This window comes from Sessilibacter corallicola (genome assembly GCF_021290925.1).
Classification (GTDB): domain Bacteria; phylum Pseudomonadota; class Gammaproteobacteria; order Pseudomonadales; family Cellvibrionaceae; genus Sessilibacter; species Sessilibacter corallicola.
Genome location: NZ_JAJSLX010000003.1, coordinates 1 through 57,671 on the forward strand (window position 1 = coordinate 1; position 57,671 = coordinate 57,671).

Genomic DNA, 57,671 nt, shown 5'->3' on the forward strand with positions numbered 1-57,671 from the left:
AGAATAGTCACCTTCATACTCTTGAACGATTGCGTACTTCACTCTTGGTTTTTGGCAAAGTACGCCGCAGCCTTTTTTAAAAAATCCATCTCCTCTTGCAGTCGTTTATTTTCTCTACGTAAACGTCGCAGTTCTTCGCTTTCTTTTTTTGAGTAATCGACGCCATCAACAGAGTTAAATTGTTTATCAGAAAGGCGGGTAAATTGACGTTTCCAATTAGCGATTTGTTGGGCACTTACACCCAACTCTTTGGCAACTTGCGCCTGAGTAACACCCGGTTTTTCCGACCGTTTTACTGCTTCTCGACGAAATTCTTCTGTGTAAGATTGATATTTTTTACGTGCCATTTGAGCACCTCCACTTTCAGTTAAATATAACTATAGAAGGTGACTACTAATTGTGGGGCAGTCGGGTGAGTATGAACTCCAATAAAATACCAACAAAGATTCTTTATCTGAGAATAAGAAATCGAATTATTGAAGTTTTGAAAGTAATTGCCGATCCAGCGCTACACGAGTGGTTCGGAGGCGATGAAATTCTTTGTATGTGGGAAGACTGGGTTGATGATCGGAAAATCTCCGAATATACAGACCCTGAATTCTCAAAGGAAGAACAGACCGCAATTCTCGAATTCCACGAAGTTTGGGTTAGAGCATGCGAAAACACACCGCAAGTAATGCCCCCAATTAGGGCGCTAAAAAACAATACATATTGGCTGCAGTTAATAGAACAAGCTAGAAAGGCTCTAATAATATTGTCTATAAGAGGGGGCCTCAATGAAGAATCAGATCCAGTTATAAGCCATTACATCGACGATGTATGCACGAAGAAGAGCGAAATTGGTAACGTACTCGTTCCACCAAGAGAAATAACTTCCACGGAAATCAAAGACCTTTGAATGGATGCTGCCTTTTTCGCGAACGAAGCTCTTAATTTCCCTCTCATTTATGGCGACACCAAAAAAATTTCGTAAAGAATCAATGCGAAACATTGGAAAGTTTCTCTCTTTAGATCTCTATAATGTTTTGATTCCTGAGACACAACTAGCAAAGCGTGATATAAGCAAGAGGCTACTATTGATTGTAAGTATGTAATGTCAGAATCAGGTAGTGAAGGTAACTCAAATGAAGTTATTCAAATTGAATCGAATTCGGGTTCATATTCATTTAATCTTAAGGAAAAAGCGGACATTTCTATAACCCGCAGTACATGCTGCTAAGCACTCAAGTTAAAGGGGAAAACTTGCTAAAAAGTAATATGATTTGTACGTTGGATGAAACCGTCATTTTTGAGTTTGGTTTTAATGTGTATTTTCCAATTTCAGATTAAAACGTATAACAAGTCGCTCAAACGTTAAGTAAAATGTTGTGTTTGCTTTGAACTCACCGTCGCTTGGTTCGTCGTTTAGTGTGTTGTTAGTTTGCATAGGTACATCATGGATCAGTACGAAGAAAAAGCTCTGAAAGATATAGAAGAACACGGTTGCCATATTCTCCATGTCATGGAAGAGGACGAATACCCCAGATTCACCTATTCAATAGGTATCGAAAAGACTTCGGGGCAACCAGAAATAATCATCACTGGTCTAAAACAAGAAATAGCACACTGGATTGCCAACGAGTACAACAATAGGGTTAGAGCTGGTGAAGTATTTAAGCCCAACGAGTACTATTCAGATTTCCTTGAAGGCTTCGAGGTTACATTTAAAGAAGTAGCGCAAGAACACTATTCTGAGCATTTCGGTTGGGCCAACTGGCTTTACAACAGCAATAATTTCAAAGTACTTCAGCTTATCTATCCAAATACGTCGGGTTTTTGGCCTTGGGACTCCGAAGCATCGGAGGATTTTAAGTGGTTCTTACCAAAGCTATACGCAAACTGACAAGGCCATTAATTCGCTTGTTAGGATCGCTGTACACTCGCAAGCTCGCGCCTTTTATGGTGGCATTATGTTTCATGGAGCCCCGAAATTCAGTAGTTACTTGGTATGAAGAAAGAGGAAATTAGTATCTGTTTGAGAATTGTTCGACAATCTATTCATAGAATTGATCCATACTGTCTGCTTGAAGGTAGTAGCCCGATTAATGAATATGATTCTGAAATTAATTCAATTACCTCGAAGTTATCGAGATGCGAATCAGGTAGAGATGTGGTGCACGTAGTTTCGAGAGTTTTGAATCATTCATTTTCAGAGAACTACAAACCCGAGAGTTCGAGGATGAGGGGCAAAAGATATATGAGGAACTAGTTGAATATGGCATTAAATGGAAGCATAACAAGTTACTTAAGCACACTCCGCCAACTAAAGCTGGCGTAGCTGGACGTCTGGTGCGTAGCCGCATCTTAGTATGGCTTTAACTTTACTAAATGAATGCTTGCGCAGATGTTGAACTGATGATTTTAATTACCTTTGCTATATCCTTTATAACAGGAGACTTGGCATCATTTCGTATGCGAAAATTTACGAAGCTAGATGTCTATGATGAGCCGCAATGGAAACTGTTATTGGGAAATGTAGCACTACCTAACTGAACGTTAGCACTAAATATGAAACGAGCAATAATTATTATATTTTTGGCTCTACTATGCTCATGTGACTCGGGCGTAGAATGGCGAGATGAACCTTACGAGGTAATATGGACCGATACTGGAGGTAACCGCACGCTAAATTATGAAATAAGTAAAAATGCTTCAATTGGGCGAGTTAAAGCCGAAGTTATCGCAGTTGGTAGCAATGTTAAATACGTGGTTGCAAAACAAAAATCGATCGATAATGGATCAATCTCGTATTTTTACATAGACAGAGAAAAAGATGATAAACATTTAAACGGAGATGAAATCGCTCAAGGTCCATTTTCGGAAGCAAGGTTTCTGCAAATAAAAGTCGAGCTTGGCCTTCCAGAGTTTAATAGGAAGTTTTAATCTAATGCAAAGTGTTAACAAAGCAACCAACCGGGCTCCTCATTGTGTGGTTCACTTCGCTCTCTTTGCCACACTATGCTCTGCTCGGTTATTACAGAGTTAGATGAAAATGAAGGTTAATGCCATTTTTCTGTTATTTCTCTTGACAGGCTGTGTTCAGCAGGTTGATCTCGAAGAAATTAAAAAAGATTTTGTTGAAAACAGAGACTCATTCGAACAACTGTCTTCAATGATCAAAGAGGAAAATTATGATGCATCTTGTTTTGCTGTAGGCACTGATCGTATAGGAGACTACAGGGGCCATAACGGAAAATGGAATACTAATCAAAATTACGAGCGAAGGATTTCTATCGAACAAGTTCTCAGGGAAGTCGGTATATCTCCTGAGAGGTATCAAGATTACCTGACGAGGTTTAACAAAGTTGATTCGGAGCGAATAGAATATTGCCCTGGAGAACCTAGTTGGATTCGTATTATGGTTCATCGAAGTGGTCTAGCTGTTGCGGGTTGCTTAACAACCATAAATATTAACGGTGATCTTTCGGTTCCGAAAAGTGATATAAAGCCGGGTTATTCTAGTGAGATTATGCCTCTAGGAGATGGTTGGTATCTTAATCATGATTGCACATAAATCACCTTACAAGCGCATTAAAAGTCACCCACAAAAACCATGGGCTGGACCGCTAATGCTCACCTTTTATGTGAGCGTTACGTTTAGAAATTTGAATCTCCATGTTTCTAGAAGAGTTAAAGAAAGAATTGAGGGATCTGTTTGATACCGAGTTAGTACAAGTATTAGCGGATGTTTTGGCGCTCCAAGAACCCTATAAAGACGAGCCGCTCTTTAAATCATCAAAGTTGTTCATTGGTATTTACTGTGAAAATGAAGAAGACTCCTTTGTTAAAGCAATAGCTTACCGAAGAAATGGAGAGCTGGCTCCTGATTGGGGTTTCTATCAAGATAAGGAATCAAAAATAAAAGGCAGCGATTACACGTAAAATTGTATAGAATGTATTCCCCAATTTTCAAACGTAAATATAACAATCTGTCCAAGGCTCTAACTCTTTAGCTGAGCGTTGTCCGTCCTCTGTGGAATTTTCTTGGTTCTAAATTCATTATTTTCTGCTGTATAAAATTGAAAGTTTTTGTCGCTGTGACTTGAGTGAACTAAAGTATTAATTAGAAAACGTGGTTACTAATTTTAAACTTTTATCAGTTGCGATAAATCTTCCCGTCTGCTCTTCCTTGGTGATCTTAAATTGCGGTAAATTTTCAGCCTGTAAGTCTGTATTTTCTTTGTCCGCATTATTTGGCAGTCAATTTGGGCTCTCAGGAACGCTGGTTTCATGGTAAATTAGGGCTTAGCGAAGCGATTGTTATAACTTCAAAGAACTATGAATGTGAATACTGAAGTAAAAGTACCTGAAAGACCGAGTTCATTTCCGGGAGTGAGTAGTGATCTTGTCGTTATTCCTCCGGTCACTCATCCGGGAAAGTACTTGCATAAAGGTGAGTTGCTATTCTGTGTTGATATTGGCATTGGGAATTTACATAATCTGGAGTGGTCGGTTGTAACAAGTTACTGCAATTCGTTCCGACCTCAAATACGGGCCTCTACCGAAAGCACAAAAAGCATGCGCTGTTAAGTGTATTATGAATGTCAATCATATTTTAAGTGTCGAAAAATTAAGAGACGGAGGCTCCTTAATAATCAGTTTTCAGGCAGATGATTCTTGTGAATATTGGTTAATGCTTCCAAAGACAGGATATGAAGATGATGAGATTGTATACGGTTCACCTGTGTTGATAAATAGAACAACGAGCATCGAGATTGATTTAAAATGGAGCAGCGCAAATGCTTTGCTTCGTCGGTTTGAGTCATATATTAAAAAAGACAGATATCAAGCCATATTAAGCAAAATGCAGGGTGTAATAGATGGTAATACTTAACAAGTTTGTATGTTTTATGGGTGTCTTACTTACGCCAGTGTATTAACCCTAACAAACTGCTCAATCCGACTTCTACTGCATTTCTAATTTTGTGCTTAGCCGCTACGCTAACACAAAACAATCAACTCCATTTTGGCGGCTTATGTATAAATGAAACTACACGAGATAGATGAAAAATATGGCGAATACATCGGCTATTCAGTTGTGTTAGTGCCATTAATAGGTTTTCTACTATTTATTGAGGCAGTCACTTTATACGGCCTTTTACTGGCAGGACTTTCCATTTGTAGTATTTGTGGGATCTACTTAATGGAAGTAGCATTAATCAACCACGGATTAAGCGTTATTAAACAAAGGTCAAAATCGACCATTTTTTGGTCTAGCACATTAATTGGTTTATGTTCGCTGGCCTTAATCACATACATGGTTGGCATCGTAAACTTAAAAGTGTTGTACGTAGGGTTGGGTTTAGTAACAACGTTTTTGTTAGTCAATCGTATCGTGGGGGGTGATCATGCATAACAAGCCGTACCAATCACTATTTTCGGTCGCCGTGACATCCAAAACTTATCTGTCTTTGTGTGGACATTAAGCAACCTATGACTATAAAACTATTTCACGCTGATATTTTTCAAAATCAGGATGAAGGTATTGTCTTAACTGTGGATGGCGCTGCTAGGGGAATGGAAGGAAATATTGCTCGTAGTTTTGCGAGAGTGTATCCCGATATCTGGGAAGAAGTTGACGAAGAAATTAGTTACCCTATTGTTCTTGGTAGAGCACAAGCAATTAAAATCCACTCTGATTATGATTTTCATAATAAATACTGTTTTATCGCCGCAACTTTAAACCACATAGACACCTTATCCGATCGAGAGAAGCTGGATGTGCAATCAAGTGCCCTAAGACATGTGTTGTCACTGGCTGAGTCTCGACGACTAAATAGCATCGCTACTACTATCATGGTCGGTGGTTGGCGTCTCGAACTAGAAGATGCCCTGGTCAATATGGTTAAAGTTATTCAGAGGGCAAATGAATTATCTTCCCAGGTTCCGGATGTTTCAGTTTATGTACTTTCAGAGCAGGAGTTTTTAATGGCACATGAGCTTTTGACGAGGTACCTTTAACGAAGCGGTCCATTACCGCAGCGTTAGGCTGAAACAGCTGTATTACGACTTTAGTAATTTGCCAAAGAGAGAAATAATATACAAAAATAAATCCCCAGTAAAAAGAAAAAATTACTTATTAAACGCTATTTTAAGCAGTATGGGTACGAAATATAATATCTCTCTCAGATGTATACGTCCACAAATAATGTGGCCTCTGCAAAGCTCGCTACCGACCGCCTTTTATGTAGGTATTATGCGCAATAGAGAAATGAAAATTTTATTTATTGAAAATCATCCTCACTTAGGAAAAATTGTAACGGATAAATTTCTATACAATCATGAAGTCACATTGATGCCAAGTATAGAGATCGCAATAAAAATGACTAGAGAAGCAAAATTTGATGTGGCTCTCGTCGACTATGATCTTGATGATGGGAAAGGTGACAATTTTGTGAGATATGTTAAAGGAGAATTCCCGAGTTTACCTTGTATTGCAGTGTCATCTCATGAAAGGGGAAATCAAGCATTGCTGTCTGCTGGAGCCGTAGATGTATGTAGTAAAATGAAGTTCTCTGAAATATTAAAGATAATTGAAAAGGTGCTAAATAATAAAACTAAAAACACATAAAACGCACTCACACTTGCCACCTGATGTGGCAGGAACCTACATTTCACTGTGCCCATATAGTAGTAGTGTGCTCATGTAACGATTTAAACTAGACAAGAAATATACCACGTTAATAAAAAGATGTTATGTAGTTTTTATGTTTTTATAGTGTCTTTAGTTTTAAAATTTTTTCCCTTTATTTCTATCGAGAAATGTAATTTATCCCTTCAGTAAAAGAAATATTTCATTAAGCAATATTGAAGGTATTATGATTGCTGATGAGTTTCAGAAAGACAATCGTATACATGGAGTTTGAATCATTACCAAGAACGCGATAGATCCATTTAGGCTGGAGAAGTGCGAAACTATGATTTATTACTCTATCTATGAATATAACGCTATAGAAATATTTTTGTAGCTTGTGCCGCTTTCGTATGTGCTATTTGTCTTAATCCGTAAAATAACTTCGTTAACTAAAATTGATCATATACTTTCTCAAGTCCTATTAGGTAGTTTTAGGTGGGCACAACAAGAATCTGAAAATTTAATTTTTTGGTGTCATTGTTGATTTTTTATATTATTTCATTGCTCTTCTAGTGCAAGTACATAATAAATAGATCTAGTGGATAATCACTACGTAGTTGTTTCTAATTTGAGCGTTAACAGAAAATAGTTTAGAATTTTTAATCCAAGTTATAGCTGTGCAAAATAAAAGTTTATGGATGAGCTTATTTGGTTTGTATTATATTTGAGTTGTCTTATCTGCTTCAACATATGTTTACAGTCGTAGGCTTGGTGCTCGATAGTTATGAATTTATGGGTTTTTCTTATATATTTTCAATAGTTGCTATTGGCTTGAGAACTAGATCTAATATGGAGGATTTTACTATTGAGTTCTTATTTATATAAACTTTCGTTGTGCAAATAATTCTTTGATAATAATTAAATTGCGGATTTTGGTTTAATGACAGCTGCATATAGTGCGATTAACTTCGCGTCAATACGGTCGGTTTGAGCTATTTGATTTGTGACTTTTGCGTATTATCGCCATGGCGTGATAGTTAACAATTTTTCGAAAATGAATTTTATGCCAGTTGTGTAGTTTTTTGAAAATAAATATTTCTTTCATGAATGTCGACATCGAGTAAAAGCTCACTTACATTTATAGAGTGTTATTCTCCCCGATAGGTTTGCGATAATAACTCTATCTTGCTAAATTCAGGTTCGACGTTAAACTCAGCCCAACTTATTCGACTATTCAAGCAAAAAAGAATCTGTAAACTAGCTGCCACTTAATTACGGGCTTCACTTTAATAGAAAGAAATTATGGGGAATTATCCATACAAGACCAGACACAGCTGTTTGGATTTTTATATTTTGTGTTCCATAGCAATCTAGGCATTTATAAAGGATATGAATGAACGACGAAGTTAAAGAGGTAATCGATATTATTGAAAATCTTGAAGTAAGGGTAAATTCATATTGGAATTTTTATGTGGTTGTTGTTCTTGCCACAATCGGATGGTTAATGTCATCCAGAATACCATTTACTATGAATCAAGGTATTGCCTTGATAATTTCCGTCAGCTTATTTTTTCTAGCTAACTTCTCAGTATTGAAGTCTAGTACAAAAAGGATCATAGCATTTGAAAGTGAACTAAATACAATTGCTAATGGCTTTAAATTCAAATCTACCATGTTAAGAAAAGAACTATCCAAACCGGCAATTAGATACCGATTGGCTTCGTCTTATTTATTACATATAATTATCGATGTCGCGATTATATATACAATTTGGAGTAAGCTGGCTTAATAGAGAGTTGTCAACTATCTTGAGAGCTTCGTTGTGCCTCGTGTTGGACTTTCATGGTATTTTCTCGGTACTAATTTTCTATTTAGAAGGATGTTAAGTTTCGTCGAAAATGAAAAGATCTTCGCTTATAAAGGTGTATGCTAGCACCATGTTTTTGTAATCGGAGTTTTATTTCATCCATATCGGAGTATTGGTTTGGGTGTCGCTTTCTTTGGTATATTTGGCCCCAGAATTTTTCTGGTGCCAGTGATATAGCAATGTTTGTTACATCTGTGGTGTTATTGTTAGCGCTATTAGCATCTATTAGTTACAGTGTAGTGTTTACTTTTTGTATGAGCAACGGAGGCATGAGTGGCAATGTTATACAGAGCTAGTTATTTAAATTTTTTGTGTTGCTACAACTGCCGGTATATTAAAAAATTCAGTAAGTTAAAATAGTAATGCCACTGCATGTTCTTACACTCTTTTACGTATTTCTCTATCCTTATTTCAATAAATATTATGTAAAATTTTCTGGTCTAAAAGACGGCTTAAAAATTCTCAATAGTTGATAATATATACCAATAACGTTGTTTATGTACTATTGCTTCAGATGCTCTATTTGGACAATTAAAGTCTTGCTTTGTCTAACAGCAAACTAAATTTTAAGTGTACACGCAACTATGACATTACCGGTTACTACCGCTAAAGTAACAAAAGATCGATTCTTTGGGCCGGAACGTGAATTAAAAAGAGGCACAAAACACTTTCGTGGCGGTGCAAAAGTATACGTCATAGATGCGTACTGGGGCTCGTGTGACAGTGTAACTGTTGTTGGTCATCATAGAGCGAGTGGGCGTTATATAAAAATTGACATGCTGGTCAAGCATCTTACTGATTTTAAGTTTGGAGTTGCATACAGCCCAACCGTCGTTAATTTTATCAGGGAACACTTTGCTGATCGTGACCCCTACACAAAAGAATATGACCAGTCGATCTTAACCGTTTTGCCTGAATGGAAAGCTGTGTGGTCTTGAGTGAAAAATGATCGATACATGGCATCCGAAGAGTAGTCTTCGGCAACTTGCTTTGTGTTATGTTTATAACCACGCTTTTTTGATCCGTTGTACCTCTAATTTTCTAATATTTGTCCTTTTTCCTCCTTTTTTCACATGAACTCTCAATGAATTTTAGCTCTTAAGCCATCGATTTCATGGTAAATTACTATCTATTCAGAGCAGCTATACTGCTTCAAAATGCTGAACAATTGGATTAGATAGAAAGTCTCTAAAAGCTTTCTATTTGTTTAGGTATTATGCATTCCTGTTGAGTTTTAGATGGGTAGTTTTTGGTCGTACCGAATAATAACGGAGTCAAAATGTTGAAATTATTTCGTGTAATCAGTGTATTAGAAGGTTGTTCTTATTTGGCAATTTTGTCTGTTACTGCTGGTTTTATTAGCAGAGACTATGTTTTTGCACTGGGAGTCTTACATGGAGTGCTTTTTTTAGCCTATTTAATGTTCTCATTACAAGTATCACATAAAAAAGGTTGGTCAATATTAATTTGGTTATTAGTGTTTATTGCCTCTATTATCCCTTTTGCATTCCTGATTGTAGAATATTACCTTCGTCGAAAACCTACTGTTAGTGAGGAGTCTGAAGAGAACGTGATAGCCTAGTTTGGGGGGCGCAATAAACCTTAGGTTCAGCCGCGCTCGGTATTAACAGCTCTGTGAAAGATGAATAGTATCAGTATTTAAGAATCTTGATTGCGCAGCTTGCACATCGAGCTGCCCGATTTTTTAGGTGTAAATGACGTTATAGGTAGTTGCGTGGCTAGTATGAAAGAACGTCGGTGGCGTAGAAAAAATATTGAAAATAAACCAGAACCTAATTTTTTGAACGCTTATTTGGATTAAAAATTTATTCTCTTCGAAAAATGCTGGGTGCCTCAATGGCAAGTTTTTGTGTGGCGGTTCTAATGTCAGTCGATGTGTTTAAAGATGGTCATTTGGAAATTAAATGAGCAAAAGTTGGTGGCCTAATTGCGTACGGTATTACGAGTTTTTTTATCTTAATTTCTCTTTTTATGATTATTGCTACGTTAAAGGAATGGAAGGCGTATAACAGGTAGCAATAATTACGTTTCTTTATATTGCTGTGGTTGAATATCTAATGGCACAGAACAGATGGCTTCAAACCTTAAGTAGATAAGAGCAGGTTGATTCGGTTCTTCTCTTTTCTCGCTCATATTGACTAATTCTCATCTCTCATACCCACACAATTCGTGATAAATTAATTCCTAATCGAAGTAATTTGATTGCATCAAAGTCTTATAGGTAAACTGGCAATTTAGATAGCTACAGAGCATTTCACCGTGCTCAAGTGTTAGTCCGTACATTAGAAGCCTAATTTAAGGAGAGAGCATGTTTGACCATGTTGTGTTTGGAGTCCGTGACTATGAAAAGTCGAGAGAGTTCTACCTTAAGGTTTTAGAACCTATCGGTGTGGCAGTAGTGTCAGAAGGAGAGCTGGGTATTGAGCTGAGTTCAGATGGTAAGTCATCATTGTGTATTCGTCGTAAGCTTGAAAAAAATCCAGCGCATCTACACTTGGCTTTTGTAGCTGAAAATCGAGCACAGGTTCAAAGTTTCTACCGCATAGCTCTGGAAATAGGAGCCGAAGACAACGGCGGCCCAGGTTTACGGCCAAATTACAGTGATCAATATTATGCAGCTTACGTCATCGACCCAGATGGTCATAATATAGAAATGGTTTGCCATGAAGATATGAGTTGAAAAGTGCTTTTGTAGCTATTATTACTTGAGAGAATTTTGAATTATGCCAAGTATTGTTGAAGTAAAGACTACAGGTGAATTAAAAAGTATGCATACCGGTTCTTTGATGTCTCGAAGGAAAAAATTACTCAAATGCGAAGAATCACAGTTAAAGAGTGATCGCAATCCTGACTACGAAGTGGAATTAGGTACTATAGAGTTTAAAGATAGTAAGGAGTGGAAAATTGCTTACTTTCAACTAAAGGAAGAGTTGTCTAAACGAGAACATTGGACGGGCAAACGGTAATAAAAATCTGAAATTCTCATTAGAGTCTTATAGTCGACCAGAAGCCCATAAATTTTCCTCGAAAACTTTCTCATTTACCGTCCCTTAAGAGAGCTTGCTACTCTTAGTTTTTATCTCTCAGATACGTTAGTTTTATGGTAAATTAACGCCCATCTAAATTCACTAGTATTACTTCGAGGAACACGTTAGGTGAATTGCGTTGAGAGCTGGTGTGTTCCTTCAATTTGTCTGGATGATATAGCTAGTCGAGGAAAATAGAGTGTTAGAAGAACTGAAAAAAATGAAATGGTATGATCAACTGTTTTGTGCATTACCAATTGGCCTAGTCGTAGTTGGTGGTGCCATAGGTGGAGTTTTTGGTGCGTTGGCTTTTACGTTGAATATAAAGGTCTTCTCGAAAGAGCTTTCTTCATTAAAAAAGTATATTTTTACGTTGCTTATTACGTTAGGTTCGGTAATTTTGTACCTTGTGATTATTATCGTTTTGGCTTTACTATTCCCTGGTATTTTCAGTTAGTTTATCTACGTCAATTAAAGGGTGAAAGATGTATTGCGCCTGCGACATTGTATTAAATCTATGGTAAAAACCTAAAGAGAGTAAATACAACTTCGAAGAAAAATGTACTAAAGCCTTATATCATTCCACCAGATCTAGTGCACCACTTGGCTTAATTTAACTGGCGAATTACGCCAGGCACGCTAACTAAACAGAATCTGTTCATTCCATACGTTGGTTATAAATGGCAAACACTTGTTAGCAATTTAAAATGAAAAGGAAACACCATTGGAAATTAGAAAATCAATTCAATCTGAGCGTGAAGAGATACTTGAAATACACAAAAAAGCTTTTGGAAAAGATAAAGGTTTGGAAATTGCCAAACTCGTAGATGACTTGCTTGATGATACAACTGCAATGCCGATACTGTCTTTGGTTGCGATCGAAAATGACCGCATAGTCGGGCATATTCTCTATACCAAGGCAACAATTACTGAAACTGAACTACCAATCTCGGCTCAGATACTCGCGCCATTAGCAATACTCCCGGATGAGCAGAAAAAAGGAATTGGTGAGAGCTTAATTAACGAAGGCTTGAAACAATTAAAAGAATCTGGAACGGAGCTAGTGTTTGTTCTGGGACATCCTACTTATTACCCTCGATGTGGCTTTTTCCCGGCGGGAGAACAGGGATTTGATGCCCCTTATCCAATACCGGAAGAACATGCAGCCGCCTGGATGGTTCAGCAGCTGAATGGGAATGTTTTAGGAAATGCGATCGGTAAAGTTCAGTGTTCAAATGTGTTAAATGAACCACAGCATTGGCGAGAGTAAAATTACAATTTTAAATGCTTATGCTTTCATATAAAGATAAAAATCGAAAACGTCTTATTAATTTGCTTAGCAAGGTCAAGTTTAATAAAAATCCGCAGGGGTGGCAGCATGTTGCCTCTGTGGCTGTGGGCGGGCTTTTGAATGTTGGCTTTTCCAAGCTTGAGACTAATTTTCTATTAGTGGTGTCAAGTTCTGGTAGGAGTTTAATTGATTGCTCCACCGGGATTAAAATTGAACGAGACTACGAAGCATATGCAGGTTTGGATGAGTGGAATATAACCTGTGAAGGTATTGGTAGCTTAGCTCAAGAACGTATTATGATATCCAGCCCTAATGGTGGCGGTTTACCTCAAAGTAACTCAGCGGGAGAATCTCTAGAAATTGTTTCGCCAAACTGGCCCGAATTCGATCTTATTTTATGTCGAGATTATAAATGCTCATTGATTGAAGGGCACCAAAGTTATTGCGAAAAAATTTATACCGAATACTTACGGGGTTTTGGTTTTTCTTGGTGTGGTAATTATATTGTAGCTGCTTGTGGTAGCGATTTCGATATTTGGCAACGTCACGATAAACTATAAAAATAACGCGCTCATTAACTTTTTTGCAGAGATTATGTTTGATAAAACCAAAGATAATACAAAGGAATCACTGGCTCGTCACGTGGCAGACGTTACAGTGAGGCACAATAGCCCATTTGCTGATTTGGATATTATTGAGAATGTTGAACCTTTAAGTAGAGAATTAATTACGAAATATGTGGTTCCGTTCTACTTGAGCAGCAAAGATACTGATGCTTTTCGCAAAAATTATTTGGCTTTAACAGACTCAATCAACATTGAATTAGTATCTAGCTTGCTGGGGGATTTTGACTGGCGTCCGAGATCTGTTGGTGCATATTTCGCTGCACTTGGCTGTATGAATGAGCTTGAAGAAAATATTGGTAATTTACTGTTACGTAGCGATGTTTGTTATGCCGGTCATGATTACTGTTTAGCGTTAGCTTCTTTTTCGTCATCGCAAGCTATTAATTATCTTGATCGATATTTAGAACATTATCTTAATCAGAAAGATTTGTGGTTCGATCAAGGTTCTGCAATGGCTGCCTTAGCGTTCATTGGTACTCATCGTGGGGAAGACTTGGTTACTCCTTACAGGGCAGCCTGGGATGCGTTTGTTAGTAATAAACCAAATTGGAATTTAGCATCCTCTATAGAAGATTTTGCTCAGCAAATGCAGTCTTTGAATGAATTTAAAGCTGAAATCAACAATAAGTAAAATGTTATCGCTCGATTGAGTACGTGGGCTTTCTATCACCATTCAACTCACCCAAAAGCCAAGTGTTGAGCTTTTATTTCATAACGACCATTCCTGTTAGTAAAATTTCGCTGTACTTGACTCTCCCGTTACGGGAGCTTTTATCGTTGTGTTTTATGAAATAAAATCGCAAGGAGAGTAACAGTGAAAAGCTTGTTTCCCGATATTTGTTCAACCAATCTGGTTGATTCCAAAGAGTTCTATGTTGATTTTCTGGGTTTTAATGTCATTTTTGAGATTGACTGGTACATTCAACTGCAAAGTCCAAGCCTAGAGCCTATTCAGATAGCCTTTGTCGAAAAGAATCACTCGAGTGTTCCGAAAGGGTATCAAAAGACGCCACAGGGTGTTGTGGTGACCGTTGAGGTTGAAAACGTCGATGTTGTTTATCAAAGGGCTCAAGATTTGGGTTTGCCGGTGATTGTTAATCTTTGTAACGAACAGTGGGGGCAACGACATTTCATGTTGGAAGATCCAAACGGTTTATTGGTTGATATTTACACCATGATTGAACCGACCGATGAATTTGCACAGCAGTACGGTCTGGCGTAAGGTCTATTTGTTGCTAACCTTTGGGTCTCGCCAGAATACGCTAAAAGCTTGAGAGGAGTCGTTTGTGTCAGAAGTCTTGATGCCCATAGGGCGATTTTCTAAAAGTTGTCGCTTAACGGTCAAAGCACTGCGCCATTACGACGATATTGGTCTGTTGAAGCCCGCTTTTGTTGAACCTCAAACAGGGTATCGTTATTACACTCAACATCAAGCTAAGAAAGCGGTCCTTATCAGTATGTTGCGTTCGTTGGATATTGCCATTCCAACCATTGAGCAGTTGTTGGTGGCCGACGACAGAGAATTTGGAGTTCTCTTAGAGGTAGAACAAGCTCGCATATTGAAGGAAATGAGCAGGCAGCAACAAATTCTGCAATCCATAAAACGTATGAGTCAAAAAGGCGAGTTAATCCCCTACGAAATCGCTATAAGAACTGAGCCATCTTATATGGTGGCGCAGTTATCTTGCCGGTCAGCTCTGGATCGCCTTGTGGAAGATGGAAGCAGATTGATCTATCAGCTCTACGATATTTTACAGCACGAGGGGAGAGGTTTCGAAGATCCGGTTATGTGCATCAACCGTGACCCCGATAAAAAAGGGGAAGTAATTATTGACGCTTGCATTGGCGTTAAAAAACCATACCCACAAACTCATTCCGCCAGTATTGTCGATATTCCGGGCGGAACGGTTGCATGGTTAACTCATAAAGGTTCCTATAGCGAACTTGGACTCGCCTATAATTCCCTGTTTGCTTGGAGCCAGGAGTTTGGCTATCAACAGCGCGATGCAATGAGAGAGATCTATAAAAATGATCCCTCAGAAGTCAGCGAGGACGAATTAATTACTGAAGTCATATTACCCATTGAGTAGCTATTACATGGTTTCTTATAAATAATTACTTATTTAAAAATCAACAAAAATAATCACACATATTTTAATTTTTACTTAACTCAAAAGAAAATTTCTCCAGTTAGTCGTCAGTTGCGAGCATGCAATTAGAATACTTCAGAGTGTTAAAAAATCCCTTTACTTGCTGTGTGATGTGTATCTATGATGAGCCGACAGCATTTGTTGAGACGTTTTGGTAAAGGAGAAAAATTATATGATTCCTACAACAATAGAAAAATGGCATTTACTGGTAAAAACTAAAAATACTGATTTGCTGGATGAAATACTTGCAGATGACGTAAACATGCATTCGCCTGTAGTTCACACAGTGCAAAAGGGAAAAGAAATCACCAAAATGTATCTGTCTGCGGCCTCTAAAACGTTATGTAACAATACATTTAAATATGTGCGAGAAGTATACGATAAAGATTTTGCATTGTTGGAATTTGAAACTGAAATTGACGGAATTTCAGTCAATGGTGTCGATATGATCTCATTAAATCCTGATGGAAAAATTTCAGACTTTAAAGTTATGGTTCGTCCGTTAAAAGGGATTAATGTCGTCCATCAAGTTATGGGAGAAGCTCTGAGTGCCATGCAAAGACGTTAAGTTGCTCTCAGCTAAAGCTTTAGTACAAATGCTTATTTTTAATCGAAAATTTAAACTTAGGAAGCGGTGTAACTTACTGAGAGGTGTTTAGCTTTTCGGTATATTGAATATCACTGAACTAAAGTATTAAGTTGTGATTTTTGTTATTAATCATCTGTTATTATCATTAGGCAGGCTGATTTCGTTTCTGCTTTTATTTCTCGAATTTTAGCTCTTAAACGGGCTGAATTCATGATAAATTGAATCTCAATTAAAACCGTTCAAGCTCTTAGACGTAAAATGCAGTTTGAATTGGAACAATACGTGCTTATTGAGAGAATCTTTATGGAATCAGATCCAGATTACAGCGACTACTCGCTGGATGAGCTCCTAGATGCCCAAAGTCATATTGATTCGCAAAAATACCCTGAAAGAGCCAAAAGTATTGAATTGGCCATTTCAGTAAAAATTAATGATTCAGAATTCAAAGATAAATTAAAACTGCAAAAAGAAGAAGAAAAATATTTTACTTTTGCTCCTAGATTGTTTGCGGCGGTAGTGGACAGCCTATTAATCAGTATCCTCTCAGCCGTGCTAACTTACGTTATTACTTTGAGTGATGGCGGCTTACGGACCATTATAGGTTATGTAGACATCATCCAATTCGCTGCTTATTCAATTGCGCTTCATACTCTCTACGGTCAAACTCTTGGGAAAATGCTAACTGGCGTTAAGGTTGTTACCCTTGAATCAGAAACAGCTATTAGTTTTAAACATGCTTTTCTCAGAGATTGTGTGCCTATAGTTATGCTGGTAGTTTTAATTATGGTGTCAGTTTTTATTCCAGTTGGCGCAGAAAATCAAACTCCAGAGTGGCTTCTTTATACAATGTCGATTTTAGGTATTGCTTATTTGATTTGGCACTTTTTAGAAATCGTAACAATGTTATTCAATGATAAAAATAGAGCATTGCATGATTTTATTGCAGGTACCGTTGTTGTTCGCGTATAGCCATTTTAATGATGTTAATTAGCAGGGTTGATTAGATATATAAGTGGGTAATTTACGTATGACAAATAAAGGTTTTAAGATCACCCAAAAAGAAAGTCCAGGGAAAAGCTAACAGATGGTATTGCTAGTTTTTATCGTTTTGATGTTATTAGTTTTTGGAACAATACCATTGTGGGTTGTATATCTTACCCAGCGTGAAGGGAGTATATGTCAATGGCGACCAAAACTCAGCAAGAAATTGAGGACCCGCTTAGTTTTCATTTTGTTGTTATTGTATGTAATTACAAGTATAAAACTAGGTAAAATTAATGCTTCTGGCTGGATTTTGATCTCCATTATATGGTCTTATGTTCTTTATATTGCTATTGCATATTTAGCCGATAAAGATATGGTATTACCTCACGGAATACTTTATTCAGGGAAAAATTTGGGGTTGCGTATTACCGCTTTTTTATTCTCTTTGATAATGCTTGTAGTATTGGCAATTATCTGAAGATATGCCTTGTTTTTTGGTTTTGCTAAGCAAAGAGATTAATTTTAATCGTATAGTTAATCTTACTATTTTACCGTTTTCGCCCCAGTTTTAATTGCAAGCTAAATCGACACTAACTAAATTTTTTTGAGAAAGATATGTCTGTTTTGTGGGTTATTATAGGTACTATTTTCCAGCTGATGCTTTCAATGTTTACCTTTATGTTAGCTGCGGTTGTTGGTGGATCCTTTGCTAATGGTAATGATTTGTCTGAATCTAAATTGAAAGTTCTTAATCTTTCTTTATTTGTTTTACCTGGCCTCTGTATCGTGGCTGCTGGTATTGTGATTTATCAGTTTTTCAGTGGCGGTACAAATAATTCATATTTTTGGTACGGATTGCCTGTTATAGGAGTAATGCTGTATTTTATGTTTCTGAAAAAAATTTTAGATTAAAGACTAATCTCTATGGATTACTATTTATTTGGGAGTAAATCATAACCAAAGTTTTCGTATTTTAACGGTATTTTACTGAGAAAAATTGTTATTCTCAGAATTTATAGCTTCAGTAAACTAAAGTATTAGCCTAGTTTAACTGGGGTAAAAAGAGTAATAAGTCACCAGTTATAAGGTTTTTTATTCAGAAAACCTTCTACAAACCTCCTTTAGTAATTCTATAATGTTCGCTCAGAAATAATGTCATTGTAAATGTTGATGTTAGTCGTATCTCATCCCGTAATTTCTCTACATCGTATGGCAATATGCGCTAAACTTGTAATCCAGTGATTGACTCTGCATTCAATGATAAGTGGCTAAATATTATGGGCTTAATGGTTAAATTATTTTCTTTTCTGGTTGTTGTTGGTATTGCGGGGCTGTTTGTGTTGAAAAAGCCAGATGGTACACCTTGGTTATCGCTCAGTGATTTCACTCCTGATACAAACTCCATTACTCAATCTATTAATGACGTTATCCCCGAGACTGACGACAACACTCGCGATCTAGTCCCCGTTTACAAATGGAAAGATTCACAAGGCAATTGGCAGTTCTCCAATGTGCCTCCAGAGGGTATTGCGACGAATGAGGTATTAATAAGTACTGATGCCAATAGGGGCGCCGCCCCGGTGCCATCTCAAAATAGCGGGATAATCCCAGAATCTTTGAAAAACGGTAAAGCTGTTTTGATCGGCGAGAATGAAGCGTCGCCAAGCTTTGTTGCTCCTGATCAAATTCCTACATTAATTAACGACGCCAAAGATGTACAAGGACTTATGGATAATCGACAGCAGCAATTGGATTCTGCGATTAAATAGGTTAAAAATGCATTTTATACAAAAATCAAAGTGTAGAGTGGGTCATGCTCACTTGTTACACTTTGATATTACATTAGGCTTTTCAGAGTTAAGCTTAATTGTGTCACTAGCCTCCAGAGCGAATCACACGAATTTCCGGCCTTTTACGCGACTCTTCCTACAAATAAGCTTGATTATTAAAGTTTGTTGTCAAACCGTTTAATCTTATTTGAATTTTTATCGATAACTATGTCTTATTGACTGTCGCTTGGTGTATTTAACGACTGATTTAGGTTGCGTTGAAAATTTTAGTATTACTAATCGGTGAAATCCGAATGATAAATATTATTCAGTTGGCCTGTTGACAGACTCTAAATGGCGGCCTAAGATCACTCCATGATTTATATTAATTTCACCACTACAGATACCTATTGCACCCAAACAACCACTCGATGGCTGGGGGAGCTACTGCTTGTGTGAAATTAAAGTCCTATCACCAAGAAAGCCCTCCCAGCCTGCTGCGAGGGCTTTTTTTTACCAAAAATTTAGTGATAAGGCTTAAATATGAACACGTGTAGACAAAAATTAGGAGCAGAGCAGTGAGTGAATCATTATATGAGCGATTAGGTAGAACGGAAGGAATTACCAAAATTGCCAGTGATCTTGTTGATCTTCATGTTTCAAATCCCGTGATAGCGCCTAGATTTGCTGACTCCTGTAGAGAGGTTTTGAAAAAAGGGGCATCTGCATTTTTTATTGCAGGCACCGGTGGTCCACAGCTCTACGAAGGGAAAGACATGTTAGAAACTCACCGAGGTATGAATATTTCTGAAAGAGAATTCATTGCAACTCTAGACGATGTTCTAAAAACGTTAGAGAAAAACAACGTTGCTCAACGTGAACAGGAAGAGGTTTTATTTGTACTGTATGGTATGAAGTCTGACATTGTTTTTGTTTAGATACTCTATTTAACAACATGTAACTGATTAAAACACACAGGAGTGGCTAGGCTGCTCTTGTGTATTTATCTTAAGAAATTAATCCGATTTGAATGGGTGAAGTTGGCCAACGTAAGTGAGCTACCCTTATTCGGATTTAAGTAATTAAATAATACGCTTTTATAGTTTTTGGAGAATTAAATTGGAATTAAGAATTGTTTCAGAAAAAGTCATTAGCGGACTCACTGCCAGAACAAATAATAAAGCAGAAATGAGCTCTAACGGAAAAATACCGGCTCTATGGCAATTGTTTGATAAAACTGTATCCGTCGACTACAAACAGGGTGAACGTGTATACGGTGTCTATTTCAATTATGAATCTGATCACAATGGTATGTTCACGGTCTTAGCCGGCTTTGATGGTCAATCATATCCGGAGGGAAAAAATATAGAGCAAGTTATTATCCCTGGGTCGAAATATTTGGTGTTTTCTAAAAAGGGCGATATGCCACAAATTGCTATTGATGCTTGGACGGAAGTATGGGAGTACTTTTCTGAAGATAATCCTGAATATCAACGGCTATTTTCAACGGATTTTGAGTTTTACCCAAACGAGAAAGAAATAGAAATTCATATTGCTGTTAGGTGTTTGTAGCCTAACGGTATTCTCATGATTTATTCGGAGCTATAAAGTAATGACAATAGAGATATGTTTGTACAGTCTAGATCAAACTGCACTTATTATTCTTAATGATCAAGGGGTTACTTATCATAACCAAACAGGTGGAGGGCTTTGCGCACAACCTAGGGCACGAGGAATACTAGCGCCAATTTCAAATGACCCTGCGTTGAGTAACTTACATAGAGGTTCTTTGTACTACAAGCTAACTGAAATTTGTCGAGATATTGTTGGTTTTGATACTAAGCTCGCTGATCAAATTGATGAATTACTGAAGAAAGAAATATCTTTCGATTGTATAAAAGTCGATAGAACAAGGTTAGATGAATCTATGGAAGCCTGGGTATATGTTGTCGTTGGAGCTGAATCAATTAATCTGGTTGGCTTTGATGAATGTAAAGCAATATTAACGTGGCCGAACAGCGACTGAGAGCAATTGGTACCGATTTAAAGTCATCATCACAGATTATTTTAACGCAATGCCGAATTGTCCAAAAAAGCCATCATTAAATTTTGATTTACCTCAGAATTTAAGATAATTGTATTCATTGCTGTCAATAAAAAGGTGCCAATTCTCTTAAATCTCTAGCTGCAGAAATAGTCTTCCCAAAGTACACAGATCTGTGTATTGTTTAAATTCTACCAATTTATGTTGGTAAAAAGCGTTTATATATCTACTTGAAATAAGTTCGAATACCACCTGATAGCTTTTTTGTTATTAATTATTTGAATGTGCATTCCTATGAGGGGAGGCTATTTTGAAAAAATACGCTTATTTTTCTATTGGGGTTTGGTTGTTGATGTATGGGCAATTATCCCATGCCAATGCTTGCGATAACGCCTGGGATACATGGATAGACAACATGTATGCCGACATGAAGTTTAATTATAATGACCATTCTGTAAAAATTTCTCAAGGAAAAGAATTAGAGCTTTTTCGGCAATATTTGTCTAATGCCGAAGTTGTGGTATCCGATTTAAATCGACTTATAAGTCTTAGCAGTAATCAGGAATTACTTCGGAAACTTCGTCGTATTCAAGATGATTACTATACCATTGCAGATATGGGGCGCTTGAGTTACGCCATAATTCTGGCAGAAAAAAGAAACAATACCGATTTGTTTTTTGGTGCTGTAAAAGGTATTTACAAAGACAGATTTAAACATTTGGCTTTGCCATTATTAAATAGAGCCGCAATTGAATATAGGAAATATCAAATTAGAGAAACGAAAATAGATGAAGAAATGGCTGCTCGTAAACGAATATTAGATTCATACCGGTCGATGTTTGATTCTGTTTCGGGAAGATTAAAGTTCGAATATATTCCGTGTTTTTAATGATATATCAATAAAGTGCGTGTTTCTATTTTTTGGCCATTCTTATCAGCGTCTGTTTTTACGTAATGCAAGTCAGAAAAGATCTTTCGAAAACTTTCAGATAATAATAAGAAATTCAATGGAATCCGTTCAAAAAAATCACTGGTTTTATCTAAAAAATTCAGATGCAGAATTACGTCGTACATTTCTTTGTGCTGATTTTTCTGTTTCCCACATGTGTAAAAGATTTGCTTCAAAACGTTCTATTTCTGGGCTTCGACATTGGTATTTATCAACAAATTCAGCTAAACCCCAAAACACCCTTGCTGCTGAAATTTGTTCACCGAAACCTGAGGCAGCCGTTGCTGTTGTAAAAATGGCACCGTGTTTGTTGCACAAAGCATTGCATGCTTTTTGAAAATCTGGATTAATCTTGTATTCAGTCGTTACTGATCCACCCTCAAAACGTTCCAATTCAATACCGCTGTAAGTTTCTATAACTACATCGGAGAATTCTCGAGTAAATGAGATGTGTTGATAACCAGAATCATAACAATCGTCTTGCCATTTCCCCGAGGTATACAACATATAACTACCGATTAAATCTTCTAATAACGTTATATCGCCAACTTTAGATAAAAAAGTAATTATTACTCCAAACCCCACGGCATCACGTCCACCTGCGCGCTTGATTCCCAACATATAGGTCAACGCAAGATCGTATTGTCGGTCGTAATCTCCGTCATAAATAGCTTGCAAAAGTGGGCCACCTTTGAGTGTACAAGCCTCGCAAGTACGTTCATATTCAAGCTTTTCGGCTTGTTGCTTAGCGTACCGTTGCCGTTCTATTTCATTTCGTCTTTTTTCGATGCTGCCATCACCGCAAAGAATAGGGATGTTGTCGGGTATTGAGTCAGGTGTAAAAGATTGCATGGTTTTGGTGAGTATTGCCTTCTTTTTAGGATCGGTGTAATTCGTGACATCACTAATATCGATACCTTGAAGTGCAGCATAGGTTTCGAGTATATCTGCTAATTTTCCGGTTTTTCGATTATAAAATTTCGTGCCGCCAAAAATACCGAAGAAGCTGTGCTGATTACCTACTAGATCGATAAACTCTTGATCGCTTAATGTATCAGTACTGCCGTACTGTGCTGCAGTGATTTTGCGATAAAGTGTATTGTTGACCACAGGACAATCGGCCGTAAGGCCAACGCCAACCGTAGCCTTGAAGCTTTTCCACTGTTCAACAGTTACTCCGTCAGTAATTGATTGCGCGTGGAGCGCAGAAATGGGAGAGAAAACTAAAAACAATAAAACGTACGAAAATAGCTTTGTAGTAGGCACTTTTACACTCACTTAGTTTTCTGCTGTCAAATTAATGAACTGATCATTCAAGAATAAAATTTAACGGGATTGGCGACGAGCTGAATAGTATTTAACCATTTTAATGGGCTTATTACCAACGATTTACGTTATTCAAAACTTGCCTATCGGATAGGTCATCTTTGTTTGCTGTGAAGATAGATCGAAACTGAATTAATAGATAAAAGTTTGCTTTTAGTTTGGGTAATTATTTTTAATTATCTGTAATGAGTTAATCGCGACTGCCTTAAATATCGAGGATCTTAGTGGTATCTAACTTATTTTCATTTTTCTTTGGTGGTGTCATCTATATTTCCAATGCCTTTAAGTTTATTTTTATATTTTGTCGAAATTTTTATATTTGGCGCTTCGGCTGATGGTGAACTAAAGTGTTAGCTTGCAATCCTGGTAACTGATCTCAGATTATAATTCCTCTATATTCTTGTATTTCTCTTTCTTTATTCTATACATTCAGTATTAACCCCAGCTCTCAACTCTATTGAATATGGTGAGAAATTGTTACCTAAGAGTGTGAACTTAATCTAGTGTGTTGTCGGTTTCGCGCTTATATTTTTAGCAGAAGTTAAGGCAATCTAGCAGTTTAGACCTTGATGATTCCTGAAGGGAGAATAAATAAAATTATCGCTTCACTTTAGTTATATTCTGTTTTATTTTAATTTTGAACGGGCAGTCATTTTAGGGGTCTTAGATTGCTGTGAAGACTGTTTCCAGCTTAATAATTTTTAAGTGAATTCTGGATTTGTGACTGAGCCTTAATAAAATGGAATCTGCCAAAACAAGATGGGAGCAGTCTTGTTTTTATAACTAGAGAAGTGAGTGAATGAAACACATAACCGTTGGGTTTTCGGTATTAATGTGCCTGTTAATGTTGGTGGGCTGTGTCAGTAGTGACGTAAAAAAGCTTAGGGCATCTATTAATAACAATACGTCAGAATGGAGTATGCATAGCCGGGTAACTCGTATTCCTTTTAAAAATATTGATTACAAATTTGTGATTCCGGTTTCTTTAAACGATGGTAAAGAAGTGGGATTTGTTCTAGATACAGGGGCAGCAAGTTCTGCCCTAATGGAATCTCATCAAACCATTGATCTCAATTTGGCCTCACGAGGCCAGCTTACAATAAACGGTAGCGGTGATGGAAAAGGTTCTCAGGCCAGCTTTATTCACAATGTGGATATTGGCGCTGGTGATCTAGTGTTAAAAAATAAAACGATTGTTAATGTAACACTGGCTGGCATGCCTTTTTTTGAAAGCTTAGACGAAGTCTTTTTTGATGGGATTCTTGGATACGATTTCTTTAATTACCTTGTTGTAGAAATTAATCATGATCAGTCTACTATCACCCTGTATGACAACGATGAGTTTGAACGTATCTCGCATAACATGTTGAATCAGGGGTGGGTAAAAGTGCCACTGGACATAGTCGGAGGAAGGACCTACGTAAAAAGTAAGGTGTTGTTAAAAGGTCAAAATTCACCCATAGAACTCAAGCTTCTTCTTGATACTGGTTCAAATTCCGGGTTAGATCTTTCGCCTAAATCGCATGACAAAATCGAATTTCCAGAAACTCATTACGCCTCAGAGTCAAGTGGTTTCAACGGTAATCATGAAGTCAAGAACGGCTTAGTCCCGTACCTTGATATCGGTGGATTCGAGGTAAAAGACCTTGTAGGTAGCTACACGGATTTTGGGGTCGCTCCGAGTGACCGAAATTCAGGTGTTCATGGTGCTATTGGTATGAAATTGTTTTCCAAATTTAATACTGTATTTAATTATCAAGGAGGCTACATGTTAATCAAGCCTAATGATACGTTTGATACACCTATTACGGCTGATCGGTCTGGGCTAGGAATACTAGTACATAAAGACGGTTACATTGTAAAACGAATAGATGAGGAACTTTCAGCTCAGCAGCCAAATTTAGGATTGGGAGATATTATTCTGTCTTTCAACAATAAACCCGCAACCCCTGAAAATATGGTCAGCTTTAGACAATTATTATCTTCCTGGGCAGATACCATTAATATTTGTTGGATGAAGGAATTAAAGCGCCATTGTGAAGATATTGCATTAATGGATAGGCTGTAAATACATTTAACAGACCACGATTACACAAAGTAAAAGTGCATTTTGCATAGCTCTGGTGTTGTTGCATTCATTGTACTGCTAAGAACGGTTTCGATTGCTAGCAGTGCTGAGCGTATTGATTTAATCAGAAATTAATTAAAATCTGATTCGCCAGTGTTTTTGGCGTTATAAACTCAAATAAACGGTATAGATTATTCCCGGCTCTGAAAACCAGAGCCGGGTGATTTATCAACTTCCAGCTTGAATGGCTGTAAGGGCGATGGTGAAGACAATATCGTCCACGAGTGCGCCGCGAGACAAATCGTTTACTGGTTTGTTCATGCCTTGCAGCATCGGTCCGATACTGATTACATCGGCACTTCGCTGTACGGCTTTGTAGGTGGTGTTGCCGGTGTTTAAATCAGGGAAAATAAACACGGTAGCTTTACCGGCCACGCTGCTGTCCGGCGCCTTGCTGCGGGCAACGTTTTCCATAATTGCCGCATCGTATTGCAACGGTCCGTCGATTAATAAATCCGGACGTTTTTCTCGGGCGATACGTGTTGCTTCGCGTACCTTGTCTACATCGGCGCCTGCCCCTGAACCGCCAGTGCTGTAGCTGATCATGGCGACTCTCGGCGGAATACCAAAAGCTTTAGCAGAGTCGGCGCTTTGAATCGCGATGTCGGCCAGTTGTTCGGCATTTGGGTCGGGATTAATGGCACAATCGCCGTAAACCAACACCTGATCAGGCAAGCACATAAAAAATATCGACGACACTAAATTGGTGCCGGGTGCGGTTTTGATCAATTGCAACGGCGGCCTGATGGTATTCGCGGTTGTGTGAACGGCACCACTCACTAAGCCATCAACGTGGCCCATTTCTAACATCATGGTGCCTAAAACAACGTTATCTTCTAATTGTTGGTCGGCGATGATCGCGGTCATACCTTTATGGCTGCGCAATTCTACAAGGCGTGCAACATAGTGTTCGCGAATTTGCTCGGGCTCAAACACTTCAACGCCAGGCCCTAAAGTAATGCCATGACCTTTGGCAATGCGCTCGATTTCTTCTCTATTACCCAACAGCGTGCAGTGGGCGATGCCTCGCTCGGCACAAATGACCGCGGCACGAATCGTACGCGGCTCTTCACCTTCGGGTAAGACAATGCGCTTATTGGCTTGGCGTGCTCGTTCGATCAATTGATAACGGAAAGCGGGCGGCGAGAGTCGGCGTTCGCGATTTGGCGCGCTGAAGCGTTGCAGCCACTGTGTGTCGATGTGCGCTGCGCTGTTTTCGCGCAGTTGTTCGATACGTTCGATGTCATCGAGAGGAACTTCTTGGCTAAAACGCGGCAAGCTTAGCGCAGTTTGCCAGCTGTCAGTTGAAACACTCAAGATGGGTAGGCCAGAAGCACGGGCATCGTGGCACAACTTCATAATGCCTTCGTTCGGTTCATAATCTCCGGTCAGCACCAGTGCTGCCAAATCAAGACCGTTCAGCGCCGCTAAGCAAACCGCAAGAATAATATCGTCGCGATCGCCCGATGTGAGAATCATGGTGCCGGCTTTCAGTTCTGGCAAAATATTACCAACCGTACGTGCGCAAAGGCGAATACGGGAAACTCTGCGTGTGTCCATTTCACCGGCATTGATGGCTCGGGCTTTTAGGTAATCGGCAATATCACTCACGCGTGGTGAGTTCAGAGGCGTACTCCAAGTAATGCCACCAATCAGCTGAAAGTGCGGACCAAAAACCGTGCAGTGCTCGCGGACAACGTCTTCCGTTAAACTGAAAGACATTGGGTTATCTGAAGTTGCTTCCCAGCACGGTCGCCCGTCGCAATCAACGGGAGCCCCGAGTTTGGTCAGCAAGCAGCCGAGTACTTTTCTATTATGAATACCGCCAAATGCGCGAGCCGTAATATCAATATGATCTTCCAACGCTTCTGGCGTATCGTTGCCTGGGGCCGCAACCAATACGACCTCGGCATCCAAAGCTTTGGCGATTTGTTTGTTGATTCGCGTGGCATAAGGCTGATTGTGAGTTGGCACCATGCCTTCAATAATCACAACATCGGCGTCTGCGGGCCGGGTTTGTTCAAATCGGGCGACAATTTCTTCCAGCAATTGCTCACCGCGACCTTCACTGACGTAGTGCTCGGCTTCACGAATATCAATAGGCTCAGCAATCGTGGCTTTGCAGCTTGGTTGCAGCATGGCGATGCTTCGATCGCAACCTTCGTCGGCGGCTGTGGGTTGAGCAATGGGTTTGAAAAAGTGGACATTAATTCCCTGTCTGTCCATGGCGTGAAAAAGACCATTAACAGCAGTGGTCAAGCCCGCACCTAGTCCAGTTGGCGCAAGCATTAAGGTATGTGACACGTGGGTTCCTCAGAAAAATCGGGAGGGGGAGTGCGCTCCCCCGTGCATAGCAAATTTGAGATTTAAATCAGGCGATAAAGGCAGCTGCGTCTTGGGCGATCATCAACTCTTCATTGGTTGGGATGACCAAAACAGCAGGGCCAGATTCGGTAGAAATACGGCCTTGCTGACCGCGAATGCAACGCTCATTGGCGGCTGCATCTAATTCCAATCCGAGGAAGCCCAACTGACGGATAACTTCGCCTCGAATTAATGTTGAGTTCTCACCGATGCCGCCGGTAAATACCAATGCGTCTAAGCGCCCTAATGGCACCACTAGAGACGCAATTTCTTTCGCTAAGCGGTAGCTGTAGATTTCCAGAGCCAATTGGCTCAGTTCGTGGTCGCCTGCGGCGGCTTCTTCAATGCTGCGGCAATCGTTGCTCAGGCCAGAGATGCCCAACAAACCACTTTTTTTCCAGAGAATATCGCTGACTTCATCCATGCTCATATTCAGATTTTGCACGAGATATTCAGGAATACTTGGGTCGATACTGCCACAGCGTGTGCCGTGAACCACACCTTCGTTTGGCGTCATGCCCATGCTGGTATCTTGGCTTTTACCACCATCAACTGCAGCAACGCTGGCGCCGTTGCCCAAGTGGGCAATAACGGTTGCCAATTCCGACTCGTCACGACCAAGTTCGACAGCCGCTTGCTGAGAAACGTAGCGGTAGCTGGTACCGTGAAAACCGTAACGACGAATGCCGTGGTCTTTGTAAAGATCGTAGGGCAGTGGGTAAATACAAGCTTTTGACGGCATGGTTTGATGAAATGCCGTATCAAATACCGCGGTATGCGGTAAGTCTGGAAAGACCTCGCGTGCTGCTTCAATACCTAAAATATTGGCGGGATTGTGCAACGGTGCAAGGTGCTCACATTCACGCAATTGGGTAATGGTCGCGTCATTGATCAGCATGGATTTATGGAATAACTCGCCGCCGTGAACAACACGATGGCCCACAGCTTTGATTTTTTCTACCAAGCCATCAACACGCTGAACAACCTTAACAATCTCGCTGATGGCGCGACTGTGATTGGCGTTTTCGATCGGTATATTGGTTTTACCGTCGGCTGATTTTACAGTCAGTGAGGCTTCGGCACTCTCTAAGCGTTCCGCTTGTCCATGCAGTACTTCGGCACCGCAGGTGTGGTCAATGATGGCAAATTTGAGGGAAGAACTGCCACAATTTAATACAAGAACTAATGATTCAGACATGAGGTCTATCACCTTAATTAATGGCTCCCAAGCCGTGTTCCGGGTTTGTAAACATGGCTAAAACAAGGAGAAATACATTCAAGAATCGACGTAATAGAGGATGCCCGGTGACGAAGATCGGTGTTGAACTGAACGTCAGAATTAGCAATAGGTGTCGCACCTACTACCTCGATTCACAATTCACCAGGGCTTGTATTTTTATTAGGCTGGTTTCGGGCGCCAAGTCTAAAGGAAGATAGAAAAAAATCCAGAATTTATTAGACTTTAGTCGTATAAATTACAATGTGCGGTAATTCGTAAATTGGCTTATTAAAGTGTTGAGTACAAGGTGTGGATGGTAACTAACTGTATTATAAAGAAAAAATAAAATTAGTTGTATTGGTTTAGTAATTAGGTGAGCGTGTTTTGATCAATACTTTAGTATTGCTTTTGGTGGGTTATAGTTTGGTCGCTGTTTGATCAAAGATGACAGGATTGTTAAGTGCTTGTGACAGCCAATGAACTTTCTAAGTTGATTCAGACAGCTGGTTTCGATGAGCCCACTCGATTTTACTAAGTTGGTTTAATTAATGGTTAGTATTGTCGCAAGGGTTTTAAGAAGATCTAATTTGAAAAAGAGAAGTGTAGATTTAAAGATCGATTGTTTTGTACTTAAATGCAGCTAAATTACAATAATTATGAAAATAACATCAGGCCCGTACGAAGTAACTCTAATCGATGAACCGATCTATTCTCTACGGTCGGTAGATAATCCGAGAAGCTACCTTCGTGAATATTGTCGTGACAAAAAATATCATCATGCTTGCGCACATGGAATTAATGTTGTGGAAAATAAAGCGCTTTTGAGTTCTGCCGTACTTATAGGTATCGGCGGCGCGACTGGAGTTCACGAAAACTCAATTGTATTGGATGGCAGTAGTTTATACGTTGCTGCCGGAGATGCTCTTTATTCTTTATCATTACCCACTCTTGAATTAAATTGGTGTGAACAAGTCGATTTGGCGGCCTGCTTTGGGGTTTTTCTTCTTCCGAATAGAGATTGCCTTTTAACGTGTGGAGAGCTTGAAATTGGCTGTTATTCTAAAGCTGGCGAAAAATTGTGGGGTTCTAGTGGGGGTGATATTTTTACCGGAGAAATAGAAATTAAAAATAATATGGCTGAGGTTTCTGATTTTATCGGTGATACATATGAGATTGACTTACATAATGGGAAAATAGTAAACATTAGAAGCTAGTTTCATGAGAGTTATTAAACATAGTGTTACGGTAAGTTTGTTCGTTTACCCTGCATATGGTTGCATTCCTAATGAGCCGTTAGTGATTCTATTTGGGAAGATAAATGGCCATTTCTATAACTGAGGGTTAGACCTTAATAAGAATGGCAAGGCCGCGAATTTGCGCTTGAATCTGGGACCAGCCGTTTTGTGCATGCACGCACTTGTGGGCATACTCTTTCAGGGTCTTCCAGTTTTTCCTGCTCCCTTCGTTTGGGAGAAAGGTAGTGTTTTTTTATTTATCCTGGCTGACCTTTAAAAGCGCGTCTAACCAGAAACAACTCGTTGGTTGGACTGATTGTGAGGTTAATCAGAGACTGCTATACCTTCATGACTTACTGAATTGCGATTGCACAGTCTTCCAGCTTCTATTTCTAGACGCTATCTTTTAGTATTATCCATTCGTTTATATGCTTGTCGTTTGTGATATGCAGTGACAGAAATAATAAATAAAGCGACATCACGGTTGTACAATTCAACATTCTATGGAGAGCAGTATGAAGCGTGTTTCACCTTATAAAACTGATCTGGATTCTGGTAATGCCTACTGGATGGCGCGGTTGTCAAAAGAGGTTTATCGTAAAAAATCCGAATCCGATGAAATGCCTGACGAAGAGAAAATTCTGACTAATATTAAAGAAGAAGATTCTAAGTTTGTTAGTGTGTTTGGTGTTAATAAAAACAGTGCCCAGGCTGCGTTGATTGAGCACGAAGATTACATTTGTATTGCATTTCGGGGTACAGACGAACCCGCTGACTGGCTGGATAATATCAATGCGTTTTCTACCAAAGAATTGTTCGGTGAGTTTCATCGAGGTTTTTGGAACAGCGTTGAAGATGTTTGGCAACCCATTAACGACAGATTCAGAGAGTTACAAAGCCACAGAAAACGTCCTTTGTTTATAACCGGCCATAGTTTAGGCGGTGCAATGGCGACGGTTGCTGCAGCTAAACTGGTTCACGAAGACAAGCCATTTACCAGCGTGTATACCTTTGGTCAGCCGCGTGTGGTAACCCGCAATACCGCGCAAGTTTTTAATATGGAGTGTAAATCTCGCTATTATCGTTTCCACAATAACAACGATATTGTAACGCGTGTTCCGGCCCGGCTTATGGGTTATAGTCATATTGGCAGTTATTTGTACATTACCGATGAAGAAGAAATTCATCGCGAGGTTGGCTTTTGGTTCCGGTTTGTCGATCATGTGGATGGTGCAATCAGTTCTTGGGATGAAAAAGGCATTGATGCAATCACTGATCACGATATGAATAAATATTTGAAAGCCGTAGAATTGTGGAAGTTAAAATAATCTGAGTTCTCTCTACTTTTAATGTCTTAAAAAGCTTGCTTAGCGTGTTAGTTTTTTAATACGTAGGTAAGCTTTTATAGCTCGCTTATTGATAATTTATCCGCGCAAAAAAATAAAGTTTTAAAATTAGGGTAGTAAAAGAAAGTGGTGTTTCAATGGCTATGATACGAAGGTTATTGTGTAAACCAAACAGATGGATATCAGTCGTCGGCTCGTGTTTATTTGTTTTGCTGTTATCGGGTTGTATGGCGTCGTTAGTCAGTGATTACGATGAAAATACCGACAGAGCAGTTACTGAGTTACACAAAGAATTCGAGACATTTTTTGTAACGCTAAAAACTCAAACTGATCAACCTGATTGCCATTACGATAATCATAAAACGTTCTATATCGAATCGGCAGTATCTGTAAGTTCAATTGAAATACGTGCCAGTGCTATCGATAAAAACGAAAAAACCGTAGAACAAATTGGTTTGCTTAAACAAAGCATGAATACCTTGCAGCAATTACATGAGTTGTCGTGTTTGTCTGAAGGTCAAATCGAAAGCCTTCAAAGTAGCTTTAACAGTATGTTTACTGCAATTTTACGGTTAGAGCTGGCTAAAAAGCGCAGTTCGTAAAGACCAATAATTTTGATGGAAGATGTTATGAGTTTGGATGTTGCCGAATTAGCTGAAAATATGCTCACCGCCTTTAAAGGCTCGCTGGCGGATAAATGGCCTGAAATAAAAACCTACGCCGAAGCCGAATCTAAAAAGCTGGCTGAAAATTTTTTAATGATTGAAACCTTAAAACGATCGGGTGAAATCAACGAAGCTCAAGCTAAGCTGCACCATGAAATACAACGCAATGCAACAAGGTCAGTATTGCTTGCTATTGAAGGGTTGGGTTTGATTGCAGTGGAAGAGGCCATTAACGCTGCTATGGATGTGTTGCGCGATACCGTCAACACCGCATTGGGATTTTCTCTGTTGTAATTGTTGGGTTCGGCTGTTGCATGACGGAGCAAATTAACAGCCGAGCTGAATTTAACGGGTATTTGTTGAGGTGACGAGCGCTTCGAACTACACTTATATTCTTAAAATCGCATATCTTCTACAAGCCGTATCCTTTCTTTTTGTTTCAGTTCTTGGTTATTTCTTTCGCTGAGTGATCTTGAGGTTAGTCAGAGGCTCCTAAAGTCTCGATTTTCTGACCTCTGCCATTATTTGCCACAATTCATCATTTCAATGCCTTAGATTATTGATAAACTGCGCGCATCTCTTGCGATTAAAACGCCGCCACCCAGGCGATATATAAGGAAATCAATATGAAGGGTTTATTAAAAATTCCTTTCGATCTGTTGTCATTAATCTTTGGCAAGATTCATTGGCAAGCGCCAACTTGGTTGTTGTTAATAACCCGTTTTCTTAGAAAATCACCGTGGTTCGTGTTTTTGGTTTTGTTGAGTTTTGTAGTCGCTGGCGGCGCTTACTACTACGTTAAAAATTTGCCGGGTGATGTGCTCATTAAAGCATCAGTAAGTCCTCCGGATGTTCTTCCCGACAATGAAAGCTCGAAACCCGACAGCATAGAGATTCGTTTTGCGTACGATTTTTCCCTTTTGAGAGACGACCAGCCAAGACCCGATGGTACGCCCAGTGTGGCGCGAATTGATCTTATTGATCAAACCATTACCAGCGGTGTTTCTATTTCTCCGCCCATTGATGGCCAGTGGCAATGGAGAGGTGATCGAGCGTTGTTCTTTACTCCCCACAACGATTGGGCGCCGGCTACTGAATACGAGGTGACGTTCGGCTCCGATGTTTTTGTCCCAGATACAAAACTGCTCGATACAAGCGTAAGCTTTAAAGCGCCGGAGTTGTCGATTTCGGTGAGTGATTTTGAGTTTTATCAAGATCCTACAGATCGATCCATTCGTCGCGTTATTTCTACCTTGCGTTTTTCCCACCCAGTGGATCAAGAATCGTTGGCAAAAAGTGTGTCGTTGACGATGCGTAATTCCGGAGACGACACTCGTGTTAAATCCAATCAATTTAAATATGAGCTAACGTTCAATAAATCCCTTCGCGAAGCCTACTTACAAAGCCAACCCATCGATTTGCCGGATGTATCTAATTACATGACTTTAACGCTTAAGCCGGGGGTTCGATCGTTGTTGGGTGGCCAAGCCCATAACGAAACCTTGACGGATAAAGTGTTAATTCCTGATATCGCCAGTTTTCTTAAGGTTGATAACGTGCGAGCGGATATTGTTAGTAACGCAAGTAATCAACCTGAACAGGTTATTTTTCTGGAGCTAACCGATGAAATCGAAAAGTCGCAGTTGCAAGAAAAGCTTGAGTTTTATTTATTACCCAATCGCTACGCTTCTCGGTCAACGTGGTGGTACAACGCCGGAGACATCACGACTGAAGTACTTGCCGAAAGTAGCAAGTTGTCACCTAAATGGTTAGAAATTCCAAGGGAATCTTCGGATAATTACAGCTTTGTTTTTGATGTTCCCGAAAGTCGACAAATATACGTGCGATTAAATTCGGGCCTTGAATCTGTAAACGGCTTTAAAACCACCGCAAAATACGATCAAATCCTACAGATACCCGATTACCCTCGCGAAGTTGCGATTGCGGGGGAGGGATCAGTTCTGGTTCATTCTGGCGACCATAAGTTGAGTGTCTCAACCCGAGGGCTGAACGCGCTACGTTTTTCAATTGGACAAGTGATGGGCAATCAGCTGAATCATTTAGTCAGTCAAACCAGTGGTGATATCAGCTCTCCCCATTTTAATAATTGGTATTTTGACCAAAATAATATTTCTAAAGTTAGCGAACAAATTGTTACGCTAAACCAACGCCACCCAAAAGAATTGAATTACGCTTCTCTGGATTTATCGCAGTATTTACGCGATAAAAATCAAACTTACGGTTTGTTTTTTGTTTCCGCATATGGGTACGACAACCATAAACAGAGAGACGTTTATGGCGTTGTTGACAGTCGATTGATCTTGGTTACCGATTTAGGGGTAATTGTCAAAGCAAACACCAATAACACTCGTGATGTGTTTGTACAATCCATTGTAACAGGCGAACCCATTTCAGGGGCACGTGTTGAATTGCTCGGTAAAAATGGTATTGCGATTCAACACGGTGTGACCGATCAGCGCGGACACCTTAATTTGTCTTCCGCCTCCGGTTTTTATAATGAGAAACAGCCGGTGGTTTACGTGGTTAAGCACGAAGACGATGTTTCTTTTATTCCCTACGATCGAAGAACCCGCCAAATTAACCTGTCTAAATTCGATATCGGTGGCGTCCATCCATCCAGCCGCGCTAATCATCAATTAAATAGTTTTATTTTTACCGATCGAGGCATTTATCGACCGGGAGAAACCGCGAATATTGGTTTTGTGGTTAAGCGCGGTGATTTGCAGAATTCAGAAGGAATGCCGTTGCAAATAGAAGTGACAGGGCCAAGATACAATACTGTTCGCAAGCACAAGCTGGTGGTGCCCAAAAATGGATTTTTTGATTACCAGTTTACAACCGAACCAACCGACGATACTGGTGAATATACGGTGTCTTTGTATGTGTTGCGAGACAACCGTTATCGCGGCGAACAAATCGGCAGTGAGACGTTTAAAATTGAAGAATTTCAGCCCGATACCATGAAGATTGCCAGCCAATTGGTTGGAGTACAAAAGAAAGCGTGGTCCACGGATTCGACGTTAACCGCAAAAATTACTTTGGAAAATCTATTCGGGATTCCTGCTCAAGATCGTCGCACAGAAGGGCGATTGGTGGTAACACCCGCTAGCTTCAATTTTAAAGAATACAAAGACTATATTTTTTCCAGAATAGAATCCGATACGCCTCTTGCTGGTATTGATGAAAAATTAGTTTCTAAAACAACCGATGCTGATGGGATTGCAGAATATGAATTGGCCTTAGATCGGTTTAATAATGGTACTTATCAACTGCGATTCTTAGCGGAAGGCTTTGATCAATCTGGAGGGCGTAGCGTTAAAGCCAACAACCAAGTGTTGGTGTCGCCGTTGGATTATCTGGTTGGTTATAAACCGAATGGAAACTTGGAGTACATTAATAAAGGCTCTGATCGGAGTATCGAATTTATCGCGGTGGATAATTTCTTAAACCAAGTTGAGAAAACTGATTTAATTCTTAAGCTAAAAGAAATTCGTCACGTGTCTACATTGGTGAAACAGGCGAATGGTACCTACCAATATCAAACCGTAGAAAAAGAGCAGTTACTGGTTGAAAACGAGTGGTCCATTCATGCGGATGGTTCACAGTTTAAAATTGCGAGCGAAAACCCCGGAAATTACGCACTCGAAATATACGACGGCAGTAATCGTCGGTTGTCACGTGCAGTATACAATGTGGTTGGGTCTGCAAATCTTGACGGAAAAATTGATAAAAATGCCGAGTTACAGCTCCAGCTTGAAAAAGCCGATTATAAACCCGGTGATATTATCGAGATGAATATTAAGGCACCTTATCACGGTGCCGGATTGATCACGATTGAGACTGATCGTGTGCACGAATTTAAGTGGTTTAAAACCGACACGCAAAGTACGCTTCAAACTATTCGTGTTCCCAATAATCTAGAAGGCACGGCGTATGTGAATGTTACGTTCGTAAGAGATGTTTCATCCGACGAAATTTTTACCAGTCCACTGAGTTACGCCGTTCAGCCATTCAGTGTTGATCGCAGTAAACGGGAAATTAACGTCGACCTTGACGTTGACGATATTGTCCGCCCAGGCAAACCGATGACCATTGGTTTTTCGACCAACAAACCTGCAAAAATCGCTGTATTTGCTATTGATGAAGGAATCTTGCAAGTAGCTAATCATAATTTGCCAAAACCTTTAGATCACTTTTTGCAAAAGCGTGCATTGGGTGTACAAACCATGCAGATTATGGATTTAATTTTACCCGAATTTGCTCTGCTAAAATCTTTGTCCGCTGCTGGCGGCGGTGCGAGTCGAAAAGCGCTTGCAAAAAACTTAAATCCTTTTGCACGTAAAACGGATAAACCAGCGGTCTTTTGGTCGGGTATTATCGATGCCGATGAATCTGATAATCAGGTGGAGTTTGTCGTTCCCGATACGTTTTCGGGTGCATTGCGAGTAATGGCCGTTGCGGTGTCAGAATCTGCGATGGGTGCTGCAAGTAAATCAACTATTGTTAGAGGACCATTCGTACTAACGCCGAATGTTTTACTGCAGGCGGCTCCGGGAGACGAGTTTAAAGCGACGATTGGCGTTGCCAATATTATTGAAGGTTCGGGCAAACAAGTTCCTATTAAAGTAAGTGTATCTTCCTCGGAGCATTTGATTTTGCAATCTGATGCGAGCCAAGTGATTACTGTGGACGAAGGTGGAGAAAACTCGGCTACTTTTAGCTTTAAAGTGGCGGAAAAATTAGGCTCTGCAGAAATTATTTTTGACGCGGCCTATAACGACATCTCCAGCAGTCGAAGTGCAAGTTTAAGTGTTCGTCCTGCAACGCCTTACACCAGTGATTTTATCAGTGGTTACGATAAAAGCGGTAAGTTCGATATAAACTTGTCGCGAACTTTATTTGCGCCTTTATCCGAACAATCGGTGTCTGCGTCCACAAGCCCACTAGTGATGGTAGAAGGGTTGAGTGATTATCTGGAGTATTTCCCGCACGGGTGTACCGAGCAAGTGGTCAGCCAGGTTTTCCCTCTGATTGGAATGACAGGCCATCCGCATTGGTCGCCAGATAATACGACCTTAAATGCTCATTTAGAGCAGGTGATATTGAAGTTGCGGCAGCGACAACAAGGCGAGGGCGGATTCAGTTTTTGGCCGGGTGGTTCTTACATTGCAGAATACCCCAGCGTTTACGCCACGCACTTTTTATTGGAAGCAAAAGCGGCTGGTTTTACCGTACCAACGGACATGTTAAATCGTCTTAAAAACTATTTGAATTTCTACGTTGGTAAACGCAGCGAAAACCTTGAACAGGCGCGTATTCGTGCAATTGCCATTTATTTGCTAACGCGGATGGACGTGGTGACAACCAATTACTTGGTTGAATTGCAAGAATTCTTAGAGGCTAATTACCGAAAAACTTGGCGTAAAGATTTAACGTCCAGTTATTTGGCAGCGACTTACCAGCTACTTAAAAAAGGTGATCTCGCCAATGAATTGATTGAAGAATACCAACCTACCCAACAATCGAGTCGTGTGTTCGGCGATTTTGATTCGCAGCTAACTCAAGACGCACAACATATTTGGTTATTAGCGACGCATTTTCCAGAGCGCGCAGAAAAGCTCGATGGTGAGATTCTATTGAAATTTGTTGATCCCATTTTTGAAGGCCGATACAACACCATATCTGCGTCGTATTCGATATTAGCGTTGGGTGCCTACACGAAAGTGACCAGTGATTTTTCAGTGGACTCGGCCATAGAAATATTGGCCAAATCGGGTTCGAATTATCAGCCGATGGCGGTTGAACACAATCCGTTTGCCACGGCGACCTACGATACCTCAGTTACCGATTTAACGTTAAACGCTGATAAGAGTTTGTATTATCTTAATGTGCAAACCGGTTACGACAAGTTGTTACCAGAAAAGCCTGTGAGCGATAATTTAGAAATTCACCGCGCTTTTTACGATGAAAACGGTAAAGAGGTCAGTACGGCTGAACAGGGTGCGGAGTTGACTGTAACCCTTAGAATTCGTACCACCGATAATCAGCGCCATTCTAATATTGCGGTTGTTGATTTATTACCAGGCGGTTTTGAGGTGATTCGCAGCTCCGTTGATAGAACTGCGTACAATTGGCGAGCCGATTACATCGATATTCGCGAAGACCGAGTGGTGTATTACGGCAGTTTTGACGCCGTCGCTAAAGAGCTGACGTACAATGTTAAGGTAACAGCTGCTGGCAAATTTACGGTGCCGCCATCGTACGCGGAGTCTATGTACAATCGATCTGTGAAAGCGGTTTCTGCCGCACGTGATTTTGTCGTGACTCCCGCTTCGCCATGACGCGTTTATTGATGCATTCAAAGCGACTAATCATTGGCTTGGTCGCTTTGAGTGTTTTGGCTATTGTTGTCACGGTCGTCAGTATTTATGTCGCGCCAAAACCGGATTTGTATCGATACACCAGCTATTCGCGAGCCTTGCTCGATAAAAATGGTGAATTGCTCAGAATAAGCTTGGCCAGTGACGATCGGTATCGATTATTTCAGTCGATCGATGATATTTCCCCATCGCTAATTCAAGCAACATTACTTTACGAAGATCAACACTTTTACGAACACGTGGGGGTGGATTTCTCGGCGATTTTACGAGCGTTTTGGTCAACGTATGTTGTAAAGCAGCGCCGCGTGGGCGCATCTACCATTGCTATGCAAGTTGCGCGGTTACGATGGAAAATTCCATCTTCGACAATCTCTGGGAAATTTCAGCAAATATACCGCGCAATTCAGCTCGATCATCATTATTCAAAAAAAGAAATTTTAGAAGCATATTTTAACTTAGCGTCCTACGGGCAAAACGTCGAAGGTATTGGCGCAGCCAGTCTGATTTATTTTAATAAAACACCCGATCGATTAACGTGGCTAGAATCGTTAACGCTCAGCGTTGTGCCTCAGAATCCGAACAAGCGAGCACCGGGAGTTAAAGACAGCTGGCAATACATTCGCGATGCACGTGAAAGATTGTTTGATCGTTGGCTCGATACTTTTCCCAGCACATACTCCGGTACATATCCGGGTGCTTCCCCTGAGGCATCTTTCGAAGATATAAGTGATAAAAAATCTCTGCTTGATTTGCCGATGGCAATTTCTACACTGAAAGATCTCCCGTTTAAAGCGCCTCATTTTAGTGAGTTTACTTTAGCCGAGTTGCCGATTTCCCAGACAGGCGTCATTACAACGTCACTGGGTTTGCGTTTACAGAAGCGAATTGAAACTCAAATACAACATTATATTACTCGACGATCCAGAGAAGGTATCACCAACGCCGCAGCGTTGTTGGTGAATTATCAGACGAATGAAATCGAGGCCATGGTGGGTTCTGCGGATTTTTTCTCGCAACCCATTGATGGTCAAGTAAACGGGGCTCTCGCCAAGCGTTCGCCGGGTTCTGCATTGAAACCTTTTGTGTACGCTTTAGCGATGGATGAGGGGTTGATTCACCCCATGACAATGTTGCGAGATTCCCCGCGTCGTTACGGTGGCTTCTCACCGGAAAATTTCGATAAAAAATTTTTAGGGCCGGTGTTTGCAAAAACGGCGCTGATTGAAAGTCGCAATGTACCCGCGGTGGATTTACAGGCGCAATTGAGCCAATCCAGTTTTTATCGCTTTTTAGAAGCCGGTGGTGTTAAAGACCTTAAAGCACCGAGTTTTTACGGACTGGCGCTTGCGCTTGGTGGCGGCGAGGTCTCAATGTTAGAACTTGCGTCTTTGTATTCTGGCTTGGCTCGGGGAGGGGAATTTAAACCTCTGGCGACCGTTCATACTGAATCTCAGCAATCACGTTATTTAATCAGTCCAGAAGCCAGTTTTTTAACCTTGGATATCTTGCGGCAAAATCCCGCGCCTGGTCGTATTGACACCGATACCAAAAATCCACAACAAAACGATATTGCCTGGAAAACAGGAACATCATGGGCGTTTCGTGACGCTTGGGCGGTGGGTGTCTCTGGGCCTTATGTACTAGCGGTTTGGGTAGGTAACTTCTCTGGTGAGGGGAACCCGGTTTTTGTTGGGCGAACGGCGGCCGGTCCATTACTGCATGCTATTTTTTCTACTGTGTTTCCCAATCAAGGCTGGCGTTTAGAAGATCAATTTAATCTTAATGCCTTGAATTTAACTCAAGTGGATGTTTGCGCATCAACCGGAGATCTTTCAGGTAAACATTGCCCACGGTCGGTAAAATCTTGGTTTATTCCTGGAGTTTCTCCAATTAAAGTCTCTACTGTGCATCGGCAAGTTGCTATTAATAAAGACACTGGTTTGCGAAGTTGTGGTGGCACCAACAAAAATACAGAGTTAAAAGTGTATGAGTTTTGGCCTTCGGATTTTTTGCACATATTTCAACAAGCAGGAATTTCTTTAAAAACACCGCCGGTTTATGAAGCCAATTGTGATCTTGGGGTTACCAGTTCATCGGGGCAAATACCGGTGATTATTTCTCCTTTATCGTCTATTGAATATGCAATACGCAGCGGTGAAGACAATACGATTGAATTTCAAGCATCAGTAGACAGTGATGTTACAACATTATTTTGGTTTGTTAATAATCAATATATTGGTCAAGTGCCTTCGCAGTCATCACTGAGTTGGGCGGCTAAGCCAGGCGTTCACAACATTACGGTTGTCGATGATCTGGGTCGTTCCCAACGCAAAAATATCCGTGTCATTAGGGTTCGCTAATGATTTTAATCATGAATGCTTTTGAGATTAACCAGAGGCTTCTCAAGCTTTTTATACAGTTCTTATTATTAGGCGATTCTATTTAATAGGGCATGCTGAATATAAATGTGTTTTTATTTTTGTTTATTAATTATTCTATGATTTATTTTAAGCATCAGTAGTGTGTAGTTTAGCGATTCTGGTATTTATACTTATTATGTCGTTATTTTTACTTATTGATATTTGTACCTATTAGAAAGTCAAGCACTCAAAAAGTAAAGCATCATTTACTTTTACAATATTTTTTACTGCATCAGCTTATTTTACCCCGGCAAATTAAAGGTTTACACGGTTGTTTGTCAATGACAATGCTGCTTTATTTTTAACACATTTAACCCAGAAACGTGCTGAGAAGGTGTAATTGTCAAATTGCTGACGCAATAGTTTACAAAAATTAAGTTTATTTATTCGATAATCTTGTATTAGTGTTATTTACGCTTTGATACAGGAAAGTCGCTAGGAATTACATTTTATTCGACTAAGCTTACGGTTGGGTAAGTAATAATTGGTAAATAGATAGACTCGTAGGGTTATTTTTTGAAGAGAATAAAAAAACATTTAGCCCAAACAGAATACTTTATTCGTAAAAGTCGACAGGCTCGAGTAGAGCTTCCGCTCGGACTTTTTATCATCTTTTTCTTGACGTTTTTATGCGTATTAGCTGATATAAAGCTGATTAGCGATATCACCTCATTCAGTAAATATTATGAACAATGGAATCTGAATGGCATTTTATTGTTTTTGCTTTGGTTAACTGCTGGGTCAATTATTTATACGTTGCGCCGATTTTCGGATAACAAACATCTTACACGCTACATTGCTAAATTAGCGTATTATGATCGATTGACCGGATTGCCGAATCGCACCATGGCGTTCGAGCATTTGACGCAAAAAATTCAATCAGACCATGGTCACAATTTAAGGCTCTCTGTTTTATTTATTGATTTCGATAATTTAAAAAATGTCAACGATCAATATGGTCACACAGCCGGTGATGAACTGATTTATAAAGTCTCTGAACTTATCAACCAGCAAATGGCGCCAAGCGATATGTTATGTCGAATTGGTGGCGATGAGTTTTTGTGTTTTATGGACTTGGGTGAGAACAGAGATCATCTCGACGGGGTTATTGAAAAATTAATCTCTTGTCAGAAAACCTCAATTATGGTTGAGAACCATTTGGTGACTGTTCAGTTTAGTATTGGGGTGGCACTGTACCCTGAACACGGCAGAACCGCGGAGTCTCTCATTCAGGCGGCCGATACTGCGATGTATCTTGTGAAAACAACCGGCAAATCGGATTGTGCGGTGTTCGATCAAGAAGTGGGTAGCTCAATGCGCCGTCGCCGTTACCTAGAAAATAGTCTTAGAAACGCAGATTTTGATAAAGAAATAGCGGTTTTATTTCAGCCGCAAATCAATGCTACTTCTAACGAGATTGTGACATACGAAGTATTAGCGCGTTGGTATCATGATGACGAGTTAATCAATCCTGGTGAGTTTATTGATGTTGCTGAGCACATCGGGATTATTCGGTTAATTGACCTATGTGTATTAAGAAAAGCAATTCACGCGGTAAAAGCCCATTTGCCTGAAAATGCGATGGTATCGGTAAATATTTCAGCGGTTGAATTTAATCAAGAGAGTTTTATTTCTGACATTCAATCGATATTACTCGAATTGGATTTTCCGGCTTATCGTTTGGAGTTAGAAATTACCGAAACCGCGTTGATTTCTAACTTTGATGTGTTAACCCGAAAACTCTACGAATTAAAAGCGCTGGGAATTAAAGTTGCCATTGATGATTTTGGTGTTGGTTACTCTTCGTTAGCGCGTTTGAAAGACTTGCAAGTCGATAAATTAAAAATCGATCGTAGTTTTATCACTGAAATTGAAGTCGATGATAAACAACAAGCGTTAGTCAATGCGATTGTTGCGCTGGCAGAAAACCTGAAATTAACGGTTGTTGTTGAAGGTGTTGAAAATCAAAGCCAGCTTGAAATTCTTCAAGATTACGGTTGTGAAATCATTCAAGGATTTTATTTCTGCCGGCCTATTGATATTAAAGCTGCGGCTCAATTCAAATTACCCGATTTTAATCCGTTGAAACGTTCTGCCACCAAACACGACTGTTTTTCTTCGGTGGTTTCCCTTCAGAAATAGCTTTCCTACAAAAATTACTTCTTTCAAAAATAGTTTCTTTCTACAAGTAGCTTCTGTTACTGGATTCCCACGATAAGCGTCGAAACTTGATCTTAGGCTCAAGTTGGCGCTCTAGTGTTTGTACAAATAATGATCAGGGTGGTGATCATCGAAAAGAGATACTGAAATTAGTCTACAGGCGTTAATTATGTTACTGTTCAAAAAACCAGTACTTTACCTACTTTGAGAACCTATGAGCAAGCAATTCCAAGTCGAGAGTCAATTCCAACCCTCGGGTGATCAGCCTGTAGCCATTGATAAATTGGTCGAAGGCATTGAATCTGGATTGGCCCATCAAACGCTGCTTGGGGTTACTGGTTCTGGTAAAACCTTTACTATCGCTAATGTGATTGCTCAAGTGCAGCGCCCAACCATGATTATGGCGCACAACAAAACTCTAGCGGCGCAACTCTACGGTGAGTTTAAAGAGTTCTTCCCCAACAATTCGGTGGAGTACTTCGTTTCTTACTACGATTACTACCAGCCCGAAGCTTACGTTCCATCTTCCGATACCTTTATTGAGAAAGATGCCTCGGTTAACGAGCATATCGAGCAGATGCGCTTGTCTGCTACGAAAGCGCTGATGGAGCGTAAAGATGCCATCATTGTGGCCACGGTTTCCGCTATCTACGGCTTGGGTGATCCTGATTCCTACCTGAAAATGGTACTGCATTTGGTCAGAGGTGATCAGATTAACCAGCGCGCGATATTGCATCGTTTGGCTGAGCTGCAATACACCCGCAACGACGCCGATTTTCACCGGGCAACCTATCGAGTACGCGGTGAAGTGATTGATATTTACCCGGCGGATTCCGATCGCGACGCCATTCGGGTTGAATTGTTTGACGACGAAGTCGAAAACATCTCGGTATTTGATCCCTTAACCGGGGAAGTTCACCGAAAAATACCGCGTATTACCATTTATCCTAAGTCTCATTATGTAACGCCCCGCAGCCGGGTCTTGTCTGCTATCGACCACATCAAAGAAGAATTGGTGGATCGAAGCGAACAGCTGCGCGAGGCTGATAAGCTGGTGGAGTTACAGCGTATCGATCAGCGGACAAAATACGACGTAGAAATGATGCAAGAGCTGGGTTATTGCACAGGGATCGAAAACTATTCGCGTTATTTATCGGGCCGAAATCCGGGCGAGCCGCCACCCACATTGTTTGATTACTTGCCAGAAGATGCTCTGTTGGTGATCGACGAATCTCACGTCACCGTACCGCAAATTGGCGGTATGTATCGCGGCGATCGGTCCCGGAAGGAAACCTTGGTGGAGTATGGCTTCCGTCTGCCTTCGGCGTTGGACAACCGCCCGTTGCGATTTGATGAGTGGGAGCGACTCGCGCCCCAAATGATTTTTGTGTCTGCCACACCCGGTGATTACGAAGGTGAGCACGCGGGCCAAGTGGTTGAGCAGGTTGTAAGGCCCACTGGATTGGTTGATCCGATAATTGAAATTCGCTCAGCAACCACACAAGTTGACGACTGTTTGAGTGAAATTGGTAAGCGGGTAGAAGCCGATGAACGCATTCTAATCACCGTGCTCACAAAACGCATGGCCGAAGACCTTACCGAGTATTTGCAAGATCACGGCGTGCGCGTACGTTATCTTCACTCTGATATCGACACTGTAGAGCGAGTGGAGATTATCCGTGATTTGCGCTTGGGTGAATTCGATGTATTAGTTGGGATCAACCTGTTGCGTGAAGGCTTGGATATGCCCGAGGTATCGTTGGTTGCGATTTTTGATGCCGATAAAGAAGGCTTTTTACGATCGGAGCGCTCGTTGATTCAGACCATTGGTCGTGCCGCTCGAAACGTTAATGGCCGAGCCATTTTGTACGCTGAAAAAATTACCGGTTCTATGCAGCGCGCAATGGATGAGACCGAACGCCGTCGAGCCAAACAATTGGCCTACAACGAAGAGCACGGCATCACGCCAAAAGGGATTAAAAAGCGCATCGCAGATATTATGGAAGGCGCTCATTTCTCTGCAACGGGCGGCTCCAAATCCAGTAAGCGTTCGAAGAAATCGAAAGACGATATTATCATCGAAGAAGGTCAGGATATTTGGAAAACAATTAACACTCTTGAGCAGAAGATGATGCAAGCCGCGAAAGATTTGGAATTTGAATTGGCTGCTGAGCTAAGAGATAAAATTCAAACGCTGAAAAAACAAATTTAAATGAATTGTTTACCCTACAGAGTAGGGCTAGCAGGTCCTAGCTAATCTTAACAAGAAGTTGTTGTTTCAAGCAGTCTATGATTTGTTGGTCGTACACGTATTCTTCTAACGAACCAAAGCCTTCGAGTGCGGTAATTATATTTTGAGGGCCTTTAACGCCTTCAGATTGCAGATATTCATCAACAATAACACTTTCCTGTATTCCGATGCATTTAAGTATCAGGGCAACAATAACGCCAGTCCGGTCTTTACCTGCTGTGCAGTGAATTAATATCGGAAATAATGCTGCATTATTGAGGGCACTGAGCACTCGGTTGGACCAGTTTTTTACTTGATGGTTGTCGGTACAATAGTTTTCTATGGAATCAATGGCGGGAATATGGATATTCGCAATACCCTCAAACGTTTTATCTTCGCCAGTTCTTAAATTAACGACGGTTTTAACGTCAGGTAACTCGCTACGATCAAACAGATCGTTGATGGTTCCACCGCGATAAAGTCGTCCCTCAATCATTATTTCTTCGCCGACTAAACAATTTACTGTTTCTGCGACGTCTCTTAAATTGGTAATCATGTTGTGATCCAGAATAACTGAGGAGGGTACTGGGTAAGAGAATAATAGCTAAGTAATGGATTGCAGAAGAAATGAATGACAGAAAAATGGTGGGTTACAATCCCGGTAATTCCAAAACCACTCTGAATCCAAGATCTCGATCAAACGCTTCGAGAGAGACACTTTCACGCCGGAATACGCTCATTTCGTCTAGTGAATCTTCAAAGCTACCGCCACGCACGGTTTTAAATTTGCAATCTTTTTGATTAATTTTGGTATCGTAGCTCGGGTAATAACAATCTGCCGTCCATTCCGCTACGTTGCCACTGAGTTCAAATATGCCCAGTTCATTCGGCGGAAAACTTTTTACCGGTGCCGTGCGTCGCTTACCAATCAATGGCGAGTAATGGCTGCGACAGCCGGTTCGGCAATTCACTTTGGTTCGGCCATCTTCTCTAGCGCCCGGCCAGGAAAATTCTTGAGTGCCAATGTTACTGGCAATCATTTCCCATTCTGATTCGGTAATTAGGCGATAGGGTTGTCCCGTTTTTTTCGAAAGCCATTTGGCGTATTCCTTAGCCTGTTGCCAGGTAACATTGATGACCGGGCGATTTTCCCGCCCCCAGCCTTGGTCGCCAATTTTAGGAGCTTTGGTGTCTTGTGTGAATACATCAAATTCGGCAAAAGTAATTTCGGTTCGACTGACAGCAAAAGAATAATCTAAATTGATTTCACGTCTTGGTTGGGTATCTGGAAAATTCAAACTGCCCATGATGAAAGCGTCTGGGCCGATTACAATCATTTCCGGACCTGGGGTGTCGCCATCAATGGCGTCTTGAATTAAATCCCCTGGCTTAGGCGCAGGTTTCAATTTTACTGGCAGCTTTAAGTTACTTTGCTCCAAGGTGTGCCATTGTTCGTAGGGGTAAAATCCGGGCTGACGAACTTCAATTAAATACTTTCCGGGCAAAAGTTTAATTCCCGGCGCGTATTTTTCTTTGATGTTCATAATTCGCACACGCGCTTTTTTAGGGTTTGGCAGTATGGTTAAAGCAAATTTTTTCGCGGCGGCTTCTTGAGTGAGTTGCGTGAGGGTATTTCTTAGAGCTGTTTCATCCGACGATAACGTTGTTTGTGCTTCTATTGTTGAGGCGTTTTTATTTTTATCGCCGGATTCTGTTACAGAAAGTTGGGAGTTATTGATTGATTCAGTATCCGAATTTTTACCCGATGATTGCGCTAAGTTTCCACCGTTAGATAAACCTGAGGTAATAGCTGGAGCTGCAATTTTTGCGGATTCGCTGCTGCCGGAGGGGTAAAAATAAAACACGCTGGCGATACAAAGGCCAATTAAAATTGCCGACAAAACGATAAGACGCTGATTAATTCGCGCCATAGCTATTTGCCCAATACCCCCCGTACCAAAGATCCGAACTCGAACTTCGGTCGCGCTATCGGAGTTGCCGTTTTGAGTGAGCGGACGATTTTGTAAACCGGGAACAACAGCTTTAACAGACCTGGTAATGTTGCCGTAACTGGTTGTTACCAAAGCCTTGAACAAATCTAAGGTGGAGATTTCGTGGCTTTCTGTGGGTTTTTTGTTTTTCTGTAGCCGAGCCAGGGTTGTGTTCAAGCCATCGATAAATTCAAACGCTTCGCGCGCTGATTTAAATCGATCCTGCGGCTTTTTTGCCATCATTCGATTGATTAAAGACTGATAAATCGACAATTCGGGCGGTAATTTGGGCACCGGAGAGGTGAGGTGTTGAATCGCTACGGCAACGGCTTCTTCGCCTTTATACGGTGGTGAGCCCATCAACATCTCGTAGAACACAACACCGAGGCTGTAGATATCGGATGTGCCGTCAAGCTCTTTGCCGCGCGCTTGCTCTGGGCTCATGTAATTCGGTGTACCCAATACAGTTCCTGCATTGGTCATCTGAGTGTTGCTGCTTACCGCACGCGCTACTCCAAAATCTGTTAAAACCGCAGTTTTATCGCTGCGAAACAAGATATTTTCGGGTTTTATGTCTCGATGAATAAAGCCTTTGTTGTGAGCGTGTTCGAGGGCAAGTAATACTTCCTGTACAACTTTTAAGCTTTCAGCGGGTGTGATGTTTTCGGAAATTCGGTTGACGACGGACCCCTCGGGCAAGTAGTCCATCGCAATGTATTTAATGCTGTTGTGTTCATCAATATCGTAAATCGAAATAATATTGGGGTGCGACAATTGGCCGACAATATTGGCTTCACGTTGAAATCGCTCAGTGAAAGCCTGATCTGCGCTCAGTGCCGGTGACATAACTTTTAAAGCGACTTGTCTATCTAAGCGCTCTTGCAGTGCTAGATAAACCGTCGACATGCCACCTTGACTGATTTTTTTCAGAATTTTGTAGCCGGGCAGATCCATAGTCTTTGCTGCTTATGTTCGTGACGATGAAGGCCGAATTAAAGATTGAAGTCCGCCCAAAAGATTACCAATAACGCTATCTTTGACCGGAGAATCTACGACAACAATGGTAATATTGTCGCTGCCGCCGCGATTGATGGCTTCGTTTAAAAGCTGATCGACGGCGTCTTGAGGTGACTCACACTTATTAAGAATTTTCATAATTTCTTTATCAGTCAATTCCGTGGTTAAGCCATCACTGCACAATATAATCCATTGTTTTTGTTTCCAGTATAATCGCCGTAACTCCGCGTTTACTTCTTTTTGCTGTTGATTTCCCATGCATTGAGTAATGACGTTTCGCTGCGGGTGCACACGTGCTTCGTCTTCGCTAATAGTGCCACGGTCAATCAGTGTTTGAACAAACGAATGGTCGTTTGTGAGACGTGTTAAGCACATTTTTGCCGGGCGAAAGTCCCAAAGATAGGCTCTACTATCTCCAACCCAGCTGATCTCATAGCTCAATTCGTTGCTGGCCATTGCCACCGCAGTTGAGCCCATTGCGCGATGATTAGAATCGCCCGCTTTTAAAATATCTTTGTGTGTTTGTCGCAGTGCGTCAACAAGTGAGTGGCCTTGCTCAATGTATTTATGGGATTGGTGAATTACCATAGCCGAAGCAACTTCTCCCGCTCTATGGCCGCCCATTCCATCGGCTACCACAAACAGCCCCAAGTCCGTATCGGCTGAAAACGAGTCCTCATTGTTTGCACGGACCGCTCCAGGATGGGTTTGGGCTGAATAATTTAATTCCATAGTGTTTTTGAATTCCCAATCATTTATCAAGTCTTACAGTATACTGATATCCTCTATAAGGTAAAAACCACCAGTTTATGAATAACTTGGCGTTTTATTTAAAACAAACTTGTCAACTTATTTTTGATGAGTTATTCAGTGAGTGTGGCATCTAAATTCTTCATGCGTTAAATTACTAATATCTTTTTCTTTCGTTTTAGAGATTGTTTATGCTCAAATTAAAGGTTGAGGGTGGATCCAAGGAAGGTATTTGGTTGGTTGAGCCTAAAGTATCAATTGGCCGAGGACCGACTAATAATTTAATTGTAAATGACCCTCAGGTCGACAGCACTCATGTAGAAATTTGGGCGCGTGGTGAAGAACTGATCATTACCCGCAAAAGTGAGTTTCCGGTGATGATTAATAATAAGCCACTGGAGTCGAAAGCGCGGTTGAAAGTTAACGATCAAATCACCATTGGCAATACCAAACTTACCGTGAGTGACCCCAAAGCGGAACGTGGCGATTTATCAGCCAAGGTAATGCCACCGATTGATACCGGCGAGACATCACCGTGGAGTTTGGTCTCGCAACAAACAGGCTTATCGAGAAATCATTACGAACTCAATGACGGGACAACGGTAGGGCGGTCAAACGACTGCGACATTGTTATTTTGTTGGCGCATCTTTCTAGGCACCACGCCGAATTTAAAATCAATGGTGATAATTTAGAGATCCACGATTTAAATTCCTCGAACGGTACCTTTGTTAATGGTAAATCGATTACTCATGCAATTATTCATCACGACGATGAAATACGGTTTGATACGCTGGCGTTTAAGGTAAAAGGCCCTGTTAGCGAAGATCTCGATAAAACCATGGTTCGCCCCATGTCGATTAACGAATTGAATTCTCAATTGGATCAACAGGCGCGAACGTCGAGTGCTACGAAAGCAAAACCGCAATCGATTACGACGAGAAACCCCGACAATAAAAATCGAGAAAAAATTCAATCGACCAATCAAGTGGAATTTGAGAGAAGCAACCTGACAACCAAGCTTGTTATTGGCGCAACTGCGGTGGTTGGATTATTAATTATTGCCACTATAGTCGTGGCTTTCTAAATCGCTTTTGCTTTTATTAAAGTCAGATAGATTTTTAAGTTAAGTAGCCTTTGATTAGTTGGCCTTTAGGTGGTTTTTTTAAAACCACCTATTGAGTATTTTCTTTTTAATTTAGGACATTAAATTACCTTGAGTGAAAATAAACAACTCATTTTGTTTACAACGGTCGGTTGTACTTTGTGTAACAAAGCAAAAATTGAGCTTTGGCCGGTGTTGTCGGAGTTTGGTTTAACGCTCGTTGAATACGATATTATTGATTCAGAGGTATTGATCCCGTTATTGGCCACTCGTATTCCAGCCATCACCTTAAATTCTAATCTTTTAGACGCTCACTATTTAGATGGTCTTGTCGATTCGTTGCCTGTTAATCAATCGTCAGAGTTAACGCCTGAAACTCCAGAAATTCCCCCTCAGTTGGCCGAACAGATGATGTGTTGGCCGTTTGTTACCGCCGATGTTAGTGCTTGGATTAAAAGCCTCAAGTCTTTGTGAGTCGGGCCGAATTCAATAGAACTGCTAAACTTTAAGCAGATGACTCTTGGATTCGGCATTTATGACTTCTTTATTAGAATCAATTGATAGTAGAACGAAGCTGGTTGGTGAAAACCGATTGGAGTTGCTGTTATTTCGACTCGCAGGGAAACAGATCTACGCAATCAATGTATTTAAGGTTCGAGAAGTTGTTCAGTTACCGCCTCTGACAGAAGTTCCTAATAGACACTACGCAATTTGCGGTGTTGCTCATATTCGCGGTTTGAGTTTTTCTGTGGTTGACCTGCAAGCGGCACTGGGGCGTTCGCCGTTGTATAACGGCGAGGTAAAAACCAATTTAATTATCACCGAGTACAACAGTTCTGTGCAGGGGTTTCTGGTTGGTCCTGTCGATAGAATTGTGAATTTGACCTGGGATTCGATTCTGCCGCCACCGCCCACCACCGGAAATGGCCATTTTTTAACGGCAATTACCAGCTTTGATGATCAGTTGATACAAATCATTGATGTCGAAAAAGTTTTGGCCGACATTACGCCGTATTCGACTGATATATCGGAAGATGTTTTAAACGAGAATTTGAAAGATTGGGCGCTAAACAATCAGCTAAAAGTACTTATTGTTGATGATTCTTCCACTGCCAGACAACAATTAAAAATTACTTTAAACAACCTAGGTATTGAGTGCATTCAAGCGAAAAACGGCGCTGAAGGGTTAAGAACATTGGAATCCCTTGCAGAGGACGGGCCGATTACGAAAACTTTGTTAATGATGATTACCGATGCAGAAATGCCGGAAATGGACGGCTATCGATTGACCCATGAAGCCAGAAGTAACCCAGCGTTAGAGGACTTGTTTATCATTATGCATACGTCGCTCAGTGGAGCCTTTAATGAAGCGCTGGTCGACAAAGTTGGATGTAATCGGTTCTTATCGAAATTTAAACCCGATGAAGTGGCTAATGCAGTTCAAGAGCGTGTGCAAGACTACAAAAACAGTTTGGAATCGAGTTAATACAGTTTTTGAAAGGCAGGGAAACTAACAATGATCAATGTAAGTTTCCCTGATTTAGAAACAGGAACGATTTAGCCTTTTACAACAGTTCTTCCCATTCTTTTTGATTCAATAATTTCTTTTCTTCGCCCATCAAATGGCTGTAAATCAAAGAGTAAGACAGTACGTTTTGTACGTAGCCGCGTGTTTCTTTAAAAGGAATGGTTTCTATCCAAATATCAAAGTCGACACGTTTATTTTCTGGATTTAACCAACGGCTCACGCGATGAGGTCCGGCATTGTAGGCTGCGGTTGCAAGGATACGATTGCCGTTAAATCTGGTCAGCATTTGCCCGAGGTAATTACCGCCGATCAAAATATTGTGTTGAGGAACCAATAAATCTTTTTTGCGGTACGGAATGCCCATGCGTTTGGCGGTTTGATTCGCGGTAGCAGGCATCAACTGCATCAATCCCATGGCGCCAGCGGGGGAGCGCGCATCTGGCGCAAAAGCGCTTTCTTGTCGAGCAATGGCGAGAAGATATTCAGGCGCTAGCGTTGTTGCGTTTGCGACTTTTTGGATTTCATCTTGATAAATTAGCGGAAAACGGAGCGTTAAATCGTCCCAGAATTTTGCTTTACCCAAAGACTCAATGGTTTTTCTGTGCCATCCCCAATCGTTTGCTAAGGCGCCAACAGCAATTAACGACGGTGTATCGAATCCACGAGTACCGTATCGCCACTCCATACGCGCTTGGTTAATTTTTCCCAATTTAAACAGCTCTCGCGAGCGTTCTAATGCTGGAATTTTGCCAACGGTCGATAAGGTTTCAGCGGCGGGCTGTACCGATTGGTGCGCTAGCTCATAGGGCATTTGTGCACGTTCGGCGGCAAGGAAAGAATAGAAATCTCGGTAGACAGACAGTTCGAGATACCCTTGCTGGGCTTTTTCTTTAGATAATTCATTCAGTGCTTCGCTGGCTCGCAGTTGCCAGTATCGCCAGCGATGAGACTGTTGCGATTCCTCTGGTAGCTTGGCAATGCCCAGTTTTACGTTTTTCCAATCTTGCTGTTTTAGCGCGTCGCGCAATTGCCGCTCGATGATTCGTTCAGACACTACCTGATTGCGCTCAAGCAGACGATTAGCGAGATCATTTTTGCCATCAAGAATCAGGCGGTACGCCAAATATTCGGTGGTTTCGTTGCGTTTGTCGGCGTCGAGTAAATAAGCCGCATCGAATTTTTCCCACAGCGACAGTGTTGCTTTGGCGTTGTGCCGTGAATAGCGTTTTACACCGTAATGAATAACATCTTCGATTTCTTTGGGCGAATCTGTTTTAGACAATAATCGATTTAAGCGGGAAGGGTAGTGGTAAAGATTCTTCAGTTGTTTGGCGAGCGGTTTTACGTCGTCGTTGAGGTGGCGTTCAATATACGACGCTAGCGAAAGTTTACGCTTCTCTATGGCTTTTAGGTAGCGGCTCCAGGCGATTTCTGGCGTAAAGTAATCACTTTTTAGCCATGTGGAAAAAATGCGATCACACGCTTTCGGCTGAGACTTTCCTTGGTTCCAAACAGAGGCAACTTCACCGAGAATATCTTTATTGCCAGCTCGATACTCTGCTTGCAAATACATACATTTGAGTTCAATCGACTTCACCGAGCTGTCGTAATATTGCCGAAATTGTGTCCATTTTTTGGAAGACGCCAATTGCTTTAACCAATTAATACGCAATCTATCGGACAACCATGAGCCAGGGTATTCACTCAAATAAGCGTCAATTTCAGTGCCTGATACGGTTCGAATCTTTTTGTTTAATTCTTGGAATTTTAGGTACGACGTTAAGGGATAGTTTTCGAGTTTGTCGTAGGGAACATCTGAATAAGTGATTTTCTTTAAACGCAGTTTAGTTTGGGTTTCTTCGTATAATTGACGCTGTTGTTCAATAGTGAGCGAGTCTGCGGCGAGCGTTATCTGTGAATGAGCTGCTAGCAAACACGCTAAACCAGCTGAAAATAGGTACTTTGACGTTTTTAATTTGGGGCTGCTGATTTTAGGACTAGTATCTTTGGGACTTTCGTTTCCAGAAAGAGTGACGGCGCGGTATTGGCGAACATCAGTATTAGATTCGGCTAATGGTTGTGCTGATTGGGCGTGCGTAACTTTTAGCTGTCTCGATAAAAGTTCAAAAAAAGGCACAGTTGACTCCTTCAGTATGCTCTTTTCAGCAGGTAAAACAGTTGAGTTCAGCGTACAACTTGTTATTCATTAAACCGTTTATTTCGTTGATGCTGGGTCTATCTAGAGAGATATTTAGATCTTTTATACAAGCTGGCGCGCCTATAAAGATGCAAATTTCACTAAATTCATCACAACACTTTAACCATAATAGCTGATGTATTTCAATTGATTGGAAAAAACTTCTAGTTATTTCTTGGTAAGACCAAAAACTTATCATAAATACTCATGAGTGCCCATTGTCATTGTTTATCGACGCCTTCACCAAGGTGTACTCACGCAATCTTCTCTTAATGGACTAGACGCTTATTTAAAAATTCCCCACATTTTAATTTCTGGTTCCTATAGAATCGCTCCTGGCCCGAGTGTTGGTAATAAAATACGTTTTTGAATTGGAATCAGTAAGAGTTTATGTCGTTAATCAAATTGGAAAATGCAAGTCTGAATTATGGACAAACTGTACTTCTCGAGAAGCAATCTCTCGAAATAGTCGCCGGTGATCGTCTGTGTCTGATCGGCCGAAATGGCGCCGGAAAATCCAGTTTGATGAAAGTGTTGTCAGGCGAGGTCGAGCTGGATGACGGTTCCGTGTGGCGCAAGCCCAGCCTGATTTTGTCTCGATTAGAGCAAGATTTGCCCGACGCCGATGATCTTACTGTCTACGATTCGGTGGCGCTTGGGCTTGGGGAAATGGCCCAATGGCTGAAAGAGTACGAGCAGCTCTCTCACAGCGCATCAACGGAAAAAGATTTCGATCAGCTGGCTAAACTGCAACACAACATCGAAGCTGGCGATGGCTGGGGGTTAAGTCAACGCATTGAGACCGTGCTCAGCCGCCTCGGTTTGGATGGTACGGTCATCATGCGTTCTTTATCTGGTGGTTGGCGCCGTCGCGTGGCATTAGCGCGGGCGTTGGCCAGAAATCCAGATGTGTTGTTGTTGGACGAACCTACTAACCACTTGGACGTTGCCACTATCGAGTGGTTAGAAGCACAGTTGCTGAATTTTAATGGCGCCATCGTTTTTATCACCCATGACCGCTCTTTTCTAGAAAAATTGGCAAATCGAATCGTGGAACTCGATCGTGGGCAATTGCTTCAGTTTTCAGGCACTTACGATAAGTTTCTAGAAAAGAAAGAGGCGTTATTAGCGGAAGAGGCACGTCACAATGCGCTGTTCGATAAGCGCCTTGCTGAAGAAGAAAAATGGATTCGCCAAGGCATTAAGGCACGCAGAACCCGCAACGAAGGCCGAGTTCGAGCCCTAAAGGCCATGCGCGATGAACGAAAATCGAGAAAGCAACGCGTTGGCAGTGCCGACCTCAAGCTGTCGGATGCTTCTATTTCCGGCAAGTTGGTCGCGCAACTCGAGCGGGTTCATCAAAGCTTTGGCGATCGAGTAATTATTGATGATTTCTCAACCACGATTGTCCGAGGCGATCGAATCGGTCTGATTGGACCCAACGGCGCGGGCAAAAGTACGCTGTTAAAAATCATTCTGGGAGAGCTGTCGCCTCCTAATGGCAAAGTAAAGCTCGGCACCAATCTTGAGTTGGCCTATTTTGATCAGCTGCGGTTGCAACTGAATTTGGATGCAACTCCGGTTGATAACATTTCCGAAGGCCGCGAGTTCATTGATATCGACGGTAAGCAAAAACACATTATCAGTTACCTTCAAGACTTTTTGTTTACGGGTGAACGTGCGCGAACGCCGTTGAGAGCACTGTCGGGTGGCGAGCGAAACCGTGTATTACTTGCAAAACTGTTTAGCAAGCCAAGTAACTTGTTGGTGGTGGACGAGCCAACCAATGACCTAGACGTAGAAACGCTCGAATTACTGGAAGAAGTATTGGGGGCGTATTCTGGAACATTGCTGCTGGTCAGCCATGACCGGAAATTCCTCAACAACGTTGTCACTAGCACCATTGCGTTTGAAGGCCAAGGCGTGGTTCGAGAATACGTTGGTGGTTACGAAGATTGGATTGCTCAGGGCGGGCGTTGGATTGACGCAGACGATGCTAAAGCCCCCGCCGAAGAAAGTGCTGCATCGACCGAGAAAACCGGTACTGCCAATGATCAAACGTCATCATCGAGTACCGACAAGCCTGCAAAAAAAGCCAGCGTAAAACTCAGTTACAAACTTCAACGAGAGCTGGATGCGCTGCCCAAACAGCTCGAAACCCTCGAAAATCAAATTGCACAATTAGAAGAAACCATCAGCGCACCTGATTTTTACAATCAAGATCAAGAGGCGATTCAATCCTCATTAGCGGAACACGAAACCGCTAAAAATGCCTTAGATGAAGCTTTTGAACGCTGGATGGAGCTTGAGGCCATGGCTAATGGCGAGGCATAGCAGGCTTTGAATTGAGTTGCCGCACCGATAAGGTGGCTGGTGCGTGAGTTATTGTCTAATAGCTGAATAAGCGAGTGATTAATAGATGTCGGTAAAAATAGGGATTGTGTATTTTTCACAAACAGATCTTACCCACGCATTGGCGTTGAAGATAAAGCAGGGAATCGAGACTCTGCCAGGGGCCTCGACGTTATTGCACCGTATTCAGGGCAAAGAAATTGTTGAAGGCCGGTTTGCGACTCTTTCTTTGCTGGATCAATTAGCCAATGTTGATGCCATTGTGTTCGGTTCTCCTACCTACATGGGCGGGCCAGCCGCCCAGTTTAAAGCCTTCGCGGATGCAACCAGTGAACTCTGGTGTAACCAGTTATGGGCAGGCAAGGTTGCAGCGGGTTTTACTTGCGGCAGTGCGCTCAACGGTGATCAGGGAAAGACACTCGATTACTTTTCTACGCTGGCCAATCAACACGGCATGATTTGGCTAGGACTCGATAGTGCGGCCGGTTACGACGCTCGAAAAATTAATCGATTGGGTTGCCAAGCCGGTGTTACTGCCAGCGAATACGAAGGAAATAACGTGCACCCGGTAGACTCAGATACCGCCTACTATTTGGGTACACGCGTGGCAAAGGTGGTTGCTCAGTTTTGTGCAAATAAAGGCAATTAGCCTTGATTAACCCGCACTGCCAATACGTCACAGTGGCTTCCGTGTAAGACAGAATTCGACGTCGAGCCCAATATTAAGGATAATCCGTGCCGACCGTGGCTACCAACAATGATTAAATCCGCTTTTTCCTTGGCTGCAAGCTCGTGCAACTCTGTTGCGGGTTGGCCAATGGAAATGTGTTGGTTTTCTTGCTCAATACCGAATTCATCACCAATTTTTTGCAGGTCAATTTTGGCTTGGGTGTGAATTTGATCTTGAATTGAGCTGATATCCATGGGGATATCGCCACCGTAGGTGAACAGCAGTGGTTCAATGATATGAGCTACCGAAAGTTTGGCGTTTGAGGACTCAGCTAAGAATTTAGCTTTTTCCATGATTTGTTTTGATTCAGACGATAAATCCAAACCAACAATGACGTGTGTGTAAGAGCTCATAGTTACTTACCTCATAATTAAGTGTAAGAAGATCTTTGGGAGCACGAGGCTGTAAGTTGTACTGCTAAGTTAACTCAAAGCTCTGTAGATTATTTGATTTGGTGCAACAAAATGCAATCCTGGATGCCACTGATATTTATAGTAATGGCCGTTGCTTTAGCGGTCGGTCCGATCATGATGATGCGGCCGACAAAATCTCAGCAAAAACTCTCTAATTTAAGAACCCA

At 41.1% G+C, this 57,671-nt stretch carries 53 protein-coding genes (1 of these 53 running past the window's edge); 44 read left to right on the forward strand and 9 right to left on the reverse strand.

The features are described from left to right. Positions 1-38: 38 nt before the first annotated feature. A complete protein-coding gene (locus LU361_RS14255; RefSeq protein WP_233089551.1) occupies positions 39-347 on the reverse strand; it encodes a transposase in 309 nt (102 codons plus the stop codon). A gap of 71 nt (positions 348-418) precedes the next feature. Here LU361_RS14255 and LU361_RS14260 point away from each other — a divergent pair, with 71 nt between their 5' ends. From LU361_RS14260 to LU361_RS14400, 29 genes are all read left to right on the forward strand, one after another. Next, the gene (locus LU361_RS14260; RefSeq protein ID WP_233089552.1) at positions 419-898 is read left to right on the forward strand and encodes a hypothetical protein; all 480 of its coding nucleotides are present in this window, start codon (positions 419-421) and stop codon (positions 896-898) included. Between the two features lie 537 nt (positions 899-1,435). Beyond that, positions 1,436-1,882 (forward strand): DUF4262 domain-containing protein, encoded by a 447-nt coding sequence (locus LU361_RS14265; protein WP_233089553.1) that lies wholly within the window; start codon positions 1,436-1,438, stop codon positions 1,880-1,882. A 665-nt stretch (positions 1,883-2,547) separates the two neighbouring features. Then, on the forward strand, positions 2,548-2,922 hold the full coding sequence (locus LU361_RS14270; RefSeq protein WP_233089554.1) for a hypothetical protein: 375 nt from the start codon (positions 2,548-2,550) through the stop codon (positions 2,920-2,922). 103 nt (positions 2,923-3,025) lie between these two features. Further along, complete coding sequence (locus tag LU361_RS14275; RefSeq protein ID WP_233089555.1) at positions 3,026-3,553, forward strand: hypothetical protein; 528 nt, start codon at positions 3,026-3,028, stop codon at positions 3,551-3,553. Positions 3,554-3,654: 101 nt separating this feature from the next. Then, positions 3,655-3,921 (forward strand): hypothetical protein, encoded by a 267-nt coding sequence (locus LU361_RS14280; RefSeq protein ID WP_233089556.1) that lies wholly within the window; start codon positions 3,655-3,657, stop codon positions 3,919-3,921. Positions 3,922-4,576: 655 nt separating this feature from the next. Further along, positions 4,577-4,873: a hypothetical protein gene (locus LU361_RS14285; protein ID WP_233089557.1), complete on the forward strand. Its 297-nt coding sequence runs from the start codon at positions 4,577-4,579 to the stop codon at positions 4,871-4,873. 309 nt (positions 4,874-5,182) lie between these two features. After that, a complete protein-coding gene (locus tag LU361_RS14290; protein WP_233089558.1) occupies positions 5,183-5,395 on the forward strand; it encodes a hypothetical protein in 213 nt (70 codons plus the stop codon). A gap of 77 nt (positions 5,396-5,472) precedes the next feature. After that, a complete protein-coding gene (locus LU361_RS14295; RefSeq protein WP_233089559.1) occupies positions 5,473-6,000 on the forward strand; it encodes a macro domain-containing protein in 528 nt (175 codons plus the stop codon). Positions 6,001-6,187: 187 nt separating this feature from the next. After that, positions 6,188-6,610, forward strand: coding sequence for a response regulator (locus LU361_RS14300; protein ID WP_233089560.1), 423 nt, complete (start codon positions 6,188-6,190; stop codon positions 6,608-6,610). 1,396 nt (positions 6,611-8,006) lie between these two features. Continuing rightward, positions 8,007-8,402: a hypothetical protein gene (locus tag LU361_RS14305; protein ID WP_233089561.1), complete on the forward strand. Its 396-nt coding sequence runs from the start codon at positions 8,007-8,009 to the stop codon at positions 8,400-8,402. Between the two features lie 662 nt (positions 8,403-9,064). Then, entirely contained in the window at positions 9,065-9,418 is a 354-nt protein-coding gene (locus tag LU361_RS14310) for a hypothetical protein (protein WP_233089562.1), read from the forward strand. Between the two features lie 341 nt (positions 9,419-9,759). After that, complete coding sequence (locus LU361_RS14315; RefSeq protein ID WP_233089563.1) at positions 9,760-10,062, forward strand: DUF3817 domain-containing protein; 303 nt, start codon at positions 9,760-9,762, stop codon at positions 10,060-10,062. Between the two features lie 747 nt (positions 10,063-10,809). Beyond that, positions 10,810-11,181: a VOC family protein gene (locus tag LU361_RS14320; RefSeq protein ID WP_233089564.1), complete on the forward strand. Its 372-nt coding sequence runs from the start codon at positions 10,810-10,812 to the stop codon at positions 11,179-11,181. Between the two features lie 43 nt (positions 11,182-11,224). Then, positions 11,225-11,467 carry a hypothetical protein gene (locus LU361_RS14325; protein ID WP_233089565.1) on the forward strand — a complete coding sequence of 81 codons (243 nt, stop codon included), beginning with the start codon at positions 11,225-11,227 and terminating at the stop codon, positions 11,465-11,467. A 259-nt stretch (positions 11,468-11,726) separates the two neighbouring features. After that, the gene (locus LU361_RS14330; RefSeq protein ID WP_233089566.1) at positions 11,727-11,984 is read left to right on the forward strand and encodes a hypothetical protein; all 258 of its coding nucleotides are present in this window, start codon (positions 11,727-11,729) and stop codon (positions 11,982-11,984) included. Positions 11,985-12,251: 267 nt separating this feature from the next. After that, positions 12,252-12,797: a GNAT family N-acetyltransferase gene (locus LU361_RS14335; protein ID WP_233089567.1), complete on the forward strand. Its 546-nt coding sequence runs from the start codon at positions 12,252-12,254 to the stop codon at positions 12,795-12,797. Between the two features lie 14 nt (positions 12,798-12,811). Beyond that, positions 12,812-13,378: a hypothetical protein gene (locus LU361_RS14340; protein ID WP_233089568.1), complete on the forward strand. Its 567-nt coding sequence runs from the start codon at positions 12,812-12,814 to the stop codon at positions 13,376-13,378. 34 nt (positions 13,379-13,412) lie between these two features. Next, complete coding sequence (locus LU361_RS14345) at positions 13,413-14,075, forward strand: DUF6000 family protein (RefSeq protein WP_233089569.1); 663 nt, start codon at positions 13,413-13,415, stop codon at positions 14,073-14,075. Positions 14,076-14,258: 183 nt separating this feature from the next. Next, entirely contained in the window at positions 14,259-14,666 is a 408-nt protein-coding gene (locus LU361_RS14350; RefSeq protein WP_233089570.1) for a VOC family protein, read from the forward strand. Positions 14,667-14,730: 64 nt separating this feature from the next. Further along, positions 14,731-15,534, forward strand: a complete 804-nt coding sequence (locus tag LU361_RS14355; protein WP_233089571.1) for a MerR family transcriptional regulator — start codon at positions 14,731-14,733, stop codon at positions 15,532-15,534. A 232-nt stretch (positions 15,535-15,766) separates the two neighbouring features. Beyond that, positions 15,767-16,162, forward strand: a complete 396-nt coding sequence (locus LU361_RS14360; RefSeq protein ID WP_233089572.1) for a nuclear transport factor 2 family protein — start codon at positions 15,767-15,769, stop codon at positions 16,160-16,162. Positions 16,163-16,486: 324 nt separating this feature from the next. Then, positions 16,487-17,152, forward strand: coding sequence for an RDD family protein (locus LU361_RS14365; protein ID WP_233089573.1), 666 nt, complete (start codon positions 16,487-16,489; stop codon positions 17,150-17,152). Between the two features lie 115 nt (positions 17,153-17,267). Further along, entirely contained in the window at positions 17,268-17,645 is a 378-nt protein-coding gene (locus LU361_RS14370; protein WP_233089574.1) for a hypothetical protein, read from the forward strand. A gap of 137 nt (positions 17,646-17,782) precedes the next feature. Next, entirely contained in the window at positions 17,783-18,079 is a 297-nt protein-coding gene (locus tag LU361_RS14375) for a hypothetical protein (RefSeq protein WP_233089575.1), read from the forward strand. 365 nt (positions 18,080-18,444) lie between these two features. Continuing rightward, complete coding sequence (locus LU361_RS14380; RefSeq protein WP_233089576.1) at positions 18,445-18,936, forward strand: DUF4124 domain-containing protein; 492 nt, start codon at positions 18,445-18,447, stop codon at positions 18,934-18,936. 578 nt (positions 18,937-19,514) lie between these two features. Beyond that, the gene (locus tag LU361_RS14385; protein ID WP_233089577.1) at positions 19,515-19,874 is read left to right on the forward strand and encodes a group I truncated hemoglobin; all 360 of its coding nucleotides are present in this window, start codon (positions 19,515-19,517) and stop codon (positions 19,872-19,874) included. A 181-nt stretch (positions 19,875-20,055) separates the two neighbouring features. Next, complete coding sequence (locus LU361_RS14390) at positions 20,056-20,508, forward strand: GyrI-like domain-containing protein (RefSeq protein WP_233089578.1); 453 nt, start codon at positions 20,056-20,058, stop codon at positions 20,506-20,508. A 40-nt stretch (positions 20,509-20,548) separates the two neighbouring features. Next, positions 20,549-20,962 carry a DUF6210 family protein gene (locus tag LU361_RS14395; protein ID WP_233089579.1) on the forward strand — a complete coding sequence of 138 codons (414 nt, stop codon included), beginning with the start codon at positions 20,549-20,551 and terminating at the stop codon, positions 20,960-20,962. A 328-nt stretch (positions 20,963-21,290) separates the two neighbouring features. Continuing rightward, the gene (locus tag LU361_RS14400; RefSeq protein WP_233089580.1) at positions 21,291-21,869 is read left to right on the forward strand and encodes a hypothetical protein; all 579 of its coding nucleotides are present in this window, start codon (positions 21,291-21,293) and stop codon (positions 21,867-21,869) included. 147 nt (positions 21,870-22,016) lie between these two features. Here the strand turns inward: LU361_RS14400 and LU361_RS14405 are convergent, their stop codons facing one another. Further along, complete coding sequence (locus tag LU361_RS14405) at positions 22,017-23,207, reverse strand: hypothetical protein (RefSeq protein ID WP_233089581.1); 1,191 nt, start codon at positions 23,205-23,207, stop codon at positions 22,017-22,019. Between the two features lie 847 nt (positions 23,208-24,054). Between LU361_RS14405 and LU361_RS14410 the strand changes: the two genes are divergently transcribed. Then, a complete protein-coding gene (locus LU361_RS14410) occupies positions 24,055-25,323 on the forward strand; it encodes an aspartyl protease family protein (RefSeq protein WP_233089582.1) in 1,269 nt (422 codons plus the stop codon). Positions 25,324-25,551: 228 nt separating this feature from the next. Here LU361_RS14410 and pta read toward each other — a convergent pair whose 3' ends face one another. Continuing rightward, entirely contained in the window at positions 25,552-27,687 is a 2,136-nt protein-coding gene (gene pta, locus LU361_RS14415) for a phosphate acetyltransferase (protein ID WP_233089583.1), read from the reverse strand. Between the two features lie 67 nt (positions 27,688-27,754). Further along, the gene (locus tag LU361_RS14420; RefSeq protein WP_233089584.1) at positions 27,755-28,945 is read right to left on the reverse strand and encodes an acetate/propionate family kinase; all 1,191 of its coding nucleotides are present in this window, start codon (positions 28,943-28,945) and stop codon (positions 27,755-27,757) included. Between the two features lie 824 nt (positions 28,946-29,769). Here LU361_RS14420 and LU361_RS14425 point away from each other — a divergent pair. The 8 genes from LU361_RS14425 to uvrB all read left to right on the forward strand — a co-directional run bounded on the left by LU361_RS14425 (position 29,770) and on the right by uvrB (position 45,405). Beyond that, the gene (locus tag LU361_RS14425) at positions 29,770-30,180 is read left to right on the forward strand and encodes a hypothetical protein (protein WP_233089585.1); all 411 of its coding nucleotides are present in this window, start codon (positions 29,770-29,772) and stop codon (positions 30,178-30,180) included. A gap of 536 nt (positions 30,181-30,716) precedes the next feature. Further along, positions 30,717-31,529 carry a lipase family protein gene (locus LU361_RS14430; protein WP_233089586.1) on the forward strand — a complete coding sequence of 271 codons (813 nt, stop codon included), beginning with the start codon at positions 30,717-30,719 and terminating at the stop codon, positions 31,527-31,529. Positions 31,530-31,684: 155 nt separating this feature from the next. Then, positions 31,685-32,149 (forward strand): hypothetical protein, encoded by a 465-nt coding sequence (locus LU361_RS14435; protein ID WP_233089587.1) that lies wholly within the window; start codon positions 31,685-31,687, stop codon positions 32,147-32,149. Positions 32,150-32,176: 27 nt separating this feature from the next. Beyond that, on the forward strand, positions 32,177-32,506 hold the full coding sequence (locus LU361_RS14440; protein WP_233089588.1) for a hypothetical protein: 330 nt from the start codon (positions 32,177-32,179) through the stop codon (positions 32,504-32,506). A 332-nt stretch (positions 32,507-32,838) separates the two neighbouring features. Next, positions 32,839-38,574: an alpha-2-macroglobulin family protein gene (locus LU361_RS14445; RefSeq protein ID WP_233089589.1), complete on the forward strand. Its 5,736-nt coding sequence runs from the start codon at positions 32,839-32,841 to the stop codon at positions 38,572-38,574. A gap of 11 nt (positions 38,575-38,585) precedes the next feature. After that, positions 38,586-40,973 (forward strand): penicillin-binding protein 1C, encoded by a 2,388-nt coding sequence (pbpC, locus tag LU361_RS14450; RefSeq protein ID WP_233089590.1) that lies wholly within the window; start codon positions 38,586-38,588, stop codon positions 40,971-40,973. Positions 40,974-41,549: 576 nt separating this feature from the next. Next, on the forward strand, positions 41,550-43,175 hold the full coding sequence (locus tag LU361_RS14455) for a putative bifunctional diguanylate cyclase/phosphodiesterase (RefSeq protein WP_233089591.1): 1,626 nt from the start codon (positions 41,550-41,552) through the stop codon (positions 43,173-43,175). A gap of 232 nt (positions 43,176-43,407) precedes the next feature. Continuing rightward, positions 43,408-45,405, forward strand: coding sequence for an excinuclease ABC subunit UvrB (gene uvrB, locus LU361_RS14460; RefSeq protein WP_233089592.1), 1,998 nt, complete (start codon positions 43,408-43,410; stop codon positions 45,403-45,405). 37 nt (positions 45,406-45,442) lie between these two features. Here the strand turns inward: uvrB and LU361_RS14465 are convergent, their stop codons facing one another. The 3 genes from LU361_RS14465 to LU361_RS14475 form a co-directional block, all read right to left on the reverse strand. Beyond that, positions 45,443-45,979, reverse strand: a complete 537-nt coding sequence (locus LU361_RS14465; RefSeq protein WP_233089593.1) for a tyrosine-protein phosphatase — start codon at positions 45,977-45,979, stop codon at positions 45,443-45,445. A gap of 94 nt (positions 45,980-46,073) precedes the next feature. Then, positions 46,074-48,368, reverse strand: coding sequence for a bifunctional serine/threonine-protein kinase/formylglycine-generating enzyme family protein (locus tag LU361_RS14470; RefSeq protein ID WP_233089594.1), 2,295 nt, complete (start codon positions 48,366-48,368; stop codon positions 46,074-46,076). Positions 48,369-48,380: 12 nt separating this feature from the next. Next, on the reverse strand, positions 48,381-49,163 hold the full coding sequence (locus LU361_RS14475) for a PP2C family protein-serine/threonine phosphatase (RefSeq protein WP_233089595.1): 783 nt from the start codon (positions 49,161-49,163) through the stop codon (positions 48,381-48,383). A gap of 209 nt (positions 49,164-49,372) precedes the next feature. Between LU361_RS14475 and LU361_RS14480 the strand changes: the two genes are divergently transcribed. The 3 genes from LU361_RS14480 to LU361_RS14490 all read left to right on the forward strand — a co-directional run bounded on the left by LU361_RS14480 (position 49,373) and on the right by LU361_RS14490 (position 51,770). Beyond that, on the forward strand, positions 49,373-50,266 hold the full coding sequence (locus LU361_RS14480; RefSeq protein WP_233089596.1) for an FHA domain-containing protein: 894 nt from the start codon (positions 49,373-49,375) through the stop codon (positions 50,264-50,266). A 129-nt stretch (positions 50,267-50,395) separates the two neighbouring features. Further along, on the forward strand, positions 50,396-50,758 hold the full coding sequence (locus tag LU361_RS14485; protein ID WP_233089597.1) for a glutaredoxin family protein: 363 nt from the start codon (positions 50,396-50,398) through the stop codon (positions 50,756-50,758). A 61-nt stretch (positions 50,759-50,819) separates the two neighbouring features. Then, positions 50,820-51,770, forward strand: coding sequence for a chemotaxis protein (locus tag LU361_RS14490; protein ID WP_233089598.1), 951 nt, complete (start codon positions 50,820-50,822; stop codon positions 51,768-51,770). Positions 51,771-51,849: 79 nt separating this feature from the next. On the opposite strand, the gene LU361_RS20375 is transcribed toward LU361_RS14490, so the two are convergent. After that, complete coding sequence (locus LU361_RS20375; RefSeq protein WP_233089599.1) at positions 51,850-53,949, reverse strand: transglycosylase SLT domain-containing protein; 2,100 nt, start codon at positions 53,947-53,949, stop codon at positions 51,850-51,852. A 450-nt stretch (positions 53,950-54,399) separates the two neighbouring features. Here LU361_RS20375 and LU361_RS14500 point away from each other — a divergent pair, with 450 nt between their 5' ends. Next, a complete protein-coding gene (locus LU361_RS14500) occupies positions 54,400-56,343 on the forward strand; it encodes an ATP-binding cassette domain-containing protein (RefSeq protein ID WP_233089600.1) in 1,944 nt (647 codons plus the stop codon). An 85-nt stretch (positions 56,344-56,428) separates the two neighbouring features. Next, complete coding sequence (locus LU361_RS14505) at positions 56,429-57,010, forward strand: flavodoxin family protein (RefSeq protein ID WP_233089601.1); 582 nt, start codon at positions 56,429-56,431, stop codon at positions 57,008-57,010. On the opposite strand, the gene LU361_RS14510 is transcribed toward LU361_RS14505, so the two are convergent. Next, positions 57,007-57,444: a universal stress protein gene (locus tag LU361_RS14510; RefSeq protein WP_233089602.1), complete on the reverse strand. Its 438-nt coding sequence runs from the start codon at positions 57,442-57,444 to the stop codon at positions 57,007-57,009. The two genes, LU361_RS14505 and LU361_RS14510, sit on opposite strands and share 4 nt — an antisense overlap. 111 nt (positions 57,445-57,555) lie before the next feature. On the opposite strand from LU361_RS14510, the gene LU361_RS14515 reads away from it, so the two are divergent. Then, a protein-coding gene (locus LU361_RS14515) for a hypothetical protein (RefSeq protein ID WP_233089603.1) crosses the window boundary here: on the forward strand, positions 57,556-57,671 show its 5' portion. The gene runs 376 nt beyond the window's last position; only the first 116 of its 492 coding nucleotides appear in the window; it begins with the start codon at positions 57,556-57,558; its stop codon lies beyond the right edge, outside the window.

What these genes read in the sequence shown, in the direction of transcription:
- LU361_RS14255 (WP_233089551.1), bottom strand. Translation starts at nt 347, where the DNA reads ATGGCACGTAAAAAATATCAATCTTACACAGAAGAATTTCGTCGAGAA.
- LU361_RS14260 (WP_233089552.1), top strand. Translation starts at nt 419, where the DNA reads ATGAACTCCAATAAAATACCAACAAAGATTCTTTATCTGAGAATAAGA.
- LU361_RS14265 (WP_233089553.1), top strand. Translation starts at nt 1,436, where the DNA reads ATGGATCAGTACGAAGAAAAAGCTCTGAAAGATATAGAAGAACACGGT.
- LU361_RS14270 (WP_233089554.1), top strand. Translation starts at nt 2,548, where the DNA reads ATGAAACGAGCAATAATTATTATATTTTTGGCTCTACTATGCTCATGT.
- LU361_RS14275 (WP_233089555.1), top strand. Translation starts at nt 3,026, where the DNA reads ATGAAAATGAAGGTTAATGCCATTTTTCTGTTATTTCTCTTGACAGGC.
- LU361_RS14280 (WP_233089556.1), top strand. Translation starts at nt 3,655, where the DNA reads ATGTTTCTAGAAGAGTTAAAGAAAGAATTGAGGGATCTGTTTGATACC.
- LU361_RS14285 (WP_233089557.1), top strand. Translation starts at nt 4,577, where the DNA reads ATGAATGTCAATCATATTTTAAGTGTCGAAAAATTAAGAGACGGAGGC.
- LU361_RS14290 (WP_233089558.1), top strand. Translation starts at nt 5,183, where the DNA reads ATGGAAGTAGCATTAATCAACCACGGATTAAGCGTTATTAAACAAAGG.
- LU361_RS14295 (WP_233089559.1), top strand. Translation starts at nt 5,473, where the DNA reads ATGACTATAAAACTATTTCACGCTGATATTTTTCAAAATCAGGATGAA.
- LU361_RS14300 (WP_233089560.1), top strand. Translation starts at nt 6,188, where the DNA reads ATGTGGCCTCTGCAAAGCTCGCTACCGACCGCCTTTTATGTAGGTATT.
- LU361_RS14305 (WP_233089561.1), top strand. Translation starts at nt 8,007, where the DNA reads ATGAACGACGAAGTTAAAGAGGTAATCGATATTATTGAAAATCTTGAA.
- LU361_RS14310 (WP_233089562.1), top strand. Translation starts at nt 9,065, where the DNA reads ATGACATTACCGGTTACTACCGCTAAAGTAACAAAAGATCGATTCTTT.
- LU361_RS14315 (WP_233089563.1), top strand. Translation starts at nt 9,760, where the DNA reads ATGTTGAAATTATTTCGTGTAATCAGTGTATTAGAAGGTTGTTCTTAT.
- LU361_RS14320 (WP_233089564.1), top strand. Translation starts at nt 10,810, where the DNA reads ATGTTTGACCATGTTGTGTTTGGAGTCCGTGACTATGAAAAGTCGAGA.
- LU361_RS14325 (WP_233089565.1), top strand. Translation starts at nt 11,225, where the DNA reads ATGCCAAGTATTGTTGAAGTAAAGACTACAGGTGAATTAAAAAGTATG.
- LU361_RS14340 (WP_233089568.1), top strand. Translation starts at nt 12,812, where the DNA reads ATGCTTATGCTTTCATATAAAGATAAAAATCGAAAACGTCTTATTAAT.
- LU361_RS14345 (WP_233089569.1), top strand. Translation starts at nt 13,413, where the DNA reads ATGTTTGATAAAACCAAAGATAATACAAAGGAATCACTGGCTCGTCAC.
- LU361_RS14360 (WP_233089572.1), top strand. Translation starts at nt 15,767, where the DNA reads ATGATTCCTACAACAATAGAAAAATGGCATTTACTGGTAAAAACTAAA.
- LU361_RS14365 (WP_233089573.1), top strand. Translation starts at nt 16,487, where the DNA reads ATGGAATCAGATCCAGATTACAGCGACTACTCGCTGGATGAGCTCCTA.
- LU361_RS14370 (WP_233089574.1), top strand. Translation starts at nt 17,268, where the DNA reads ATGGTATTGCTAGTTTTTATCGTTTTGATGTTATTAGTTTTTGGAACA.
- LU361_RS14375 (WP_233089575.1), top strand. Translation starts at nt 17,783, where the DNA reads ATGTCTGTTTTGTGGGTTATTATAGGTACTATTTTCCAGCTGATGCTT.
- LU361_RS14380 (WP_233089576.1), top strand. Translation starts at nt 18,445, where the DNA reads ATGGGCTTAATGGTTAAATTATTTTCTTTTCTGGTTGTTGTTGGTATT.
- LU361_RS14395 (WP_233089579.1), top strand. Translation starts at nt 20,549, where the DNA reads ATGACAATAGAGATATGTTTGTACAGTCTAGATCAAACTGCACTTATT.
- LU361_RS14410 (WP_233089582.1), top strand. Translation starts at nt 24,055, where the DNA reads ATGAAACACATAACCGTTGGGTTTTCGGTATTAATGTGCCTGTTAATG.
- LU361_RS14420 (WP_233089584.1), bottom strand. Translation starts at nt 28,945, where the DNA reads ATGTCTGAATCATTAGTTCTTGTATTAAATTGTGGCAGTTCTTCCCTC.
- LU361_RS14430 (WP_233089586.1), top strand. Translation starts at nt 30,717, where the DNA reads ATGAAGCGTGTTTCACCTTATAAAACTGATCTGGATTCTGGTAATGCC.
- LU361_RS14435 (WP_233089587.1), top strand. Translation starts at nt 31,685, where the DNA reads ATGGCTATGATACGAAGGTTATTGTGTAAACCAAACAGATGGATATCA.
- LU361_RS14440 (WP_233089588.1), top strand. Translation starts at nt 32,177, where the DNA reads ATGAGTTTGGATGTTGCCGAATTAGCTGAAAATATGCTCACCGCCTTT.
- LU361_RS14445 (WP_233089589.1), top strand. Translation starts at nt 32,839, where the DNA reads ATGAAGGGTTTATTAAAAATTCCTTTCGATCTGTTGTCATTAATCTTT.
- pbpC (WP_233089590.1), top strand. Translation starts at nt 38,586, where the DNA reads ATGCATTCAAAGCGACTAATCATTGGCTTGGTCGCTTTGAGTGTTTTG.
- uvrB (WP_233089592.1), top strand. Translation starts at nt 43,408, where the DNA reads ATGAGCAAGCAATTCCAAGTCGAGAGTCAATTCCAACCCTCGGGTGAT.
- LU361_RS14465 (WP_233089593.1), bottom strand. Translation starts at nt 45,979, where the DNA reads ATGATTACCAATTTAAGAGACGTCGCAGAAACAGTAAATTGTTTAGTC.
- LU361_RS14470 (WP_233089594.1), bottom strand. Translation starts at nt 48,368, where the DNA reads ATGGATCTGCCCGGCTACAAAATTCTGAAAAAAATCAGTCAAGGTGGC.
- LU361_RS14475 (WP_233089595.1), bottom strand. Translation starts at nt 49,163, where the DNA reads ATGGAATTAAATTATTCAGCCCAAACCCATCCTGGAGCGGTCCGTGCA.
- LU361_RS14480 (WP_233089596.1), top strand. Translation starts at nt 49,373, where the DNA reads ATGCTCAAATTAAAGGTTGAGGGTGGATCCAAGGAAGGTATTTGGTTG.
- LU361_RS14490 (WP_233089598.1), top strand. Translation starts at nt 50,820, where the DNA reads ATGACTTCTTTATTAGAATCAATTGATAGTAGAACGAAGCTGGTTGGT.
- LU361_RS14500 (WP_233089600.1), top strand. Translation starts at nt 54,400, where the DNA reads ATGTCGTTAATCAAATTGGAAAATGCAAGTCTGAATTATGGACAAACT.
- LU361_RS14505 (WP_233089601.1), top strand. Translation starts at nt 56,429, where the DNA reads ATGTCGGTAAAAATAGGGATTGTGTATTTTTCACAAACAGATCTTACC.
- LU361_RS14510 (WP_233089602.1), bottom strand. Translation starts at nt 57,444, where the DNA reads ATGAGCTCTTACACACACGTCATTGTTGGTTTGGATTTATCGTCTGAA.